This window comes from Eggerthella sinensis (assembly GCF_003339815.1).
GTDB lineage: Bacteria > Actinomycetota > Coriobacteriia > Coriobacteriales > Eggerthellaceae > Eggerthella > Eggerthella sinensis.
This window is the reverse complement of the sequence record NZ_PPTT01000018.1, coordinates 1-57,671: the sequence shown is the minus strand read 5'-3', so window position 1 is coordinate 57,671 and position 57,671 is coordinate 1. Positions and strand designations below refer to the sequence as shown.

The window sequence follows — 57,671 nt, the reverse complement described above, 5'->3', positions numbered from 1 at the left end:
GCCGCCACGCCCACCGACAGGATGCCCAGCACGAGCATGAGCAGCTGCGGGAAGGCGGGGCCGATGGCCTGCACGGCCAGGATGTAGAACCGGATGATGATGAGCATGGCGCACTTCAGCAGCACGCCCGACAGCAGGCCGGACACGGGACTCGGCGCCTCGGAGTGCGCGTCGGGCAGCCACGTGTGCATGGGGAACAGGCCGGCCTTCGTGCCGAAGCCGATGGCGGCGAACACGAACGCGATCTGCATGAGCACGACGTCGAACTGCGACGCGTAGGGCAGAAGCGACGTCCAGAACACGGCCTGGTGCGCATCGGCCATCACGTCGGCGGCGTTCGCGTACACGAGCACGGTGCCGTACAGGCCGAACGCCACGCCCGCCGTGCACACGATGACGTACTTCCACGCGGCCTCGAGCGAGAGCTTCGTGGAGTACGCGCCCACGAGGAACACGGTGGACAGCGTGGTGGCCTCGATGCCCACCCACATCATGATGATGTTGTTGGACAGCGCCACCACGAGCATGGTGAACACGAACAAACTGAAGAACACGTAGTACTGCTTGACCTGCGAGGGGCTCATGTGGCCGATCTCCACGTCGTGGCGGATGTAGGCCAGCGAGTAGAACCCGGTGAGAAAGCCGATGCAGCCGATGAGCGCCACGAACACGCTGCCGAGCGCATCGAGGTGGAACCACAGGCCGATGGCGTTCACGGCCTCGCCCGACGTCACCACCTGCGCGGTGAGGAAGAGTGAGAGCACGAGCACGCCCGCAAGCGATGCGAGATGGATGGCCTCGTACAATCCGCGCGGCACGCTCTTCGACGGCAGCGCTGCCATGAGCAGCGACGCGACGAGCGGCAGCGCCATGAGCACGACGACCAGCATTGCGTAGTCCATGGTCTCCCCCTACCCTTTCAATTCCATGAGGTCGTCGGCGTCGAGCGTGTGCGCCGTGCGGTAGATGCGCACGGCCACCACGGCCATGATGATGACCGCGAAGAACGCGTCGGTGGCGATGCCCACTTCCACGAGCTCGGGAGCCTCGGGCGCCAGCAGCGCCAGCGTGACGTGCGAGCCGTTCTCCATGAGGCAGTAGCCGAAGATCTGCTTGACGATGTTGCGCTGCGTCACGATGCACGTGAGGCCGATGAAGAAGTGCGCGAGCGAGATGGCCAGCGCCGGCTTCACCTCGACAGCCGTCGGCAGCGCCACGCCCTGCACCACGACGAAGCACAGGAACACTTCCACGGCGATGATGGCGATGCTCTTCACCGGCGTGAGCTTCGGCGACAATCCCGCGCCCGCGTCGCCCATCTTCTTGCACGCGTACAGGATGATGCCGGGCACCACGAGCACCTTCGTGACGAAGGCCGTGCCGGCCCAGGTGTACAGCTCCGACGACCCCGTCACGGTGCCGAGCGCCACGAACAGCGTGACCAGCACGAGCGACTGCACCGCGTACACGTACGCTGCGCGCGTCGGCGTCTTCGACAGCACCACCAGCATCGAGGTGACGATGAGCAGGCCGCCCAGGATGTTAACTAAGGTATATCCAGTCATGTCGATCTCCTCACCCCAACCATGCGGCGGCGATGAAGCTCGAGCACACCGTCAGGACCATCAGTACGACGAACACGCCGATCATGGGCTTCGGGATGGGGGCCGCGTCGGCCACCGTCGGCGACGGCTCGCCGGGCAGCACGCTGCCCATCCACTTGAGGAACCAGGCGAAGCAGCCCACGGTTTCCAGCAGCGCCACCACCACGATGAGCATGAGCAGCCAGTTGCCCTCGGCCACCGCGAAGCTGCCGGAGAAGATGGCGAACTTGCTGAAGAAGCCGTTCATGGGCGGCACGCCCGCGATGGCGAGCGCGGCGAAGGCGAAGGCCACGCCCAGCAGCGGCTGCTTCTTGAGCACGCCCTTGATCTTGGGCAGCATGCGCGTGCCCAGCGTGTAGCTGAACGCGCCGGCCACGAGGAAGAACAGGGTCTTGGCGAACGCATGGTTGAAGATGTGCATGACGCCGCCCTCGAAGGCCAGGTCGCTGCCGAAGATGTAGAAGCCGAAGCCCAAGAAGATGTACGACAGCTGCGAGATGGTGGAGAAGGCCAGCAGGCGCTTCATATCCTTCTGCGGCAGGTACATGAAGAAGCTGAACAGCATGGTGAGGATGGCGCCGATCACCACGACCCAGCCCACCACCTCGGGCACCGGGCCCGCACCGATGAGCTCGCGGGCGAACACCGCCACGCCCACCTTCACCATGGAGGCGCCGTGCAGGTAGGCCGATACGGGCGTGGGAGCCTCCATGGCGGAGGGCAGCCACATGTACAGCGGCAGCTGGGCCGACTTGCCCCAGGCCGCGAACAGCACGCACAGCAGCACGAACGCCTTCCACCAGCCGTCGAGCTGCGCGATGGCCGCCACGGCGAACGTGCCGGTTTGCAGGTACAGCGCGCCGGCGGCGATGTAGAGGCCGAGCGAGGCGATGTGCGTGAGGATGAGCGCCTTCATGGCCGACTTGCGCGCCGAAGGCGTGTCGTAGTAGCCGATGAGCGCCCACGAGCAGGCGCCCGTGATCTCGAAGAACACGAGCTGGCCCACCACGGTGGAGCTGAACACGACGCCGGCCATGGCGCCGATGAACACGGTGAAGAACGCGTAGAACCTCCGGCGCGGGGCGTCGGCGTGCTCGCGGTTGCCCTTGTTCATGTAGCCGATCGAGTAGATGCCTATCAAGAGGCCGATACCCACGAAGCAGGGAGCCAGCAGCACGCTCACCTTGTCGAACACGAGGCCGATCACCTCGGCGTCGCCCAAAACGGCGAGCGTCACCGTGACGGATTCCTCGCCGCATCCCGCGAACATCCCCCATACGGCCAGCGTGAGCGCCGTCGAGACGGCGGCCGCGCCGACGCACCACCATTTGGCAGCGCGTTGCGGGCTCACCACGATGGCGAGCGCGGCCACGAACGGCACGACGATGGCGGCGATGGCGAGAAGGGACATATCCATTCCTATCATGATTCAGTTCCTCCTCTCCCCTATACGCCCAAGACGCAGAACACGAAGGCCAGCACCGACACGCCCACGACCGTCCACGTCTGCTTGCCCATGAGCTTGTAGCGCACGCGCGCCACGAGGTTCTCCACGAGCGAGCAGGCGAAGAAGATGACGGCCACCTTCACGAGGTAGACGAGCGCGCCCACGGCCAACGCCGGCAGCGTGAGCTCGACGGCGCTGCCGAAGGGCAGGAACACCGCGACGAACCAGCTGACCACGAGGATCTGCTTCATGGACATGGACATTTTGACGAGCGCGAGCGACGGGCCCGAGTACTCGGCCAGCGGGCCTTCCTGGATCTCCTGCTCGGCCTCGGCCATGTCGTAGGGCAGCTTGCCCAGCTCCACGTAGCAGGCGATGGCGAACGCCACGCCGGCCACCACGACGGCCACCGGCGCGCTCGCCGACAGCGAGCCGATCATGAAGCCCATCTGGCCCACGTTCGTCGTGCCCGTGGCAAGCGCTGCCACGAACAGCGCCAGCATGAGCGACGGCTCCACGAGCACGCCCACGAGCAGCTCGCGGATGCCGCCGACGCCCGAGTAGGCGTTCGAGCTGTCCACGGCCGCCAGCGCGAAGAAGAAGCGCGGCAGGGCCATGAGGTAGATGATGGTGATGATGTCGCCCAGCAGCGGCACGGGGCACAGCCGCGTGATCATGGGCATGCCGCAGGCCAGCACGAGCATGGTGCCGAAGAACAGCGGCGGCATGAGACGCGACACGAAGCTCGAGTTCGCCGTGTGCAGATCCTGGCGCTTGAGCAGCTTGAAGATATCGTAGTAGTCCTGCAGCACTGAGGGGCCGCGCCGCGTGTGCATCTTGGCGCGCATCCAGCGGGCCGTGCCCGACACGAGCGGCGCGAGCAGCACGAGCAGGAGGGACTGCACGATTGCGATGATGATTTCAGTCATGGCGCACCTCCTACTTCACCAGAACGGACAGGCAGAGGAAGAAGACGAGCGCCACCACGATGTAGACGATGTACACGCGGAAGTCGCCCCCTTCGAGCTTCTGCACCTGACGGGACAGCCAGGCGACGAGCGTGGCAACCGTGTCGACGAGGTACTTGTCGCCCACGGTCTCGGCCGCTTCGGCGCCCTTCACCGTTCCCTGGAACAACGCGACGAACTTCCCGCTCTGACGCGAGACGATCGTGCGGATGCGGTAGAGCGGCTCGAGGAACAGCTCAACCTGCGAGGCGAAGCTCGTGGCCACCACGGGCATGTGCGCGTCGGGCGCGTAGCCGCAGGCCCACGGGTCCTGGCGCACGCCCTGGCCGCCACGGCCCAGCACGGCGCGCAGCACGATGGGCACCGCGACGAACGCGACGAGCAGCACCGCCAGCAGCGGCGGGGACACGAGCGAGCCCAGCTCCGGGTTCACGAGCGATGCGCCGAGGGCCACCGTCGCGGTCGGGGCCGCGAGCGTCGCCGAGGCGATGTGCTCCATGGCCGGGGCCACCCACGGCGCGCCGACGCCCAGAAGCACGCAGAGCGCCGCCAGCAGCACCATGCCCGCCTTCATGGGAGCGCCCACCTCGCGCGCCTCGGCGGCCGCCTTCGAGCGCGGGGCCGACAGGAACGTCACGCCGTAGGCCTTCACGAAACAGGTGACGGCCAGCGCGCCCGTGAGCGCGAGGGCCACCGCGCCGAGCGCCGCGAATATCTTGACGATGGAATCGCCGGCGAAGGCCGCGTTGAACAGCGACTGGTAGGTGAACCACTCGGACACGAAGCCGTTGAGCGGCGGTATGGCCGAGATGGCCAGCGAGCCGATGAGGAAGCACATGGCCGTCACGGGCATGGCACGCACGAGGCCGCCCAGCTTCTCCATGTTGCGCGTGCCCGTGCTGTACAGCACCGAGCCGGCGCCGAGGAACAGCAGGCCCTTGAACACTGCGTGGTTGAGCAGGTGGTAGAAGCCCGCCATGAGGCCCACCACGGCCAGCACCGGCTGGTTGAGCGCCACGCCGATGAAGCCGGCGCCCACGCCCAGCAGGATGATGCCGATGTTCTCCACCGAGTGGTAGGCCAGAAGGCGCTTGATGTCGTGCTCCGCAAGCGCGTACACCACGCCGAGCACCGAGGACACCGCGCCGAACACGAGCACGACGATGCCCCACCACAGCTCGCAGCCGGAGGCCGACAACAGGTCGAGGCCCACCTTCACGATGCCGAACACGCCGATCTTGATCATGCCGCCCGACATGAGCGCCGACACGTTCGAGGGAGCCGCGGGGTGCGCCTGCGGCAGCCACGAATGGAACGGCACCATGCCCGCCTTGCACCCGAAGCCGATGAAGGCCAGCAGGAACACGAGCGACGCCACGCCCGGCGCGAACGCCGTCTCGCGGAACGCCGAGAACTCGAAGGAGCCCGTGATGCCCGCCATGGTGAAGAAGGCGATCATGATGAGCAAAAAGCCCACGTGAGCCATGATCAGGTACAAAAAGCCGCCGCGGATGGACTTCTCATCCTGCTCGATGATGACGAGGAAATACGAGGTCAAAGACATCAGCTCGAAGAACACGAGAAACCAGAACGCGTTGTCTGAGCAGATGACCAGGTTCATGGACGCGACGAAGAAGTTCATGAAGAACCCCATGACGCCGATGCCTTTGCCCCGGTATTCGTCCAAGTACGTCAGGCCGTAGATCCACGCCGCGAACGCAAGCAGCGAGATCACGCCCACGAGCAGGCCCGCAAGCGGGTTGAACAGCAGTGTGAACGACGCGAACGAGAACGGCGTTGCCACGCTGACCAGCTCGGCAGGACCGAACACGGCCGCAAGCGCCGAGCCGAAGCCGAACAGCGCCGCGAGGGCGCCGAACACGCAGCCCACCGTCTTGGACGCGTTCTCGGCCCGCTTGAGCACGATCGACACCACGCCTCCGACGCACGACAGCGCGAGAGAGATCAAGAACAAATTCACCGCACTCATCGCGTCCTCCTTATCGCTGCGATCTCGGGCTGCATGGCGTCGTTGGCGCCGGCGGCATGGAGCCGCTTGTCCTTGCCGGCGTCGTCCATGTCGCGCGGCTCGACGAGGGTGAGCGCCTTGGTGGGGCACGCGGGCACGCAGTGCGGGCCCGCCTCGTCGTAGCTGCACAGATCGCACTTGACGGCGCGCGTGTACACGCCGATCTCCCACTGCAGCAGCGGGTCCAAACTGGCGGCGAACGTAGGCGTGTTCACCTTGACGCCCGCCACGCCCGCGATGGACGTGCCGGACGGGTGGATGGCTCCGAACGGGCACACGATGGCGCACAGCTTGCAGCCGATGCAGTGCTGCTCGTTCACGTGCACCGCGCCGTCCGCCTTGTCGATGGCGTTCACGGGGCACACCTGCAAGCAAGGCGCTCCCTCGCAGTGATGGCAGGTGACCGCGGCCGACACGTCGCGCGTCATGACGAGGGACAACCGGGGTTCGGCCTGCAGGCCCACCCCCCGATGCCCCTCGCTACACGCCGCCCGGCACGTGCCGCAGCCGATGCACGCGTCGGGGTTGATGGCAATAAATCGATTCACATCCGCTCCTCATCTTGGGTCGGCCCGGGAACGGCAGCGTTCCCGGGCCGCATGGCCTCGGACCGTTAAGCCAGCACAGGCTCGCCCGCCGCCTCCTGCACGCGCTGACGCGCGGCTTCGGCCGGGTCGACGTCCTGGGCGGAAGCGAGATCGGACAGGTCCTGCTTCAACGTCTCGTAGAGCTCCTGAAGATGCTGCTCGGCCCACACCTGATCCTCGATGGCCACCACCTGGCAGGCGCTGAACTTGTCCTCGGGGGTGTGCGAGCGCGGGTCCACCGCATGGAGCGTGAGGTTGTTGCACTTGCCGATCCACCACTGGTACGTCATGTACACCGTGCCCTCGTTGATGCGCTCGTCCACCACCGCACGGCTCATGGCCTCGCCGCGGCGCGAGAACGCGCGCACGAGCTCGCCGTCGCCGATGCCGCGGTTGCGCGCGTCGACGGGATGGATGTGCAGCTCGCCGGGCTCTTCGGCCAAAAGCGACAGGGCGCGGCAGTTGCCGGTCATCGAACGGCAGGAGTAGTGCCCCACCTCGCGCACCGTGCACAGGACGAGCGGGTACTCCTCGTCGGGCAGCTCGGTGGGCGGCTCCCAATTGTGCGCCATGAGGTTCGCGCGGTTGTCGGGCGTCGTGAACTTGCCGCCCAGGTACATGTCGGGCGAGCCCGGATGCTCGACGGTCGGGATGGGCCACTGCGCGTGCCCCGTGCCCTCCATCTTCTCGTACGTGGCGCCGTAGAACGACGGGCACAGATCGCGCATCTCGTCCCAGATCTCCTGGGTGTCCTCGTAGTGCATGGGATAGCCCATGCGGGTGGACAGCTCGGAGAAGATCTGCCAGTCGTGCTTGCACTCGCCCTTCGGCGGCACGGCGGCCGTGAAGCGCTGGAACGTGCGGTCGGACGCGGTGAACACGCCCTCGTGCTCGCCCCAGGATGTGCCGGGGAAGATGACGTCGGCCAGCATGGTGGTCTGCGTCATGAAGATGTCCTGGCAGATGAACAGGTCGAGATCGCCCAGCTGGCGCTTGAGCTCGATGGCGTCGGGCTCGGTTTGCAGCGGGTCCTCGCCGAAGTTGTAGAACGCGTGCACCTTGCCCTCGTCCACGTTGTGGCCCACGTCGGTGAGCTTGTAGCCGTCGTGGTCGGACAGCCGCTCGATCGGCACGCCCCAGGCCTTCGCGAATTTTTCGCGCACGGCGGGGTCGGTGGCCTTCTGGTAGCCCGGATAGAGGTTCGGCAGCATGCCCATGTCGCAGCTGCCCTGCACGTTGTTCTGGCCGCGTACGGGCGCCAGGCCCGAGTTCGGCTTGCCGATCTGCCCCGTGATGCAGGCGAGCGCGGCCAGGGAGTGCACCGTCAGCACGTTCTGCTTCTGCTGCGCCACGCCCATGCCCCAGCCCACGATGGACGACGGCTCGGCGGTGGCGTACATGCGCGCCGCTTGGCGCATCAGCTCGGGGTCGACGCCCGTGATGTGCTCGACGGATTCGGGGGTGTAGTCCTTGATGGTCTCCCACCACTCGTCGAAGCCGTTCGTATGCTCTTCGATGAAGTTCTTATCGTGCAGATTCTCGGAGACGATCGCGTTCATGAAGGCATTGAGGAACGCGACGTTGCATCCGTTGTTGATCGGCAGGTAGATATCGGCGATACGCGCGGTTTCGATGACGCGCGGGTCGGCGACGATGATCTTGGCACCCTTCTCCTTGGCGCGCACGATGCGGCGCGACACGATGGGGTGCGATGCGCTCGGGTTGTACCCGAACAGGAAAATGCAGCCCGCTTCCTCCATACCGGGGATCGAGCAGCTCATGCAACCAGAACCGACTGTGTCCATCAGACCGATGACCGTGGGGCCGTGTCAAGTTCGGGCGCAGTTGTCGATGTTGTTCGTGCCGATGCAGGCGCGCGTGAACTTCTGCATGACGTAGTTCGCCTCGTTGCCCGGACCGCGCGACGAGCCCGTGAGCATGATGGAGTCGGGGCCGTACTTCTCCTTGATCTCCGTCAGCTTGCGCGCCGTGAAGTCGAGCGCCTCGTCCCACGTCACGCGCTCGAGCGGCGCGTCCTTCGTGCGGCGGATCATCGGGTGGTAGATGCGGGGCGTGAGGATCTTCGTGTCGTTGATGAAATCGTAGCCGTGCAGGCCCTTCAGGCACAGCTCCCCTTGGTTCGTGAGGCCGTCGAGCCCTTCGGCTCCGACCACCTTGCCGTCCTCCACGAGCAGATCGAGCTTGCAGCCCGCTCCGCAGTAGGGACACACGGCCATATGCTTCTCCATGCTTGTTCCAACCTCCTCTATGCCAACATCGGATTGAGCGGCAGGCTCGAAAGCGTTTCCGCCGCCTGCGCCGCTTCGATATGCTTCTGCTTGACGCCCGCTTCGAGCGCGGTCTCGTCAACGAGCACGAGCCCCTTCGTGGGGCACGCGGCCACGCAGGCGGGGCCGCCGCTGCGATCGACGCACAGGTCGCACTTGATGACCACCGGCTTGTCGCTCTCGCCGATGACCAGGTTGCCTATCGTGGACGTCACGTGCTTCGTGGCAAGCGTCACCGCCCCGTACGGGCAGGCCATGACGCAGCTGCTGCAACCGATGCACCGCTCGGCGCGCACGCCCACGCGATCGTGGTCGGCGTCGAGGAACAGCGCTCCGGTCGGGCAGGCCGCCGCGCACGGCGCATCCGCGCAGTGGTGGCACACGATGGGCGCCGAAACGCTCAGGGTGGTCACCAGGTTGAGGCGCGCCTGCGCCACGTCGTCGCACACGTCGTGCTTGGAAAGGCAGGCCGCCATGCAGGTCTTGCAACCGATGCAGACCCCCGGGTCTGCTATGACGAATTTGTTGCCCATGTTCTCTTCTCTCGTCTCGTCGCTCTTCGTCTGGACGGAACTTCGCGCAACGGGTCTTCGGCGCGATCCCCCTTCCCCCGGTTTCGACCGCTGCACATTTTCTTCAAATTCAGAACTCTTCGCGAGCATAAGCAGCGAATTCTGAGCTGTCAAGGATGAATTTGCCGGGTGCGAACCGCGCAAGAATATTCACTTTTCCCCTGTTCGTATGCATTATTTGCGCTTAACCGCCCCCGCCGTGCTCCCCCGCCTGAGCCCTGATCGATGCCGGGTGATTTTTGGTTGCCGGCCGGCGTGCTTCGATTGACTTGTGGAATTCATGTACTACAATTGAAATACAAGTTATGAAGTTTTACGAAGCGAGGGGTGCAGAATATGGCAAAAGAGAGCGTCGTGCAGGCCCGTATCGATCCCGAGCTGAAAAAACAGGCCGAAGAGCTGTACGACTCCATGGGCATGAGCCTGTCGCAAGCCATCAGAATATTCGCGAATCAGAGCGTATTGGAACAGCAGATGCCCTTCACGCCCATCAGCTATCGGAAAAAGGGGCAGGGAAAAGCGTTCGGCGTCCTCAATATCTTCGCAAGTCCCATCAAGCGCGAGCGCGAGCGCGAGGCCTGGATCGCCTCGCTGCGCATCGGCGCCGACACCGATATATAGGAGCGATGCCCCATGTTCACCATCATCGACGAGACCGTCATCCTGCGCTACGTGCTCGACGACAACAAGAAGCAGGCCGAGGAAGCCGCCTCCGTCATCGCGTCGGGGCGCGCCTACACCTACCCCGAGATCATCGCGCGCGTGGCCGTCACGCTGCGCGACGTGTACCACGTGCCCCGCACGATGATCGGCGAGACGCTCACCATGCTGCTCGACGACATCTGCGTGAACGAGGAGGACATCATCCGGCTGGCGTGCCGCTACTTCGGCTCGACGCCGCTCGACTTCACCGACTGCATGCTCATCGCCCGCAACGTCCTGCGCGGCTACCGCGTGCTCAGCTTCGACAAATCCGTCCTCAAACGCATGCTCCCGCTGTAAAGGTCTGCTTCATCGCCCCTGATAGAAGACGTGGGTTATACGGTGGGTTAAGCATTTAACCCGATTTCCGCCGCGCGGCCGATGCGCGGCTCCCCCCGCTTCGCCCATGATGCGTGCTGCATCGCCGACATGCCGGTGCATTCGTCATCTGGAAGGGGAACCCATGTTGAAGAAGAACGTCTCTCGTCGCGACCTGCTCAAGCTCGGCGGCATCACCGCCGTCGGGGCGCTCGGCGCCCAAGCGCTTGCGGGCTGCGCACCGTCGAAGGCCGCCGACGCCAAGAACGCCGCAGCCGCGAGCACCGAGGGCCTGCCCTCGTTCTTGGTGCAGCCCGACCCCATCACCGACTTCGCCGAAACCAAGGAGTACGACGTCGTGGTGGTGGGCGCGGGCGAGTCGGGCCTGTCGGCCGTGCACGCCGCGCTCGAAGCGGGCGCGAGCGTGGCCTGCGTGCAGAATCTCAGCACCGTGCAGACCGCCGGCAACATGGCCGCGGCCCTCGATCTCGACAAGACGAGCGAAGCCGGCCTCAAGGCTTGCATCTCGTTCATCAACTACAAGAGCGACTGGCGCTCGAACCGCGACGTCGTGGAAGTATGGGCGCGCAACTCCCAGGAAGCGCTCGCCTGGTGGGAGCAGGAGGCGGCGCAGGGCGGCGTGGAGTCGAAGCCCTACGACTACAGCATCTCCTACAACGACTACGAGTTCTTCCTGCACGCGAACACCTACTTCCATATCGACGGCGCGCACCAGGCGGCGGCCGTCGTCATCGGCGAGGCGCTTGCGGCCCGCGGCGCGGAGTTCTTCTTCAACACCCCCTGCGTGCAGCTCCACCGTGAGGACGGGCGCGTGACGGGCGTCGTCGGCGAGAACGCCGATACCCACGAGCACATCCTGGTCAAAGCGTCGAAGGGCGTCATCATGGCAACGGGCGACTACGTGGGCAACCGCGAGATGCTCGACTTCTACGCCCCCGACACGCGCGGTCTCCATCAGGCCATCCTGTTCAGGGACGGCAGCGGGCTGTGCGCCGCCATGGGCGCGGGCGCGCAGATGACCGCGCCGTGCCACACGAAGATGGTGCACGGCGAAGGCGCGCCGGTGCGCTTCGAGATGCCGTTTCTGTTCCTCGACCGCCATGGCGAGCGTTTCATGGACGAGGGCTGCTGCCGCATGGGCTACCTCAACGAGTTCAGCAAGAACTACCTCGCGGAAACCGGCTTCGAGGACAACACCGCTTCCAAGTTCTTCAGCATCGTGCCGATGAACTGGCAGGACTATTACGAGGAATGGGACGCGCTCGCGCCGTACGACATCTCCACGAACAACGCCTACCGCACCGTGGACCCCGAGAAATGGCTCAAGGCCGACACGCTCGAAGAGCTCGCCCAGGCCATGATCGACTACGCCGACGAGCAGCCGTGGTCCCACGAACTCACCGTGGAGGCCGTCGTCGCCTCCATCGAACGCTACAACGAGCTGGTTGCCGCGGGCTCCGACGACGACTTCGGCAAGCGCCGCGAGTACCTCGTGCCCATCGAGGCGCCCTGCTACGCCGTGCCGCGCGGCGCCAACAACATCGACGCGATGCTGGACGGCCTCGAAGTGGACGGCAACTACCAGTGCCTCGACGTCGACCGGAAGCCCATCGCGGGCCTGTTCGCCGTAGGCAACGCCTCCGGACGGTTCTTCGGAAGCGGCAACTACCCCATGGACATCGAGGGCCTCTCCGTCGGGCGGGCCATCACCACCGGGTTCGCAACCGGCCGCCACGTGGCCGGCCTCTAACCGCCATCCCGTACCGTTTCGGCGCCGACCCCTCCCTCCGGCGCCGCTCTCGGAAGCCATCGTCGCGGCTGCGCCTGCGCGACGATGGCTTATACTGTGCTGCAAAAAGGAGGGGCATACCGCATGAAACGCATCGATCATCTCGATCGGATGATTCCGTACCTGTTCGCGCTCGGCTGCGCCCGCGCCTGGCTCACGCTGCTGTTCGCCGAACCCGCCATCGCCACGGCCGCGCCGTTCGATCCCCATGTCGCGTTCGACTACTCCTATGCGCTCGCGGGCATCGGCATCGCGGTGGCGGCACGGCGTATCGCGCCGTTGCAGGAGGGCCGCTGGGCGAAGCCGCTGGCGTTCGTCCTGTGCGCGGGCGCGTCGGCCTGCATGATGGCGGCTGCACGGCTGCCCGAGCTCGCCGGCCCCCTTTCCCTTGCCGGGGCCGTCGCCGGAGGGGCCGGCTTCCTGCTCATCGTGTTGCTGAACGCCGAAGCCCTCGTCTCGCTGAGCCTCATGCGCATCCTGCTGTACCAGGCCGCCACCATGCTCGTCGCCGTGCCGCTGGCCTACCTCTCCCAGGGGCTCGACCAGCCGCGGCTCGAACTCGTGCTGTTCGTCCTGCCCGCCGTGGCCGTCGCCTGCGTGTCCTACGCCTACCGCACCTCGCCCGAAACGGGCCGCCCGCACCGCACGTGGCCGCGCTACACGTTTCCCTGGAAGCCCATCGCGCTGTACGCCCTGTACTCGTTCGCCTACGGCCTGCGCGAACAGCAGCTTATGGCCGTCGGCGGCGCCGGCATCCACTCGTCGCTGGCGACGGCGCTCGTCTCGGGCGGGCTCGTGGCGGTGCTGCTGTTCGCCCGCAAGCTGCCCATGAGCGTGCTGTACCGCTCGCCTCTGCTGCTCATGGTGTGCGGCTTCTTGCTCATTCCCATGGAAAGCCTGTTCGGAAGCGTCGTGTCCGGCTACCTCATCTCCATGGGCAACACGCTCATGGGGCTGCTCATCGGGCTGTTGCTGTACGACCTCTCGCAGCGCATGGGCATCGCCATCATCGCGCTCATGGGCGTGGAGAAGGTGGCGTACCTGTTCCGCATCTGGGGCAACGACGCGGCATCCCTGCTGGCCGCCTCGCCCGTGCCCGCGCAGACGCAGGACCTCGTGCTCATGGCGGCGGTGGTCATGCTCGTGCTCGTGGGCACCCTCATCCTGCTCTCCGAGAAGGATCTCGCCTCGAACTGGGGCATCCGCCTCCTCGAGACCGACGACCTCGCCGCGGAAAGCCGCCGCGCCGAGCTTCTGGCCGCGCGCTGCGACGAGATAGCCCGCACGAGCCGTCTCTCGCCGCGCGAGAGCGAGATCCTGCGCCTCTTGTCCCGCGGCACCACGAACCAGGCCATCATGCGCGAGCTCGTCATTGCGAACGGAACGCTCAAGGCCCACATCCAACATATATATGCGAAGCTGGGCGTGCACAGCAAACGCGAGCTGGCCCTGCTGTTCGAAGACGCGGGCCGCGCCGACGATGGGCAGCCGCGCCCGACGGAGCCGCCGGCCCGCTCATCCTGAGTCGTTCGCCCATGGAGGGGCGGAGCCTGGTATACTTTGGGGCGCGCCGCCGTTCGGCTCGCGCGCTCCCGCACCCGCACTTGAGAAAGGCGCTCCCATGGCGAACCCGTCACGCACCGACCTGCTCCGCGCGCTCCCGCAGGTGGAGGAAATGCTCCAGCTGCCCGAAGTGAGCTCCCTGACCTCGCTTCTGCCGCGCAGCCTGCTGGCCGACTGCGTGCGCGACGCCATCGACGACGTGCGCCAAGCGGTGCTTGCCGGGACGTGCACGCAGGTTGACCCGCAGCGGGTGGCCGATTCCGTGCGCGCCCGCGCGCTGCGCACGGCCCGCCCGTCGTTGCGCCGCGTCGTCAACGCCACGGGCATCGTCGTGCACACGAACCTCGGGCGCAGCCCGCTTGCCGACGAGGCCGTGCAGGCCGTGCACGAGGTGGCGCGCGGCTACTCGACGCTCGAGTACGACACGGACGCCATGGCGCGCGGCAGCCGCCACGACCACGTCGAGCGCCTCATCTGCACGCTCACCGGCGCCGAGGCGGCGCTCGCCGTCAACAACAACGCGGCGGCCGTCATGATGGTGCTGCACGAGTTCGCACGCGGCCACGAGGCCGTCGTCTCGCGCGGCGAGCTCGTGGAGATCGGCGGGTCGTTCCGCGTGCCCGACATCATGGAGCTGTCGCAGGCCGCCATGCGCGAGGTGGGCACCACGAACAAGACGCACGCCGTCGACTACGCGCGCGCCATCGGGCCCGACACGTCCATGCTGCTCAAGGTGCACCCCTCGAACTACCGCGTGGTGGGCTTCACCGAAGGCGTGGCCGTGGACGACCTGCGCCCCTTGGCCGACGCCGAGAACGCGCGCCGCGTCGCTGCGGGCGAAACCGCCGCGGGCGAGCTGCTCGTGTACGAGGACCAGGGTTCGGGCGCGTTTTTGAACCTCGAGGTGTTCGGCGCGTTCGCCGAGCCCACGGTGGCCGAATCGCTGCGCGCAGGCTGCGACCTCGTGTCGTTCTCGGGAGACAAGCTGCTCGGCGGACCGCAGGCCGGCATCATCGTGGGCGCGAAGCGCTTCATCGACCGCCTCAAGAAGAATCCCTACGCCCGCGCCATGCGCCTCGACAAGATGACGCTGGCCGCGCTCGAGGCCACCCTGCGCCTCTACCTCGACCCCGACGTGGCAATGGAGCGCATTCCCACGCTGCGCATGCTATCGGAATCGGCCGACGCCGTGCGCGAGCGGGCAGAGCGCCTCGCCGCGCTCGTCGCCGACGGGCTGGACGCGGGCTGCGCGCGCATCGACGTCGTGCCCGAAACGGGGCGCGCCGGCGGCGGGGCGCTGCCGCTGTGCGACATCGACACCTTCGCCGTGCGCATCGCCTTCGAGCGCGGCGACGCGCAGAGCTGCGAGACCTTCCTCATCGCCGAGCACGACGTGCCCATCGTGGGCCGCATCAAGAAGGAAGCCGTGCTGCTCGACGCGCGCACCATCGCCGAAACCGAGCTTCCCGAAGCGGCGGCGGCCGTGCGCGCGTACTTCGACCAGCTGGACGACCGCAACCGCCAGGAGAACCTCGCATGAGCCTCCCCGAGCACACCGACCTCGTGCTGGGCACGGCCGGGCACATCGACCACGGCAAGTCGTCGCTCGTGCTGGCCCTGACCGGCACCGACCCCGACCGCCTGGCCGAGGAGAAGCAGCGCGGCATCACCATCGAACTGGGATTCGCCCAGCTCGCCCTTGCCGACGGCACCCAGCTCGGCGTGGTGGACGTGCCGGGCCACGAGCGTTTCGTGCGCCAGATGATCGCGGGCTCCTCAGGCATCGATCTGGCGCTGCTGTGCATCGCCGCCGACGACGGCGTCATGCCGCAAACCGAGGAGCACCTCGCCGTGCTCGAACTCCTGGGCATCCGCACCTGCGTCGTCGCCCTCACGAAAATCGACCTCGTGGACGAAGAATGGGCGCTGTTCATGGCCGACGAGGTGCAGGGCCGCCTCGCGAACACGCCGTATGCCGACGCGCCCATCGTGCCCGTGTCCAGCCGCACGGGCGCCGGGCTGCCCGAGCTGCAGGCCGCGCTGTCGAGCGCCGCGCGCACGACGCGCAGGGCGAAGGCCGGCTCGCGCCTGCGCCTGCCGGTCGACCGCGTGTTCAGCATCAAGGGCGCGGGCACGGTGATCACCGGCACGCTGTGGAGCGGCACGGCGCAGGCGGGCGACGAGGTGGAGGTGCTCCCCTCGGGCAAGCGCACGCGCGTGCGCGGCGTGCAGGTGCACGGCGCGCCGGTGGAGCGCGCCGAGGCGGGCCACCGCGTGGCGCTCAACCTCAACGCCGTGTCCACCGACGACGTGCGCCCCGGCGACTTCCTCGCCGCGCCCGGAGCGGCGAGCGCCACCGACCGGTTCGACGCCTACCTCACGTACCTCGGCGTGCCCGGGAAGGGCAAGCCCCTCCTGAGCGGGGCGCGGGTGCACGTGGCGCACGGAACGCGCGAGGTCACGGGACGCGTGCTGCTCATGGACGGCCGCGCCGACCTCGCGGCGGGCGAGCGCGCCTACGCGCAGATTCGCCTCGACGAGCCGCTGCCCGTCGCCTGGCGCGACCGCTTCGTCCTGCGCTCGTACTCGCCCGTGCACGTCATCGGCGGCGGCGAAGTGCTGCGCGCCCGCCCGCGTCGCACCACCACGCTCGCGCCCGGCGCGCTCGACCTGCTCGAAGCCCTGCGCGCCGACGACGAGGCGGCCGTCGCCCGGGCCGCGTTCGCGCTGGCCGCGGCGCCCGTGACTGCCGCTGAGCTGGCCGCGGCGTCGGGTTTGGACGAAGCGGCGGCAACGCGGGAGCTCGACGCGCTGGCGAACGGCGCGCAGGCGGTGCGCCTCGACGGCGGCGCCGGGCGCAGCGCACGCTACGCGGCGCCCTCCGTGCTGCAGAAGTCCCGCGCCGCCATCGAGAACGCGCTGCTCAAGTTCCACGCCGAGAACCCGGCGGCCAACGGCATCGCCAAGGACGCGCTGCGCCAGCGCTGCTTGCCGCGCCTCGAGGCGGGCAGCTTCGACGCCCTGCTCGACGACGCCGTCTCCCGCGGCGTGGCCGTGATGGGCGACGGCGCGGTGAGCCACCCGAAGGCGGGCGCCGGCGCGCGCAAGCTCGAGGAGCAGGCCGCCGCGCAGCTTGCCGCAAGGCTCGCCGACGCCGCAGGCGCGCCTCCCGCCGTGAGCGACCTCATCGCCGCGAGCGGCCTCGACGCGACGCTTGCCCACCGCGCCCTCGGCGCGCTCGAGAAGCAGGGGCGCGTCCGCCGCATCAGCACGGACCTCTGCTTCGACACGGCGGCGCTCGCCGCCTTCGAGCAGGCCGTCCGCAACCGCCTCGCCGCCGGCCCCGCCACCGCCACCGAGCTCAAGGAGGCCATGGGCACGAGCCGCAAGTACGCCATCCCCCTGCTCGAGCACTTCGACGCGCAGGGCGTCACGCGACGCGACGGCGACGTGCGCCGCCTCAACGAGAGATAGGAAGCCCCGTGACCCTCAGCACGCGCCCCGCAACCGCGCTCGACCTGCCCGCGCTCGAAGCCATGTACAAGGGCATCGTGGCCGCCATGGACGCCGCCGGCATCTGCATCTGGGACGAGGTCTACCCCACCGCGCTGTTCGCCGACGACGTCGCGCGCGGGGAGCTGTACGTCGTGGAGGACGACGGGCAGCTTGCGGCCGCCTTCGCGCTCTGCGCCGAAAACGAGGGGCCGGAACACGTCCCCTGGCAGGATGCGCAGGCGCCGGCCGCCTACCTCGGGCGCCTCGGCGTGCACGCGCGCCGCGTGCACGAGGGCATCGGCGCCTACGCGGTGGAGCAGGCGCGCACGCTCGCGCGCACGCGCGGCGCCGCCTTCCTGCGGCTGTTCGTCGTCGACTGCAACGAGCCTGCCCTGCGCCTCTACGAGAAGCTCGGGTTCGTCCGAGCGGACGGCGCGTACGACAACGTCATCGAGCCCGGCTTCGCACTGCGCGAATACGGGCTCGAGATTCCCACAACGTAGACCGGCCGCCTCAGACCCGCTTCACGGGTCGGACGTACTTCCAGTACCGCTCCGGATCGTAGTACAGGTACAGGATGCGCCCGGGCGCCGTGTCGTAGCAGTACCCGGTGCCGGTGAAGTCGAAGGTGGCCATGGCCTCCTCCATCTGCTCCTCGACGCTGCGGTTTTCCTGCTCGTAGTCGAAGGGGCCGTGATCGAACACGAGGTACTCCGCCTCCGGCACGTCCATCACCAGCATGTTCGGCGGCACCTCGCCGTCCCAGTCGGCGGGAAGGCGCGCGCCGTAGCACTCGGAGCGCGGGATGCCCCAATCGCACAGCCGCCCTTCCGGCTCGAAGATGTACGCGATGACCTGGCCGCTGCCGCTGTTCACCTCGCTGCCGCCGTCGTCGTCGAGCTTGCCCTTGAGGCTGTCCAGCAAGCCGCACACGGTTTCGTAGTCCTGCCCCGGGATGGCGTTCTGCTTTTCCCAGAAATCCCAGTAGCCGTTGCTCTCGTAGTTTTTCACATGCACGTACTTGTGCGCAGGTATGGTAACGAAATACCTGTTCACGTCATCGTTTGATACGATCATGCCAAGTTCCCCCCATCCAAAGAGATACCGGTCGAACGGATTGAGCTTCGTGCGGAGCACGACGGGTTTCGGATCTTTGCGCTGCGCGCTCGGGGTTGCGCCGTACGCCGCCTTGAACGCGCGGGTGAACGCCTCGTGCGACGAGAAGCCGTACTCGAACGCGATGTCCAGGAGGCTCTTGTCGCTGTCCCGGACTTCCTTGAACGCGAACGCCAGCCGCCGTCTCCGCAGGTAGTCCCGCAGCTGCATGCCCGAGATCTCCTTGAACTTCCTCGTGGTGTAGAACTCGGAGTATCCGAGCCTTCGGGAAAGCGAGCGCAGCGTGAGCGCCTCGTCGTTGTGGTTCTTGATGCATTCGTCGATCTCGTCGACGATGGTTTGAATCTGTCGGTGCCATTCGTACATTCGTTGATTCACCTCCTCGCCATCGCTTCTACCGGTATCTTAGCGGTACGCGTCGCACGGCCGCTTGATTCCACTTGCCATGATCACCGAATCCTCGCGCACCCAGTATGCCACGAAAAAGCGCCCCCGCAGGGGCGCTCGAGCCAGGCGAAAGCAACGCGTATACGCACGCTTCAGGAAGGGGTCGCGCCGCCCGGCGCGCCCTGAGCCGCCGCACGGGCGGCCGCCACGAACCCTGGGGCCCACGCTGGCGACGCGAGGGCGTTCACGTGCGTGTAGCCGGCCACCACGTTGCCGCAGCAGGCCCCGTCGCGCCGGTCGGCAATGCCGCGCCCGCGCACGTTCCCGAAAGCGAAGCGCACCTGCGCGCCGCAGTTCACCACGTGCGAATGATGGTGCTCGTGTCCCTTGAGCTCGGTGCCGGCGGGCAGCCACGGATGATCCTCGCCCGCCACGATCACCGCGTAGCCGTGCCCCTGCCGCCGCTCCTCCATGGCCACGTCGAGGTCGAGCACGCCGGCCATGTCGTAGGCTCCCTGCGCGCACACGAGCCGCCGCGCGAGGTACATGAGGCCGCCGCACTCGGCGTACACGGGGAAGCCCTGCGCGGCGAAGCGCCGCACGCTCTGGCGGAACCCCTCGTTCGCCTGCAGCTGCGCGGCGAACATCTCGGGGAACCCGCCGCCCACGTACAGCCCGCGCACGTCGTCGGGCAGCGCGTCGTCCTCGAGGCTGTCGGCGAACACGAGCTCGGCACCCGCGGCCTCGAGCGCCTGCAGGTTCTCGGGATAGTAGAAGGAGAAGGCGCGGTCGCGCACGACGGCCATCCTCACCCGCGGCGCGCGCAGCGGGGGCGCGGCCACCGCTGCCGCTCCCCCGCCCGGCAACGGCGGCGCGGTCGCGGCAAGCTCGAGCAGCGCGTCGATGTCGACGTGCTGCTCCACCACGGCGGCGATGCCGTCGAGGAAGGCGTCCTTCTCGCGCGCCTCGGTGCTCGACGTGAGCCCGAGGTGCCGGTCGGGGATGTCGAGCGCCGCGTCCTTCGGCAGCGCGCCCACCACGGGCAGGCCGCAGTAGCGCTCCACCGCCGCGCGCACGAGCTTCTCCTGCCGCGCGCCCTGCACGCGGTTGAGCAGCACGCCCGCCACGGTCAGCTCTTCGTCGAAGCGCGCGAGGCCCTGCACCACGGCGGCCGTCGTCCGCGTCATGCGCGTCACGTCCACCACGAGCACGACGGGCAGTCCCAGGCGCTTCGCCACCTCGGCCGACGAGCTGCTGCCCTCCACGTCGAGGCCGTCGAACAGCCCCATGGCCCCTTCGACCATGCACACGTCGGCACCCTCGCCCGCCGTGCGCAGCACGCCGCGCATCTTCGGGTCGTCCATGAAGAAGCAGTCGAGGTTGCGCGCATCGCGGTGCGCCGCCACGGTGTGCCAGCCGGTGTCGATGTAGTCGGGCCCCTTCTTGAAGGGCTGCACCGCCAGGCCGCGGTTGCTCAGAGCGCGCAGCAGCCCCAGGGTCAGTACGGTTTTCCCGCTCCGGCCATGGGGCGCTGCGATCATGAGCCGGGGCATCGCACGAGACGATGCGCCGGCCTGCGGTTCTGTTCGGTTGTTCTGCACGCTCACGCGAACGAGGCGCGGGCCTACACGCAACCGGTCGGCTTGAGCAGACCGGCGATCTTGCAGGCTCCCTTGCCCGGACCGCTCGGGAACAGCTCGTAGATCTCGGCGTTCGACTTGCCGGTGTCCTTCAGCATCTTGCGCACCATGGGAGCCACGCCGAACTCCGCATAGTAGTTGCGCAGGTAGTTGATGACCTCCCAATGCTCGGGCGTCAGCTCCACCTCTTCGGTCTCCGCCAGCTTCTCGGCCACTTCCTCGTCCCACAGGGTGGCGTCCTCCAAGAACCCGTCCTCGTCGAGAAGAAGAACACGGTCTCCCACTTGCAACTCTGCCATAGTACTTACCTCCTACAGTTCGCTTCCGTCTTGCCTTCTATGGGTAGTCGCTGCGATGCAGCAGACGTAGCCACTTACTCTGCGGGCGCCGTCGCACCCTCTTCGTCGCCGCCGTGCGCCGGCGCCAGAGCGTCCGCATGCACGCTCACGGCAACCTTGTACAGCACGGTGAGCACCAAGAACCCGATGCCGTACACGCCCACGATCACGAGGATCTCGTTGAGCTGCGGCACGTAGTTCACCACTTCCTCGAATGAGTTCGGCACGAAGCCCGCCAGGATGAGGCCGAGGCCCTTGTCGATCCAGCAGGCGAAGAACACCGCCACGAGCGCCACGATAAGCGTCTTGTGGTTGCGGCGCAGCTTCGGCACGAGCAGCAGGAACAGCCCGACGAACGCGAGCACCACCGCCGTCCACATGAACGGCACGAGCGGCCCCGATCCGTCCAGCCCGAAGAACAGGTACTGCAGCGGCGCCATGTGCGACGGGATGTTGCTGTAGAACGAGGTGAAGATTTCCAGCACGAAGAAGAACACGTTGGCGATCATGGCGTAGCACACGATCTTCGCGAGCGTGTCGATGGCCTTGTCCGACGCCTTGAACGTCGTGAACCGGCGCATGATGAAGCAGATGACGATGAGCAGCGCCGGCCCGGCCGCGAAGGCCGAGGCCAAGAAGCGCGCGGCCATGATGGCCGTGAGCCAGTAGGCACGCCCGGGCAGCCCGGCGATGAGGAACGCCGTGACCGTGTGGATGCTGATGGCCAGCGGGATGGCGATGTAGCTGAGCACGCGCGTCCACTTCGGGGGCGCAACGCCCTTGCGCTCGGCGCCGAGCACCGTCCAGCCGATGAGGATGTTCACCACGAGGTACGACGCGAGCACGCACATGTCCCAGAACAGCATGGAGTGCGGCGAGGGGTACAGCATCACGTTGAGCACGCGCGTGGGATAACCCAGGTCGACCAGCACGAACAGGATGGCCATGAGCACGGCGGCCACGGCCATGAACTCGCCGAAGATGATGATCTTGCCGAACTCCTTGAAGTTGTGCAGGTACAGCGGGATGGCCACCATGACGCCCGAGGCCGCCACGCCCACGAGGAACACGAACTGGGAGATGTACAAGCCCCAGCTCACGTCGCGGCTCATGCCGGTGAGGCCCAGGCCGTAGCTGAACTGGTTGACGTAGGCGGCCACGCCCACGCCGATGCACACCAGCAGCAGCGCCACCCATGCCCAGTAGAGCTTGGAACCGTGCAGGGCTTTCTCAAGCATGCTCTTCGCCTCCCTTCATGAGGTAGTAGACGCTCGGGCCTGTGCCCAGCTCGACGCGCCGGCGGATGGAGAAGCTGCCGGCCAGCGCCTTGCGCACGGGGGAATCGGGGTCGGCCAGGTCGCCGAACACGATGGCGCCCTCCGACAGTTCGACGCACAGGGGCACCTGCCCCTCGTCGATGCGCTCGGAGCACAGCATGCACTTCTCCACGACGCCCTTCGAGCGCGTGGGGTAGTCGGGGTTCGGGTCGTCGAGGTAGGGCCGCGGGTCGCTGAAGTTCAGGCTGCGGGCGCCGTACGGGCAGCCCGCCATGCAGAAGCGGCAGCCGATGCAGCGGTGGTAGTCCATGATCACGATGCCGTCGGCGCGCTTGAACGTGGCCTCGGTGGGGCACAGGCGCACGCACGGCGGCTCCTCGCAGTGGTTGCACAGCAGCGGGAAGCCCAGCTGAGCCACGTGCGCGCTCGCGTATTCGCTGTCGATGTCGGAGAACGAATGCTCGAAATCGCCTTCCCAGATCCACTTGATCTCGGTCTTCGAATCGCCCGTGTCGGGCACGTTGTGCGCGTGGTGGCAGGCCTGCACGATCTTGTCCATGACGCCCGCCTCGTTGAGCTTCTCCACGTCGATGGCGAAGCCCCACTGCCCGCTCTTCACGGCCGAGGGCACGCTCGAGCCCGCGGCGCCGGGGGCGCCTTCGGAGCTGCAGGCGCTCAGGGGCACCGCGGCGGCAGCCGCCGCCAGCACGCCGGCCTTCAAAAACGTCCGTCTCTCCATCGCTGGCTCCCAGCTCCTCTCGCGATCCTCGTTACCCGCAGCCATCAGTTCACCTGCTCCGCGTCGGCCAGATCGTGGCAATCCCAGCAGTACAGCTCCACCGAGGAATACTCGTGGCAGCTGTCGCAGAACTCTTCGCGGTTCGTATGGCATGCAAGGCACGTGTCGTCCAAGCTGATCTCGTACACCTGACCGTTCGCCCCCGTGTACTCCGTGGCGCCGTCGCGCACGACGTCGTTGCGCCACGAATCGAGCAGCTGCATGTGCGAGCTGCGCATGTACTCGGCCGACTCGACGCATTCCTTCTTGTCGAGCGCGTTGATGGCCGGCGTGTCCACGTTCGGCTCGGGCGCGGCCGACGCGTTTCCGAAGTTCACGATGAGCGGCGCGGCCACGAGCAGGATGAACAGCCCGACGAACAGGATGATGTGCTTGCCCTTATACATCGCTCCCCCCTTCGCTTGCCGCCTGAGCGCCCGGCGCGTCATCGGCGGGCTGCGGGCGCATCGGCAGCTCTTCCAGGCGCAGGTCGAGCGTGCGCTCTATCTCGTTGTCCAGCACGAGCGCGTTGCCCACCAGCTCGTGCACGCCCATGACGCGCGTGCCCGGCACCCAGTAGTCCATGAGCGAGGGGAACGACGCGCGGTCGAGCGCGCAGATGTTGGCCAGCGTGTTCACGCCGAAGCGTTCCTTCACCGAGCGCACCGCGTCGGCGCGCGGATAGCCGCCGCGCAGGCGCAGCTCCATGTTCTCGCCCGCGTTCAGGCCGGCGCCGCTGCCGCAGCACAGCGTCTTCTCGCGGATGGTCTCGTCGGGCATCTCGTGGAAGTTGTTGCACACCTTGCTCAGGATGTAGCGCGGTTCTTCCAGAAGCCCCATGGCGCGCGAGGTGTTGCACGAATCGTGGTACGTCACCACGAGGTGGTCGTTGCGGCTCGGGTCGAGCTTCACCTTGTCGTGGTACAGAAGGTCGGCCGTGAACTCGGTGATGTGCACCATCTTCGTGGACGCGGCGTTCTCGAACACCGTGCCCGTGATGGGCGACACGGGCTGCTCGAGGAAGTCGGCCGGCCCGTTCCACGTGTCCATGTACTGGTTCACGAGGCGCCACATGTGGCCGCACTCGCCGCCGAGTATCCATTTCACGCCGAGGCGCTCGGCTTCGGCGTACATCTTCGCGTTGAGGCGCTTCGCCATCTCGTTCGAGGTGAAGAAGCCGAAGTTGCCGCCTTCGGAGGCGTACGTGCTCAGCGTGTAGTCGAGCCCGAGCTGCTCGAACAAGAGCATGTAGCCCATGAACGTGAACGTGCCCGGCTCGGCGTACAAATCGCCCGAGGGCACGACGAACAGGATCTCGGCGCCCTTGCGGTTGAACGAGGGCTCGATGTGCTTGCCCGTGATGGTTTCGAGATCCTCCATGAGGAACTCCACGTTGCCCATGATGGTTTGGGGCTCGAGGCCCACGTGGTTGCCCTTCATGTAGCAGTTCGACACGGGGCCGGCGATCCACTCGGTGTTGAGGCCGACGAGGTTCAACAGCTCGCGGCCCATGATGGTGATCTCGGCCTGGTCGATGCCGTAGGGGCAGAACGCCGAGCAGCGGCGGCACTCCGTGCACTGGAAGAAGTAGTACCACCACTCCTTCAGCACGTCCTCCGTGAGATCGCGCGCGCCGGCCAGCTCGCCGAACAGCTTGCCCGACGTGGTGAAGTAGCGGCGGTACACCGAGCGCAAGAGCTCGGCGCGCAGCACCGGCATGTTCTTCGGATCGCCCGAGCCCATGTAGAAGTGGCATTTGTCGGCGCAGGCACCGCAGCGCACGCACACGTCCATGAACAGCCTGAACGAGCGGTACTTCTTCACGCGCTCCGCCATGCCCTCGAGGATGATCTCCTTCCAGTTCTCGGGAAGGTTCCAATCCGGGTCGGACGAGGACCAGTCGTGCGTGTTCGGCATGCCCACGACATCGAGCGTCTTCGGCTTCGCGCCGTGGCAGTACATGCCCTCCTTGAACTCCGTGGGCGTGTCCATCCACGGCGTGGAGGGGACGCCCAGATCGAAGTTGAGCAGATCGTCTTTTTTCGGTAGTTTCGCCATGTCGTGTTACTCCGCATCCAGAGGCAGGCCGACTTTTTTCATCTTCTCGCCGAACTCCGCCTCGTACTGGGCGTACGTGTGCACGTCCACCGGGTAGTTCCAGGGGTTCACGTGACGCTTGGCGCGGTTGTTGTTCGCGAGGTTGCGCGTGGGGCTCAAGATGATGCCGCCCGCATGCATGAGCTTGCTCCAGGGGAAGTACGCCAGCAGCGCGCTCACCAGGAACAGGTGCACGAACAGGATGGGCGCGACGCCCTCGGGGGCCACCGGATGCAGCGTGGCCAGGCCCATGGTGAGCGCCTTCACGTCCACGACGTCGATGCGGAAGCCGTAGCGCATCACGATGCCCGAGACGGCCACGCCGAGCAGCAGGAACAACGGCAGGTAGTCGGCCGGCAGCGAGATGTAGCGCACCTGCGGGATGACCACGCGGCGCACGAACAAGAACGTGAGCGCGCCCACGATGAGCAGGTCGGTGATGTAGAGCAGCGGCAGGCCCACCTGCAGGATGCTGTCGAGGCCCTCGATGCCCTGGACGAAGCCGGGCACGGGGTCGAGGAACAGGCGCAGGTGGCGCAGCACGATGACGAGCATGGACCAATGGAACACGAGCGCGCCGAGCCACAGCCACTTCGCCGAGCCGAACGCCAGCTTGTCGTCCACCTTGTCGGTCTTGGCGTTGCGGAACAGCGAGCGGAAGCACAGCACCTCGAGCAGCATGCGTCCCACCACCCCGCCGAACGACGAGGGGTTCTCCAGCTTGTTCTGCTTGATCCACGGCAGCGACTTCTGCTGGCCGCACGTCGTGGGAATGCGGAACGGCACCGCGGAGGTGCCCCATTTGATTATCCTGACAGCGAACCCGACAACGAACAGGACGAACGCCGCGTACGGGATGACGATGCCGAATAGGGTGTACCAATGCAGGTACGCCGTGCCTATCCAGGCGAGGGCCGCCAACGCGGCGACGATGAGCAGTGGGATCCCTAGTTTCATGCCGGTTCTTCCCCATTCCTCTGGATGCGTTCAAGCTGCCTGCGCAGCATCTTCTCGCCGCGCTGCACCTCGTCGACGCGCAGCTGCGCGATGCGGTTGCGGCAGGCGGCGTAGCAATCGAAAGCGTGCAGCGCCAGCGTGTCAATGCGCGCATCGAGCGCGCGCAAGTCGGCCTCGGTTGCCGTCACGCCCACGACGGAGCGGATGGCGGGTTTCAAATCGAACAGGAACGCGAGTGCGGCGGACGGAGCGGCATCCTGCACGGCCTTGACGCGGCAGAGCTCCTCCACCGAGGCGGGCGTTTCCGCCTCTTCGCTTGCTGCGAGCCAGGTGACGATGTCGTCCCAACCCTCTGCGGCGTGATAGCCGGACGGGTCGGAGAATCGGCCTTTGCCCTTGCCCGCGGGCAGCAGCCCCGCATCCTGCGAAGGGTCGGCCGCCTTGTGCCACGCCTCCAGGATTCGGGTCTTCCCCTCGATCAGCTCTACGGATAGAGCGCTCATTGCATCCCCCATGCCTCTCGTGTGTCCTGCGGCCTGCAGCGCACGCTCCTTGCGCGCCCGCTCCCTCCCGGCGCGGGCGCGCCCCGAAGCGCGTGCGGGCGCCTATTCGGGCGGAGCGACCTTGCCCTTGAGGGCGACGAACGTCGTGGTGATGTAGAGATACTCCACCTTGTCTTCGAACGCGAGCTCCTTGACCGCGAGGTCGACGGACGACTTCACTTCGCCGATAGCGGCGGCGATCTCCTTGCTCTTGGCCTTTTCGACCGTGTCGAGATAATCGAGAACCTTTTGCTTGATCTGAGGATCTGCCGGACCTTTTTCCATGACGAACGCCCTCCTTCGACCCCTTTCGCGGGGCCTGTCAGCGACACACGAATCCCGATGAATTCCATTTAATCACGGGGTTCGACACGTGTAAAATACAATGAATTCATCACCCCATTACAAAAGACAATGGCAGGGTATTTCCCCTGTTCATACGCCGTTTTCAGACCCTTCGCGCACCGCCCGGAACAAATTGCCGAGCACCGCATTTCAACCCGGTGCTACAATCGTGCCGACGCCGGTTTCCGGCGACCATTCCCCGGCCGTTCAAGCGAAGATGCGAGGGCTCCCATGGCAAGAACCTACCCTGTTTCCCTGGTGTTGAAAGACAAGCGCGCCGTGGTGGTGGGCGGCGGCTCGGTGGCCACGCGCAAGGTGCTCGGCTTGCTGGAATGCGAAGCGCTCGTGAGCGTGGTGGCGCCCGCCGTCTCGCCGAGGCTGCGGGAGCTCGTCGACGGCGTGCGCTGCACGTGGCGCGCGAAGCCCTACGAAACCGCCGACCTCGACGAGGCCGACATCGTGTTCGCGGCAACCGACGACGAGGACGTGAACCGGCGCGTGTACGACGACGCCACGGCCGCGCGGCTCATGGTGAACGTGGCCGACCGCCCCGAGGTGTGCACGTTCTTCCTTCCGTCGGTGCTGCGCCGCGGCAAGCTGTCAATCGCCGTGTCCACCGAGGGCGCGAGCCCGCTTTCGGCGCGGCGCATCCGCGAGGACATGGAGGGGCGCTACGGCGAGGAATACGGCGCCTACCTCGAGCTTCTGGCCTCCTGGCGCCCCCGGGTGAGCGCCGCGCTTCCCCCCGAGCGCCACTTCGCGTTCTGGGAACAGGCCTCCGACGGCCGCGTGCTCGCGCTCGTGGCCGAGGGACGCGCGGACGAAGCCGAGGCCGTCCTCGAATCCCTGCTCAGCTGAGCGCGAGGCCGGGCTCCGCGTCGAAGGAGGGCGCGGTGCCCGCCGACGTGCGCGAGAGCTTCTTCTGGGCTTCCTTGTCGAGCCGCTTCTTCGCGTCCGCGGCGCACCACGTGGTGCCGCCCTCTTCCGCCGCCAGGGCGAGGCGCGCACGCCGCTCGGCGGGGTCGGTCAGGCAATCGGCCGCCTTCAGCGAGAACAGCACGCGATGCGCGGGAAGCGCCTTGGGTCCGTCGGCCACCTGGAGGTAGTCCGCGGCCGCTTTGGACGGCTTCCCGTTGAGCTCCTTGGCCAGCAGGTCGCGCAGGGCCGCGTGCTCGGCGATGTGCGCGGGCGCATCCTTCGACAGACCTTCGCCGGAAAGCTCCTTCAACGCCTTGACCTCGGCCGTGAGGCCCTTGAGGTCGCGCTTGTCGAACGCGCAGTACGCCATGAGGTTGTGGTAGAGGAACCTGCTCTGCGGATCGTCGTCGTCCTCCATGGTTCGCATGAGCTTGGCCGCCTCGTTCCACTTCCCCTGCCACCGCAGCGCATAGGCGTAGCTGAACAGGCCGCTGCGCGGGTCGGCGTTCTTCTTGTCCTTTTGCAGCAGGGCGAGCGTCCGGCGGCCGCACAGCACCGGATCGCAGTCGCGGTCGATGAGGCGCGTGAGGCTCTTGTTGACCGTGCCGCGCATGAACACCCCGAAGAACACCGCGACGATCATGAGCGGCAGAAGGATCAGGGTGCTCAGGGCGAACCAGGGGGTGCCCGACATGCCCATGGCCATCATGAAGAACGCGAAGGCGGCCACCCCGGCGACCCGCACCCTGATCGTGTAGCTGCGGTGCACCCACGCGCGGGACTCCTCGTCGGCCTCGTCGCCCAGGGTTTCCACGATACGCTCGTAAGCTCTCATACTGCTTCCTCTCCCAACGAACCGGCGCAATCCCGCACGGCGTGCAGGACAACGCACCTCAATACGTGCCGCACAGGGCGTCGACGCCCGCGCGATACTCGTCTCCCAACAGCGGATTCGCGGCGGCCACCAGCGCAAAGGCCGCCCGCAGGCTCTCGTGGAACAGCGGCTCGTCGCGCGCGGCGTAAAACACGTAGGAAAAGTAGCCGTCGAAGCGCGGGGTCGCTCCCGCGATAACCGCTCCGGCCACCTCCGGTGCCGACCACGAGTTGTTGCCGCCCTCGTCGTTCATCTCCCACAGGCTGCGGCGGATGATCTCCAGAAAGAAGGAGGGCATGGCCGCGCACCGCTCGCGCGCAAGCGTCTGAAAGCACGCCACGGCGCGATGATGGCAGGGGTCGTCGGGCGCGAAGCACAGCCGCGTGAGAAACCTCCGCACCCGGCTCGGGTCTTCATCGAACGCCCGCAGAAGCGCGCACGCGTCCTGCGCCTCGGCGATGGCGCGCACGCCCGCTTTGGTGATGCCGTCCATGGACGATCCTCCCTCCTTGTTGAAACGACCGCAGGCAGCCCCGTTCGCACGAGACCGCCTGCGGTTCCGACCCTGTACCTACGGGGCTAGATCATGCCCCATTTGCGCGTGTACTCGCTGTAGAGCGCGTAGTCGTTCTCGCTGATACCCGCTTCTTCGAGCTTGGGAAGGATGTCTTCGTACATCATCGTTTCCGTTTCCATCCACACGCCGTCCTTCTTGACGGTGATCTCCCAGTCGTCATGGATGCTCAGCAAAAACTCCATGACGGACGCGCTGTGCTCCATGCATCGCTGCGTGTACGCCGCGAGCTCGCGAATCGCATCCGGGGTCGCCTCGATCTTCTTGACGGACTTCCAAGGCGATTTTTCCCTTCGGCGCCACTCCCCCGCTTCAAAGAACGGAAGGTGGAAGCAGGCGCTTTGGATGCAGGTATGCTTGACTACGGTTTGCTCTTCCATTGCTTACCCAAGTCCAACGGTTGTCCAGTAGCTGTTCAGGATCATCGAGGAGAAGAGGAAGCCGAGCGCTACGTTAACAACAACGCCGCAGGTGAAGGCCGCGAAGGGCTTCCAGCCGGTGGCGGCAAGGGCCTTGAAGCGCGTGGTCAGGCCGATGCAGAGGAAGCACAGGATGAACGCCCAGCCGCGCAGACCCTTGATGGGACCGAGCACCTGCTTGTCCATGGTGGCCGCAAGCTCGGGAGACACGGACAGCGTCACCACGGTGATGAGGATGGAGGCGATGAAGAAGCCCAGAACGAACTTCGGGAAGCGCTCCCAGATGACGCCCGCGGACGGCTTCTGACGCGTGCCGTCGGCGCTTTCGCCCTTCTCCCACATGGTGACGGAGATGATGGCCAGGATGAAGGCCCACACGCCGACGAAGATATCGCGGCCGACAACCTTCATGAGGGTGAACGTGGTGATGGCGCCGTCGCCGAACTGGGCGGCTGCAGCCATACCGGCGGCGTCCGCGAACTCGGACGTGCCGATCCAAGCGCCGGAAGCGCCGTCGGACAGACCGAGGGCACGACAGACGATGGGAAGCAGGAACACCATGACCGTGGCCCAGATAACCACCATGGAGATCGAAACGGACACGTGCTCTTTCTTGGCGTTCACGGCGCTGCCGATGGCGATGGAGGCCGACACGCCGCAGATGGAACCGCCGGTGGCCAGCGTCGCCGCGAACGGCTTCTCAAGCTTGAACAGGCGGGTGGCGCAGAAGTAGATCACCAGGAAGGTGGACACGGCGATGATCGTGGCCTGCATGAGGGCGACCGGGCCGGACTGGAGGATCAGCGTGAAGGGAAGCGTGGCGCCCATGAGGACGATACCGGTCTTCACGTAGAACTCGGTGCGCATGCCGGCTTCGAACCAATCCGGGATCTTGACGAAGTTGCCGAGGATGATGCCCACGATCAGGGCCATGACCGGCGCCTCGAGGCTGAACTGCTTGGCAAGGTCCCACGCGGAGAGGATTTGGACCAGGATGGCCATCACGTACAGCAGCGTGAAGCCCGCGAAGAACTTCGGGACGTTCTTGCCCATGATGCCCATGACGATGGAGAAGATGATAGCCAACACGACGTAGAGGATAATCGCGTTCGGGAAGATGCCGGTCACGCACGGCAGCAGGCCTGCGAAGTCGCTATAGCCTGCGAACTTCACGTTGAGCACGCTCAGGATATCGGACTGTCCGGCGGCCCAGAGGATCAGGCAGACCACGACGAGACCCAGACCGATCCATACGGCCCACCAGTCTTCCTTCAGGTAGAGGCTCTTCAGGCCCCCACCGTTGGTCTTGGTATTGTTTGTTGACATATATATCCCCTTTTCTTTGTGTGAGCAGCGCATCGCTGCCCGTCCCTCATATATTCGATCAGCGATAGGTGATGGCATCAGCTATCGTTGATCAATCCACGCCGACGGGTTCCGTCAGGCCCGCCGACGCAGATTGAGGAGCCAAACCCTTAGTACTTGAACGCCGACGACGTCCTGAACGTCTCGCGCGAGAAGATGTAGTCGTCGATGAGCTTGTCGGAGAACGGGATCCCCGAGATGGAGAAGAACCGTTCCCATCCGATGCGCTCGATCCACTCTCCCAAACGCTCCCCCTGACGCGCGTTCTCGATCCACACCTCGACGATGTGGCGCACCGCCTCGACCGTTTCGGGCCAGCGCGGCGGGTTGTTCGGCAAGAACGGGATGACCATGCGCGAGAAACTCGGGTCCGAGCGGGCCGTCGAAACCTTGCCGCCCACCATGATGGCCAAACCGTCGTTCTCGGCGTCCATGATGTGCATGCCGGGAGACATGGTGTAGCAGTTGCCGCAGTACATGCAGCGCTCCTCCACCACGGTCACGCTCTTGTTCTTCGGATCGGGGCGGATGGCCGCCGTCGGGCAGCAGGCCACGAGGCTCGGGATCTCGGTGTTCTTGCGGATGGCTTCATGATCCATGCGCGGAACGGTACGGTGGATGCCCACGATGGAGATGTCGCTGCAGTGGGCCGCGCCGCACATGTTGAGGCAGCACGCCATGGCGATGTGCAGCTTGTTGGGCAGCTTCTGCGTGCCGAAGTACTCGAACAGGTCGTCCATGACGGCCTTCACGATGCCCGACGCGTCGCTCGCGGGGGTGTGGCAGTGCACCCAGCCCTGCGTGTGCACGATGTTGCTGAGCGAGTTGCCGGTGCCGCCGACGGGATAGCCCATCTCTTCGCAGCGCTCGATGATGGGCAGAACCTTTTCCTCGTCGGGCGTGAGGAACTCGATGTTGTTACGGCTCGTGAAGCGCAGGTGCCCGTCGCAGAACTCGTCGGCGATGTCGCAGACGGCGCGGATGGAGTCGACGCTCATGAGGCGCGGCTCGCCCACGCGGATGCTGTACAGCGCGCCCGCCGGGCCGACGTGCTTCAGCACGCCCGGTCGCGGATGCTCGTGGTACTGCCACTTGCCGTAGTTCTCTTTGATGATGGTGGGAAGGTACTCGTGAAAATCCGGAGGGCCATTGTCGATCATTGCCACTTCAATCACCTCGTTAATCTGATTTGGATGCCGCACTCAGGCCTTTCATGGAGAAAAGCCGTACGTCTAGTCTTGGTCCTCCGCCTGCCCGGCCGCTTCCTGGAAGATTTCCTCCTGGGGCCAGAACACGTAGGGGTTCGCACGCGGGCGGTACACCATCTGAGGCACCGCTTCCATGCCCACCTCGCGCAGGAACTTGCCCATGCCGATGCGGTACACGGTCTCGCCGATGCGCTCGCGCGTCTTGCCGTTCTCGTCCCACCAGTCCCAGATGCGGTTCACGAGCTCTTTGAACTCGGTGTAGGGGGCTTCCATCTTCATGAAGGGCACGAGCACCCACGACATGAAGGCGGATTTCACGATGGTGGACTTGGCGCCCAGAAGGATGGTGGCGCCCTTCTCCTCGCCCTGCTTGATGGCCTTGCACATGACGTTGACGCAGTGCATGCAGCGCGTGCACTCCGAGCCGTTCACCGTGAGCTCGCCCGTCTCCTGATCGTACGTCAGGCAGCGCGTGGGGCACCTCTCCACCACGGCTTCGCGGATGTCGAGGCCGTCGGCGGCGTACTGCTTCACCGCGTCCTGGTCGATGATGATGGTGTCGCGCCAGGTGCCGATGACCGAGATGTCGGCGCGGGCCGCAGCGGCCACGCAGTCGTTCGCGCATCCGGACATCTTGATCTTGGACTTGTACGGCCACATCGGACGATGCAGCTCGTCCTGGAACTCGTTGGTGATGTCGTAGCACATGTCCAAGGTGTCGTAGCAGGCGTACTCGCACCGGCCGGGGCCGCAGCAGCAGCTCGGCGAGCGCAGGTCGGAACCGGAGCCGCCCAGGTCGAACCCGTTCTCGGCAAGCTCGTTGAACGTGGGCTGCAGCTCTTCGGTCTTCATGCCCAGCAAAATGAGGTCGCCGGTCGAGCCGTGCATGTTCGTGATGCCCGAACCGTGACGCTCCCAGATGTCGCAGACGGTGCGCAGCGCGTCGGTGGTGTAGAACCAGCCGCTCGGCGCATTGACGCGCATCGTGTGGAACTCCGAGACGTTCGGGAACTCCTCAGGCAGGTCGGTGTAGCGTCCCACGACGCCGCCGCCGTAGCCCTTGACGCCCACGATGCCGCCGTGCTTCCAGTGGCCCACCTTGTCCTCGTAGGACCGCTCGAGCACGCCCAGCAAATCGGCGCTCATCTCGCTCTTCTCGGCGGCCTTCTTTATCTCCGTGACGAAGCTCGGCCACGGCCCGGTTTCCAGCTCATCCAACTGGGGGGTCTTGCTGTTTTCATCCATGATCGCTCCTCCTGTGGCTCCTCCTGGGAACCTGTTGGCGCTACAATTCCGTGACGGTGAACGCACCGGCGGGACACACCATGACGCAAGCCTCGCATCCCATGCAATCGCATGAGTCGCCCTTGATCAAAGCATGCGTGCCGTCGAATCCGAGAATCTGCGCCGGACATCCCTCGGCACACGAATCGCATCCGGTGCACTTCTCCTCATCCAACACCACCATGTACATGTCGTTTCCCCCTCCTTTCAATCCCTCTCGTCTTGGGCTATTCCACTTCGGCCGCAAGCCGATGAACAGCTGCTTTTGATTTAATCACTGGGATTTTGGCCTGTAAAATACATTGAATTCATGGCGTGATCAGCATTGGCTATCGCCCGGTGTTTCGCTTGGTCAAACGCCCGTTCGAACCTTCGCGCCGATTCCTGGTATAAAAGATTCCGATGACTGAATACCTCGACGTTCAACATCATGTCCCCTGATCAAATGCGATTTTTTACCGCATGTGAAAACGCTTCGCACCCCTTCCCCTTGCCGGGAAACGGGTGCGAAGCGGGTATGTCGAGCGATGGCGCTGTTACAGCCGCGCCAGGGCCGCCTCGACGTGCTCGAGGGTTTCGGCGATGCAGTCGTCCGTGTGGGCGGCCGATACGAACAGCGCCTCGAACTGGCTCGGCGCGAGGTACACGCCCGAGGCGCGCATGGCGCGGTAGAAGAAGGCGAACAGGTCGGTGTTCGACGAGAGCGCTCCCTGGTAGTCGAAGACGTCGTCGTCGGTGAAGAACACCGAGAACATGGCTCCCACCTGGTTGACGCGCAGGGGCACGCCCCGGCTCGCGCCGAGCTGCTCGATGCCGCGGGCGAGCGCCGTCGTCTTCGCCACGATGCCCTCGTGCACGCCCGGCTCGCGCAGCAGCCTCACCGTGGCGAGGCCCGCCGCCACGGCCACCGGGTTGCCGGCGAGCGTGCCCGCCTGGTACACCGGCCCGAGCGGGGCGAGTTCTTCCAGATAGCGGCGTTTGCCGCCGAACGCGGCGAGCGGCATGCCGCCGCCGATGATCTTGCCGAGACAGGTGAGGTCGGGGTCGATGCCGTAGAGGCTCTGCGCGCCGCCGAAGGCCGTGCGGAAGCCCGTCATCACCTCGTCGCAGATGAGCAGGCTGCCGTGCGCTTCGGTGATCTGGCGCAGGCCGGGCAGGAAGTCCTCGTGGGGCACCACGACGCCCATGTTGCCCGCCACCGGCTCCACGATGACGGCCGCGATCTCCTCGCCGCGGGCCGCGAACAGGGCGCGCACGCTGTCGAGGTCGTTGAAGCGGGCCACGAGCGTGTCGGCCGTGGTGGCCGCCGGCACGCCGGCCGAGCTGGGCACGCCCATGGTGAGCGCGCCGCTGCCCGCCTTGACCAGCAAGGCGTCGGCATGGCCGTGGTAGCAGCCCTCGAACTTCACGATGCAGTCGCGGCCCGTGACGCCGCGGGCCAGGCGGATGGCGCTCATCGTGGCCTCCGTGCCGGAGCTCACGAGGCGCACCATCTCCATGGAGGGCACGGCGTCCTGGATGGCATGGACGAGCTCGGTCTCACTCTCGGTGGGCGCGCCGAAGCTCAGGCCGTCGTGCGCCGCGCGGCACACCGCCTCCACGACCGCAGGATGGGCGTGCCCCATGATGAGCGGGCCCCACGACCCCACGTAGTCGATGTAGCGGTTGCCGTCGACGTCCCAGATATACGGCCCTTCGCCGCGCGCGATGAACGCGGGTTCCGCGCCCACGGCCAGCGCCGCGCGCACGGGCGAGTTCACGCCGCCGGGGATGGCCAACGCGGCCTCGCGGTACGCTTGCGAGCTTGCCTGCAGATAGGGGGTGCATTCCGCTTGCATACGCATATCCTTCCTAGGCTCTCTCGGCCAGCCAGCGCGCCGCGTCGAGCGCGTGGTACGTGATGATGATGTCGGCGCCGGCGCGCTTCATGCCGCAGAGCGCTTCGAGTACCACCTTCCGCTCGTCGAGCCAGCCGTTCGCGGCGGCCGCCTTCACCATGGCGTACTCGCCGCTCACGTTGTAGGCCACGACGGGCAGATGCGTTTCCCGCTTCGTGCGCCAGATGATGTCGCCGAAGGCGAGCGCCGGCTTCACGATGATCATGTCGGCGCCCTGTTCCACGTCGGACAGCGCCTCGCGGACGGCCTCGTCGCCGTTGGCCGGGTCCATCTGGTAGCTCTTCCTGTCGCCGAAGCCCGGCGTGGAACCGGCGGCCTCGCGGAACGGGCCGTAGAAGCCCGAGGCGAACTTCGCGGCGTACGACATGATGGCCGTGCGTTCCAGCCCCGCGGCGTCGAGCGCCTGCCGGATGGCGGCCACGCGCCCGTCCATCATGTCGGACGGCGCCACGATGTCGGCACCGGCGCGGGCGTGCGACACGGCCGTCTGCGCGAGCAGGTCCACCGTCTCGTCGTTCAGCACGTAGCCGTCCTCCACCACGCCGCAATGGCCGTGGTCGGTGTACTCGCACAGGCACACGTCGGTGATCACCACGAGCTGCGGGTAGCGCTCCTTGATGGCGCGCACGGCCTGCTGCACGATGCCGTCGTCCGCGTACGCCTCGGAGCCCACCGCGTCCTTGGACGCGGGGATGCCGAACAGGATGACGGCGGGCACGCCGAGCGCCGTCGCCTCGTCGAGCACCGGCTCGAGCCGGTCGAGCGAGTAGCGGCACACGCCGGGCATGGAGCCTATCGGGTCCTCGACGCCGGTGCCGTGGCACACGAACAGCGGGTAGACGAAGTCGTCGGCGCGCAGATGATGCTCGCGCACCATGGCGCGGATGGTTTCGTTCGCGCGCAGGCGGCGCGGGCGTACGGGCAGGTTCACGATGCCTCTCCTAGCGATCCGAGGACGGCGCCCACGAGGCCCCCGACGGTGGACGAAGCGGCCTCGGCGCGTACCTCGAGGCCCATCTCCTCCATGGTGACGGTGGTAAGCGGTCCGATTGAGAACAGCGGGACGCCCGCCAACAGCGACGTGTCGCCGTCGAGCAGGGCCACCGTGTTGCGCGCGGCCGACGAGCTGGCGAACGTGAGCGCGTCGAGGCGCCCTTCGCGCAGCGCGGCCAGAAGGTCGTCCTTGCCGTCCTCGCGCAACACGGTGCGGTAGGCGGGCACGTCCACGAGCTGGGCGCCCGCCGCATGCACGGCGTCGGCGACGACGGTTCGGGCGTCCTCGGCGCGCACGAGCAGCACACGCTCGTTCGGGCCGAGGCGCCCGCTGAGGAGGTCCGCAACTCCCTCTGCGCAGAAGGAGTCGGGTGTGAGCACGCTGTGCACGCCGCGCGTCGCGAGCGCCTTGGCCGTGGCGGGGCCCACGGCGAGGACGGTGGCGCCCGCGAGGGCGGCTGCAGCGGAATATGCAGGGGATGCGGAAGCGTCGCCGTCCGCGCTGGCGGAAACGTCGGCTTCGAAGGCGCGGAAGAACGTCTTGACGCCGTTCGCGCTGGTGAACACGGCCCAATCGTACGAGGCCGGCGCGGCGGCGACCGCGGCGAGCGGCTCCGGGTCGGTGGGCGGCGCGAGGCGGCTCACCGGGAACTCCGCCACGGCGGCGCCGAGCGCCTCAAGCTGCGTGCGCAGCTCGGATGCCTGATGGCGGGCGCGGGTGATGCCCACCGTCAGGCCCGCGAGCGGGCGCGGGTCGAACCATGCCAGCCGGTCGTGCAGGGCCGCCACCTCGCCCACGACGATGACGGCGGGGTTCGCCAGGCCGCGCTCGGCCACGTCGGCCGCGATGGTGTCCAGGCACCCCACGACCACGCGCTGGGCGGGCCAGGCGCCGCGCTCGACGACGGCCGCCGGCGTGTCACCGGGCATGCCGTACGCCATGAGGCTCTCGGCGATGATGGGCAGGTTCTTCATGCCCATGAGGAACACGAGGGTGCCCTTCAGCTGCGCCACCTGCTCCCACTGCACCGACGAGGCCAGCTTGGACGGGTCCTCGTGGCCGGTGATCACGGTGAACGACGAGGCCATGCCGCGGTGCGTCACGGGGATGCCCGCGTACGCCGGCGCGGCGATGCAGGACGTGACGCCCGGCACGACGGCGAACGGGATGCCGTGGGCTTGCAGCTCCTCGGCCTCCTCGCCGCCGCGGCCGAACACGAACGGGTCGCCGCCCTTGAGACGCACGACCGAACGTCCCGGCGCGGCCTTCTCCACGAGCAGCGCGTTGATCTCGTGTTGCGGAAGGGTGTGATGGTCGGGCGACTTGCCCACGTACACGAGCTCGCACATCGGGGGCGCCTGCTCGATGACGAGGGGCGATACGAGCCGGTCGTACACGAGCACGTCGGCGCGCTGCACGAGCTCGAGGGCCCGCACCGTCATGAGGCCCGGATCGCCGGGGCCCGCTCCTACGAGGTATACCTGCGCGTTCTGTTCCATACGGAGTCGTCCGCCTCTCTAGTGGTTCGTCGGCGCGCCGCATGTGGCGCGCAGGATGGCGTCGGCCCCCGCATCGAGGGCGCGGCGCGCGGCGCGCTCGCCCACCTGCTCGGGGCGATCGCCCGTTTCGGTGACATGCACGAGCTCGGTGCCGTCAAGGCTGATGACGCTGCCCGCAAGGCGTATCGCGCCGTCCTCCACCGTGGCGAAGGACGCGATGGGCGTCTGGCAGCCGCCGCCGAGCAGCGCGAGGAAGCAGCGCTCGGCGCGCGCGGCGAGCTCGGTGGGCCGATGGTTGACGGCGGCGAGCGCCTCCTGCACCTCCTTGCGCGCGGTGAGGCTCTCCACCGCGACGACGCCCTGCCCGGGCGCCGAGAGCACCGTCAGCGGGTCGAAGAACTGCGTGATGCGCTCCTGCCACCCCAGGCGGATGACGCCGGCGGCGGCCAGCACGATGCCGTCCATGTCGTCGGCCTCCTGCAGCTTGCGCCAACGCGTGCCCAGGTTGCCGCGAATCTCCACGCACTCCACGTCGGGACGCAGGTGGCGCAGCTGCGCCGTGCGGCGCAGGGAAGACGTGCCCACGCGCGCATGCGGGGGCAGCTCGTCGAACGTGAGGCCGTCCTTGCCCAGAAACGCGTCGCGCGCGTCGCCGCGCTCGCAGTACGCGCCGATGCCCAGACCCTCGGGCAGCACGGTGGGCAGGTCCTTCAAGCTGTGCACGGCGATGTCGATCTCGCCGCTGTACAGCCGCTCTTCGATCTCGGCCGTGAAGAAGCCCTTGCCGGCGACCGACGACAGCGGCACCTCGAGGCGCTTGTCGCCCTCGGTGTCCATGGTGACGAGCTCCACGGCCATCCGGGGAAAAGCCGCCTCCAGACGCTGCTGCACGAAACGGGCCTGCCACAGGGCGAGGTCGCTCCTGCGCGTGCCGATGCGAAAGCGCTTCATCGGACGCACCCCCGCTCCGCCGCGTCGCCCGCGCTGCGTGCCACCTCGAGCGCGAACAGCTCCTGCAGCATGCGCGCGTACTCCCGGCTTTTCGCCGATCCCGCCTGCGCGTTGAGCGACTCGATGGGCTCGTGGACGAACTCGTCGGTGATGGTGGTGGCCAGCACGCGCACCTGCTTCTTCTGCGAGGGCGTGAGCCCCGAGAGCCGTTCGAGGGCCACGTCGAGCCGCGCGCGCTTGATCTGTTCGGCATGCTGCCGGAAGGCGGCGATGACGGGAACGAGCTCGAGCGACTGCGCCCACCGCCGGAAGTCCGCCACCTCCTCCTCGATGAAGCGCCGCACGCTCTTCTCGGCCGTCGCCCGCTTCAGGCGGTTCGCGTCGGCCTCGTCGCGCAGCTCGTTGATGTTGTAGATGCTCACGCCGGGCACGTCCGCGGCGGCCGGGTCCACGTCGCGCGGCACGGCCATGTCCACGAACAGCAGCGGGCGATCGGGGCGCGCGGCCATGGTGCGCTCCACGAGGGCCCGATCGATCATGCACGCCTTCGACGACGTTGCGGAGAACACGACGTTTGCCTTCTCAAGGCAGGCCGCGAGGCCTTCCAGGGAGTGCGCCTCGAACCCGTAGCGGTCGGCCAGGGTGCGCGCCTTGTCGAGCGAGCGGTTCGACACCATGACCACCGACACCTCGTGAGCCACGAGGTACTTCATGGTGAGCTCGCTCATCTCGCCGGCGCCCAGGATGAGCACGCGCTTGTCCTTCACCTCGCCGAGCTCGCGCACGGCCAGCTCCACCGCGATGCGTCCCACCGACATCGAGTACCGCCCGATGCACGTTTCGTGGCGCACCTTCTTGCCCAGGTGGAGCGCCCGTTGGAACCACACGTTGACGAACTTGTCGGTGGTGCCCGCCTTGCAGGCGGCGTCGTAGGCGCGCGACACCTGCCCGAGGATCTCGGCTTCGCCCACGATGAGGGAGTCGAGCCCCGTCACCACTTCGAACAGATGGCGCACGGCCATGTCGCCCGAGTAGGCGTACATGTGCTCGCGCAGCAGCATGCGCTCGTGCTCGGTGATGGTCTGCCCCTGCGAGGTGAAGTAGCTCCACACCGCTTCAACCCCGCGCTCGGGATCGTCGGACGTCACGTAGAACTCCAACCGGTTGCACGTGCTGAGCACCACCGCCGCGCTCAGCCGCGCCGTCGTCTTCAAATCGCGCGCGCACGAAGCGTTGAGCGAATGGTGGATGCTCAGCTTTTCCAGCAGCTCGAACGGAGCGCTTTTGATGTTCAACCCTACAACCACGCTGTCCATGGATTACCCCTCGTCTGACGCTCCCCGTACAACCCCCTGCGCACCCGCCCGCTGCTCGCGGGCGGGTGCTCCTTACGCTTCCTCCAAGAACTCCAGATACGGCTTGTCCATGCTTGCCAGGCCGTTCACCATGAGTTCCACGAGGCCGCCGTACTGCACGTTGTACGTCGACGTGCCCTTGTAGGCCTTCAGCAGCTCGCGGATGGTGCCCTTGCAGTTCGAGCACGGGGCGCACACGTACTTCACGACGTCCGGGTTCTCGAACTCGTCGGGGAACGCGTTCACGATCTGGGCCCACTTCGTGCGGGCGCTCACCTTGTCGCGGAAGTCGCCGAAGTTGTACGAGCTCATGATGGCGAACCCGCTGCCGCCCCCGCAGCAGTAGTTGTCCACGCCGTGCGGCGTCATCTCGCGGAATTGCGGCGCGATGGCCTTGAGGATGTCGCGCTGCGGCTTCACGATGCCCATCTGGCGCACGACGTTGCAGGGGTCGTGCAGGGTGACGGGGAAATCGTTCTTCGACGGGTCGAACTTGAGCTTGCCCGATTTCACGAGGTCGGCCATGAGGGGCAGGAAGCTCTCCACCGGTACGCGCTCCTCGTTCGACGCCATGCGGTCGGCGCTGATGGCGATGGCCTTGTGGGCGTGCCCGCACTCGCCCACCACGATGCGGCGCACGCCGAGCTTCTTCGCGGCCTCGAACTGGCCGAGCGCCACCTTCTTGGCCTGGAAGTCGTCGTACCAGATGCCGTAGTTCACGCTGTCGTAGCCGAGCAGGTCGGAGCTGAGAGTCCAGTCGATGCCCGCCTCGTCGAGCAGGATGGCGAAGGCCGCCGGGTTCTCCGGCCACGCGATGAACTCGCCGGCGTTGTGCATGAGCAGCACGTCGGCGCCCTTCTTGTCGATGGGGAACTTGATCTTGCGGCCCGTGCGCTCCTCGATGTCCTCCTCGATGAACTCGATGGTGTCGATGAGCGCCGGCTTCGTGAGGCCCGTCGTCGAGCCCGTCTTGAGCTGCAGCTCCGTGCCCTTCGCGTGCACGGGCGAGGGGGCGATGCCCATCTCCTGGCTGAACAGCTTGCGGATCTCCTTGGCGGCCAGGCCGTTGTCCAAGCCGAGGGGGCACACCTGCGCGCAGCGGCGGCACAGGTTGCAACGGTAGGCCAGCTCGCCCAAACGCGCGATGCTCTCCCAGGTCACGTCCACGTCGGCGCCCACGAACCCGGGCATGAGCTTGCCGCCGGTGGTGAAGTGCTTCTTGTACATGCGGCGCAGCACGTCCACGCGGAAGCTCGGGCGGTAGATCTCGTCGCCGTTGCTGCCCTGGAACACGTGGCACGCCTCGGAGCAGGTGTTGCACTTCGCGCAGTACTCCATCGTCAGCATGAGCGGCTGCAGCGAGTTCTTGTTGCTGTCCGCGAACAGCTTCTCGAGGCCGTTCAGGAACGAGAGGACGAACGCCTCTTCCTCTTCCTGCGTTTGAGGGCGCTTGAGCGTGTCGAGCGCGACGAAGCCGTCGAGCGAGGCGCAGTGCTCTTCGGCCCATGCGGGCTTCGGCTCTTTGAAAGGCGGCTCGAGGCCGTTTTGGTCGTAGGGCGCGGGAAGCGGCGCGAGCTCGTCGAGCGGGGACAGGACCGCGACGTCGTTCGCCATGTCGCGCGGGCGCAGCTGCTTGTTCTTCTGGGTCATGGTGCTATCCCTCCAACGTATCGGACGAGCTGGGACGGGTGTGCGGGGCCGACCAGGAAACATGCGCGGGGCGCGCGGCCTCGCGGGCCGTCTCCTCGGCCACCTTGCTGCCCGCGACGTTGGGATCGTTGTCCCACAGCACCTTGTGGAAGGCGAAGAACTTGCCCACGTAGTGGCTCATCTTGGTGAGCGGGATGTACAGCAGCATGAGGCCGAGCAGCACGAGGTGCGCCACCACGATGCCGGGCAGCGGCGCCGCGTCGAACGAGAACACGCTGCGCGCCACGTCGAAGGGCGACGCGAAGAACGTCCACGCGACGATGCCGGTAACGAGCGTGGCCAGAATGAGCAGGATGTTGAAGTATTCTTGAGGCGGCGTGTACGTGCGCAGGCTCTCGTCGACGGCGCGGCGCACGAGCAGCAGCACGGCGCCTGCCGTGGACAGCGCGAACCCGACAACGCCCACGACGGCCGTGCCCACCACGAGGAACTCGGGGTTCCAGAACACGGTGAGGAGCAGCAGCAGGCTCCAGCCGAACATCACGTAGATGCCCAGGTGGAACGCGTAGGACGCCCACCACAGGCTGCGCTGGTGCTTGAACAGCTTGCTGATGAGCAGCATTTCCGCCATGATGTCGATGACTTCGTAGACGGGATCGAGGCGGCGGGGCTTCTCCCACCAGTCCTCTTCCTCGAAATAGGAGCCGCCGTACTTGCCGCGGCCGTCGCCCTCCTTGGGCACGGGATAGAGCTCCACCCGCGAATGGACGGGCAAATGGGCGTACTTCCACGCTTTGATGGCGGTGAGAACGATGAACCCCGCCAATCCGATGATGACAAAGACGAACCCCAGCGTAGCCGCAGTCATCGTACCACCTCTCCCCAACCTCGTCTTGGTTGCCTATGGGCATAGGTACAAACTAAAGTACGCAGGTTCGGGTGTAAAATACCGATTTTCGATGGTGCGATGAACAATGGCTATGATGACTTTATTGTGCATGAATATGCACGCTCAGCGGGGATAACGTGATGTTTTAGATCATCATGCGATAGAAATTCTTTATATCGCGATTGTAAAAGGATATTTTACAGAAGAATCCTAGTCGGGTACTTTAGTATGCAATGGAACAAGGTGGCAAGCGATCATCGTCGATTCGGATAATTGCTTTCCACGTTCGTTCGCAAAGGCATTGGGGGCCCGTCGCACGGGAAGAGCCTTTTCGATCGGCATGGCCCGAAGCGCACATGCGATATGCGGCACAGGAAACTTTTCCGATGTTCTGCTCATATCGTCCTGCCGGAACACAGGAGGAGGTGAGCCGTCTTGAGTTCTTTGGGACAATTCGTCGTATTCAAAGAAGTAGCCGACACCGGCAACGTCACTCAAGCAGCCAAACACCTGCACATCAGCCAACCGAGCGTGAGCATCCAGATCCAGAATCTCGAACAGGAGTACAACGTCACGCTCCTCGAGCGCACCAACCGCGGCGTGCTGCTCACCGAATGCGGTGAGATCTTCTACCAGTACATCAGCCAAGTGATCCAAGCCATGCGCGAGGCTCAGGAGGTCATGCTCGAGCACGAGGCGAAGCAACACCGCAACGTGCACGTGGGGGCCACGCTCACCATCGGCGAGTACGTGGTGCCCTTCATCGCCGATGCGATGTACCACGAGCATCCCCAGATCAACCTCAACGTCAAGATTGCGAACACGGCCAACATGGCCGAGGAGGTGCTCGACAAGCAGCTGCACCTCGCCCTCATCGAAGGGCCCGTGCCCTCGAGCCCCGACCTCGTCGTCGAGAACTTCTGGCACGACGAGCTGGTCATCGTCGTGGGCATCGACCATCCGTGGAGCAAGCTTCTGAGCGTGTCGTTCGAAGAGCTCAAGAGCGAGCGCTTCATCATCCGCGAGCAGGGCTCGGGCACGCGCAAGGTGATGGAGAACGCCCTCAAGGAAGGCGGCGTGGACGCCTCGGAGCTCAACATCGCCATGGAGCTGAACAGCACGCGCACCATCAAGCAGAGCGTCATGTCCGGCCTCGGCGTCACCATCATCTCGGCGCTGACCGTGCAGCGCGAATGCCGGCAGAAGCAGCTGTCCATGCTGCGGCTCGAGGGGTGCCAGCTGCAGCGGCCGCTCAACATCCTCACGCACAAGCGCGGCTTCCTCACCTCGGACGAGCAGACGTTCCTCTCGCTCATCCGCAACCGCAACCGGCTCAAGGAGATCCTGCCGCCCCCGCTGCTGCCGTAGCGCTAGCGGCCGAGCCGCTTCAGGGTTTCGATGTGGCCTTCGACGGGCGCGCCGTATACGGGGCACGGATACGCCAGGGTGGCGCAGGTTTCCTGCACGGCACGCTCGAACAGGTCCATCGCGCCGTGCAGGGCGCTCCATGCCGCCTCCACCGTATCGAGCCGATAGGTTGCGAGCAGGTCCGCGCGCTCCCCTTCGGTCAGGAACCGCAGCAGGAACTTGTCGCGCTTGCCCGTGTTGAGCGGGAAGCCGGCGCGCGCGCCGGCCAGGTACCCGAGCATCCGTCTCAGCTCGACGCGCACGATCTCGTCGAACACCCCGTTCGCGAACAGCAGCTCGTCGCGCAGCAGCCCGCGCGCCACGTAGGTGCAGGAGAGGAAGAACTCGTTCGCGCAATCGTCGACGCAGGCGGCTGTGGGCTTCTGCACCCAAAAGCGCTCGTCGGAGGCCGACGGCAGGCGCGGCGCGATGCCATCCTTGTCCAGCAGCACCTCGATGAGCGCACGAGGTCGCCGAACGCGGCGAGCCACGCGTCCGAGCAGGTGAAGCTTGCCACGTCGGTGACGAGGAACGTCACGTCGTAGTCCTGCCACGCGTCGGACGCGGCGTTCGGATTGACGCGGCTTCCCTCGAGCGTCATGACGCGGATGCGCCCGTCGGCGCGCGCGATGCGCTCGAGCAGCGCGTAGACCTCGTCCGAAGTTCTCATGATGGCGGCCCCCTCGTCGTCGGCTACGAAAAAGCGCCCCCGGAGGGACGCTTTGCATGTTGGCGGAGATGTGTGCGAATCGAACACACCCGAGACGTTCTGCACGCCTCACAGCGGCTTTGAAGGCCGTGGGGCCCACCAGGACCCATCCATCTCCAATAAGAAGGTGCCGCAGCGGCACCGTCGATAATACTAGCGCATTTGTCCACGTTCGGGAGCGCGGCATCCAAAATGTTGCGCCGCGTTCAGCAATTCCCCAAAACTACGTCGTCCAGATGACGCTGCGCCACGCGCGCCAGCTCGCGGAGCGCGGACACGGGCGTGGGCGGGCGGTCGAGCATGCGATGGCACGGGAAGAAGCGCGTGAGGTGGTACGGGATGGTCGGGTCGAGGGAGGCGAGCCACGCCGCCGCCTCGTCGATCTCGGCGGGGTCGTCGTTCAACCCGGGGATGACGAGCGTCGTCACCTCGAGGTGGCAGGTCGCGTCGACGGCGAGCGTCTCGATGGTGCGCTTGACGGCATCGAGGCTGCCGCCCGCCATCTCGTAGAACGCGGGCGTGTAGCCCTTGAGGTCGATGTTCGCGGCGTCGACGAGCCCGAGCAGCTCGGACAGCGGGCCGGGGTTCACCATGCCGTTGCTCACCAGCACGTTGACCAGGCCGGCCTCGTGCGCGAGGCGCGCGGTGTCGCGCACGTACTCGTAGCCCACGAGCGGTTCGTTGTACGTGAAGGCGAGGCCGACGCACCCGCGGCCAGCCGCCTGCACGGCCAACTCCACGGCGCGCTCGGGCGGCAGGTCGCGCCAGGCGACGTCGTCGGGCCCCGCGCAGGCGATGGAGGCGTTCTGGCAGAACGGGCAGCGCAGGTTGCATCCGTAGCTGCCGAGCGACAGCACGTGCGACCCGGGGCGGAAGCGGGCGAGCGGCTTCTTCTCCACCGGGTCGAGCGCAAGCGACGTCACGCGGCCGTAGTTCTCGTCCACCACCGCGCCGTCACGCGCGATGCGGGCACGGCAGATGCCGCGACGCCCCTCGGCGAGCGCGCAGGCGTGGGGGCACACGCCGCAGACGGCGCGTCCGTCAGCCACGACGGGCCTCTCCCCCGCGGTCGTGCCGCACCACCTCGAAGCGCTCAAGCTCCACGTCGTCGTCGAACAGGTCGATGCCCGCCTTGCGTTTCGCGATGTCCACCTGCTGCTGCGCGGTGTCCACGCCGTCGAGGTTCGGCAGGAGCAGGCCGCGCTTCCATCCCTTCGTCACGATCACGCCGTAGCGTTGCGGGTCGAGCTCGTCGAGGGAGTCGATGGGCATGGGCGTGAACAGCACGTCCACCGAGTACGACAGCGCGTCGAGCTCGCGCTCGCGCACGGGCGGGAAGCGCGGGTCCTCGCTGGCCGCCGCCACGCCGTTACGCACGATCTCGGCCGCCACGCTGCCCGTCACCGGCTCGATGGTGCCGATGCAGCCGCGCAAATCGCCGTCCTCGTGCAGCGACACGAACACGCCGGCGCGCTTCTCGGTCAGCTCGGGCGGCAGATCGTCGGGCAGGTCGAGCGGGCGCCCCGTGCGCACAAACGCCTCGACGCTTGCGCGGGCGAGCGCCACGTACGGGTCCGTCGGCGCGTCGTCGACCGCCGCGTTCTCGGCGTCGAGCACGTCCTCGTCGCGATCGATGCCCGCGGGCACGGCGCCGTCGCCCGCCGGCCCCTGCACCTCGAAGGCCGCCACGGCGTAGCCCACGCCGAACGGGCCCTCGTAGCTGAGGAGCTCGTGGGTGAAGGGCACGTCCTCCAGCGCGCCGGCCATGATCTGGAACGAGCGCAAGCCGCACTCGGCCGCCTCGTCGGCGAAGGTCTCGTCGATCTCGAGCAGGCCGTTCAAATCGCCCGCGTCGAACAGCGCCGTCACCATGCGGTCGAACACGGGGCCCTGCGGCGCGTAGCCGTACGGGCCGTCGGCCTTGAGCTTGTGGGACAGATCGCCGCTTGCCACGAGCACCGTCGTGCGGTCGAGGTCGGCGGCGGCCTCGGCGATGCAGCGGCCCATGGCGCGGTGCGTCTCGGGCGACAGGCCCGACAGCCCGATGCGCACCACCGCGTAGCCGCCGTAGACCTCGCTCACGAAGTGCAGCGGCACGAACGTGGCGTGGTCGAGCTCGCCCTCGCGCATGCCGCTGCCGCACAGCGGCACCATATGCTTGCGCGCGCAGGCGGCGATGCCGGCCGTCAGCTCGCCGTCGTAGGGCACGGTGAGCGCGGCGTTCCACGCGCCGAACTGCCCCATGTCGCCATGCCCGGCATCGCCGGTGGACAGGTGGAAGCAGTCGCGGAACAGCGGCGCATGCGGCGAGACGACCACCACGGTGTCGGGCGCATGCGCGGCGATGCGGCGCGCCACCTCGCGATACGCGTCGACGGTGGCTTGGATGGCGCGCTCTTCGCCTTTGCCCACCTCGGGCACGATAAGCGGCGGATGCGGCACGGCGTAAGCGGCGACGATTCCCATGAGAGGCTCCTTCCACGAACAGGTTGCTCCCTCGATTGTACCGCGCCGAGAACCTTCCGTCCCGATCCGCAACGCAGCCGTTGCCCCGTATCCGCTAGCGCGGCACGTCGGTGCGGGTGGCGTCTTCGGGGTTCATGGTCATGGTCTGGAAGCGGTGCTCCATGTAGGCGTTGTCGAAGTGCTTCGCGTAGAACTCCTCGATGGGCGTGTCGGGCGTTTTGCCCGCCATGCGCTGGTACCAGCAGTCGATGGATTGGATGGACATGACGCCGTCCACGAGCATGAGCGCCGCGCACACCGCCGTCACGCCCGTGCGCCACTTCCACGGGATGAGGTTGATGAGCTTGAGCAGCTGCGGCAGCAGCAGCTTGATCCACGCCACGCCGAGCACGCCCCACATGCACATGAACACGAAGTTCGTGCGCCCGTCGATGGACAGGAAGGTGCCCGAATAGTCCCACGCGCGGATGCCGAAGGAGAACTCCATGATCCAGCTCGTGAAGTACTCGAACGCGCCGCCGATGACGGCGCTCACCAGAAACACGATCCACACCGGCTTGTCGTGGAAACGGTTGAGCGCGATGGTCATGAGCAGCGCGCCGAAGCCGTAGATGGGCGAGAACGGCCCGAACAGCATGCCCGCGCGATCCTCGTAGCCGCCGAACATGATGAAGTGGTAGATCGTCTCGATGACGAGCCCGAGCACGCAGCACACCACGAAGATCCAGAACAGGTTGAAGAAGTTCAGCGTGATGAACCCTTTTTTGGGCTTGCGCTCGCGCGCGGCCCTCTTTTCCTGCGTCGCCTGGCCTTTGTCCATCTTCTTGAGCTTGCGCTGCAGGCGCCGTTCCTCGTAGAGCTGCGGGTCGAGGTAGCTCGTCACCGCGATGAGGATGACGATTTGCACGAGGTAGGCGATATGGTGCGCCGACAGGCCGAACAGCATGAGCGTGCCGATGATGGCCAGCACGGTGAGCGCGACGAGGGTGTTCGCCGCCTGCGCCGCATGCGCGCGGCGGTTGCGCAGCAGGCGCACGCCCAGGAACACGAACAGCACGGCCGAGGCAACGAGCACCGCCATGAGAGCGGCGAAGATGACGATGGACGCCGTGCGGTAGCCTCCGGTTGCGAAGCCCTGCACGAACGAGACGATCACGGGGACGAGGTCGCCGAGCGACGTGAGGCCGCCGAGGATGCTCAGCACGCCGAACACTTTAAGCCACAGCGGCATGCGGGCGTCGGGCTGCTCGTCGGGCGCGCGGCCCTCCTCGTTCATCGGGTCGGTCATGATTGCGTCCTTTCCTCGTTCGATGTCGTTGTTTCCGGCGAAGCCTTCGGCGGCGCGGCCTTCGCGGACGCGCCCACGCTGCGCAGCCGTTTGAAGCCGCGCAGGAAGCGGTAGTTCAGCAGGTCGACGACGCCGTCGACGAGCCCCATGTCCACGCCCGACATGGCGAGCGACCTCAGCGGCGTGTCCATCACCATGCGCTCGGCCGCTGCACGTGCCGCGGGATCGCGGCGCGCGAGCAGCTTGAGCTCGTGGCGCAGGATGTAGTGGACCATGCTCCCGATGAGCGACGTTTTGAGATCCCCGATGGTGGCGTTCGGCGTGTAAGGCCGCATGGGCACGATCACCTTCGGGAAGCGCCGGCCGTACAGCGCGCGGAACGCCTCGAGGGAGAACCCGCCCGCCCGCGGCGCGCGATAGGCCTCGGGCGCGTCGTCGGCGCGCGACGGCTCCCCCGCCACCTCCACGGCAGCGCTCAGCCGCACGTCGCGGCTCGACGCGGCCACGCGCACATCATACGCGCCGCCCTCCACCTGCCACGCAGCTGCAACGGTATCGTAATGCGCGAACGCCCGGCGGGGCAGATCGAGCCTCACGCGGCGCTCCTCCCCCGCTTCGAGCGCCACCTTGACGAAGCCCTTGAGCTGCTGCGGCGCATGGAACGCCGCCATCGCGCGCGGCGCCACGTACACCTGCACGGTCTCCTTGCCCGCCCGCGCGCCCTCGTTGCGCAGCGTGAACGACACGGAGCATCCGTCGCCGTGCGGCTCCACGTCGAGATCGCGGTAGGCGAACGTCGTGTAGGAGCGCCCGTGCCCGAAGGGGTAGGCGGGCTCCACGCCCGCCGCATCGTAGAAGCGGTAGCCGTTGAAGATGCTCTCGCGGTACGGCGCCTGTCGGCCGCGCTCGGGGTAGAAGTCGGCGCACGGCGTATCGGCGAGACGCGCGGGCCACGTTTCCGCCAGCTTGCCCGAGGGGTTCGCGCGGCCCTGCAGCAGGTTCGCCGTCGCTTTGCCGCCCTGGCAGCCCGCCAGATAGCTTAGCAGGATGGCGCGCGGCCGTCCGCGCCAGGGCAGCTCCACGGGAGCGCCGCCCTGCAGCACCACGACGGTGTTCGGGTTCGCGGCGCACACGCGCTCGACCAGCAGGTTGTGGCCGGCCGGCAGCGCCATGTCGGCGCGGTCGGCACCCTCCGACTCCGCGGCGTCGGGCAGCCCCGCGAACACGACGGCCACGTCGGCCTGCGCGGCGAGGCGCACCGCCTCGTCGAGCTGCGCCTCGGAGGCCGCGCCCGTCTGCGCGTCGTAGCCGGGCGCGTAGGAGCACGGCGCACCCGCCGCCACGAGCGCGTCGAAGGCGCAGTCGAGCGCCACGGGGTTGATCTTCGAGGAGCCGGCACCCTGGTAGCGGGGCGTCTTCGCGAATGCGCCGATGACGGCGAGGCGCGCCTCGGAGGCGAGCGGCAGGATGCCGTCGTTGTCCAGCAGCACCGCCGCCTCCTCGGCCACGCGCCGCGCCACCTCGAGGCGCTCGGCGAGGCTGCTCGCGGGCGGCAGCGCCTCCGCCGCGTCGAGGGCGGCCTCATGGCGCGCGTGCAGCTCGAGCACGCTCCGCACGGCACGGTCGAGCGCGGAAGCGGGCAGCGTGCCCGCGCGCACGGCGGCGGCCACGTCGGCGCGGTAGTCGGGCCGCACACCCGGCATGACGAGGTCGAGGCCCGCGGGCAGGCTGTCGGCGTTGCTGCTCTCGGCGCCCCAGTCGCACACGTACGCGCCGTCGAAACCCCACGCCTCGCGCCCGATGAGCCTCATGAGCCGCTCGTTTTCGGAGCAGTACGTGCCGTTCAGCAGGTTGTACGCCGTCATGATCGTCCAGGGACGGGCGCGTTCCACCACGATGCGGAACGGCTCGAGGTACAGCTCGTGAAGCGCGCGCTCGTCCACCACCGCGTCCACGATGAGGCGGTTGGTCTCCTGGTTGTTGCAGGCGAAGTGCTTGAGCGACGTGCCCACCCCGCGGCTCTGCACGCCCTCGACGTAGGCCGCGCCCAGGCATCCGGCCAGGTAGGGGTCTTCGCTGAAGTATTCGAAGTTGCGCCCGCACAGCGGGCTGCGCTTCATGTTCACCCCCGGCCCCAGCAGCACGGCCACGCCCTGCTCGCGCGCCTCGTCGCCGAGCGCCCGCCCCAGCGCGCGCATGAGGTCGACGTCGAACGTGCAGGCCGACGCGCTTGCCGTGGGAAAGCACACGGCCGGATCGCTTCCGGCGAGCCCCAAGTTGTCAGAGGCTCCGGACTGCTTGCGCAGGCCGTGCGGGCCGTCCGACACCGCGATGGGCGCGATGCCGAGGCGGGGGCATCCGCCGAGCACCCAGTACCCCTCGCCCGTGAGGCAGGCGCACTTCTCCTCGAGCGTCATGGCCTCCAACGCCGCATCGATATCCATGCCCCTCCCCTCCTTCGTCTCCATCGCGCGCTCACGCTACGCCTTCAGGGACGCCCGCACCGCCGGGCGCGGCGAGCGTGCTGCCCGACAGCGCGTCGATGAACACGCGGTAATCCGCCTCGTTCTGATCGGCGTACGCCGCCGCGAAGCCGGCGATAGCCCGGTCGAAGGCGCTCGACGAGCCCAGATACCCTGCGATGGCGCACCGGTCGCCTGATCGCGCATGGGCGCGCGCGAGCGTCCATGCGCTCAAGCACCCCGTCGCGGCGATCTCGTCCGGCTCGGCCGTTTCCAAGTCCGTCGAGGTCTTGCAGTTCCACAGCTGGCGCACGTAGTAGGCGCGCCGGCGGCCGTCCTCGTCCTCGGCGCTCGTCCATCCCAGCAGGATGTCGCCCGACGCCTGCATGAGGCGCTGCCCGCGCACCACGCGCTCGCCGCAGGTGGCAGCCCCGCACGGCCCCGTGAACCGCTCGAGCACCGAGGGCTGCGCCTCCTTCACCTGCAAGACGAGCGGGTCGCGTCGGCTTCGCCCGGCACACGCCACGATCCACGCGCGCGTGCCCACGCTGCCCACGCCCACCACCTTCTGCGCGGCGTCCAGGAAGTCGAAGCGGTCGAACAGCAGGCGCGTCTCGGGCGCGAGGCTGAGGCGGTAGCCGGCCAGCAGCTCCACGAGCCCGTCCGCGGCCCGCGCGGCGTCGAGGGCGGGGGCGAAACGGTCGAGCGGCACCACGAAGGGAGGGTCGAAGGCGATGCGCGGCTCCCCGTCCTCCCAACGCACGAAGCGGTCGAAGGCGCGCTCGCTCGTGTTCGCGTAGGCCTTCTTGAGGCGGCGGCGCACCCGCGCGCGCCGAGCCTCGTCGGCCCGTTCGAGCGCCGGCGCCACCACCTCGTCCACGTCGAGGCGCGCGTACCATACGTCCAGCTCGCCTGCGCGCGCGAACGAGGCCATGGCCCGGCGGTAGCTCTCCGCCGCCGCCCGCACGGCCCCGCGGCGCCACGACCGCGAGAATCCTCGGTCGCGCCCGCATATCTCGATGCTCGCCGCCAAACGCTTCACGTCCCATTCCCACGGGCCCGGCGCCGTCTCGTCGAAATCGTTGACGTCGAAGACGAGCCTGCGATCGGAGGCGGCGAACCCGCCGAAGTTCGCGATATGGGCGTCCCCGCACGCCTGCACGCGCAACCCCGTGGAGGGCGTCGTGGCGAGGTCGGCCGCCATGACCAGCGCATTGCCGCGGAAGAAGGCGAACGGGGAGGCGCTCATGCGCAGCCGTCGCTCGCCCACGAGATAGACGAGGCGCTCGGACTCCTGCTCGAGCATGAGCTCGAGCGGCCGCTCGCGGCCGGTCTCGACGTTCCAGGAAGCATGGGAGCTGCGCGGGACCTCGTCCCGCAGCGCCTTGCCGTACGCGCGCCGTTCGCAGCTGGTGCCGTGTGAGTCCGCCTTCATGCGCCCTCCCTGCTCGCTTGCCGTCGTGCTGTCAGCTGACCACTATAGCGCACCGATTCCGCCTGCGAACGCCGTCGCGAATTCCGTGCCCGAGCCGTCGAATCCGGCCGTCGCCCGCGCAGAAGGACGTTCCCCTACTGCCCGGCGCTCCCCTCGCACAGCGCGTCCACGAAGTACCGATGATAGGCCTCGTGCATCTTGCGGCGCTCCTTCACGCGCACGGGCACGCACGTGCCGTCGCGCAGCACGAAGTCGTCGCACACGTCCGCGATGTAGTCCATGTTCACCAGGCAGCTGCGATGGCAGCGCAGGAAGCGGGGGTCCTGCAGGTCGCGCTGCACGTCGTCGAGCTTGGCGAGGCCGCGGTAGCACGAGCCGTCGGAGGTGTGCAGCAGCACCGCATGATCGCGGCTTTCCAGATACGCGATGTCCCCGAAGGCGAAGTAGCGGCGCGATGCGCCCACGCGAAACGCCAGACGGGGCTCCTGGGCGGGCAGCACGCGATCGAACACGCGGTCGATGTCCGCGGGCTCCACCGGCTTCATGAGGTAGTCGGTGGCGCGCACCTCGTAGCTTTCCACCGCGTGCTCGCGCGAGACGGTGAGGAACACGATGGGCACGCAAGGGTCCACCGCGCGCAGCGAGCGCGCGACGGACACGCCGTCCTCGCCCTCGAGGTACACGTCGAGAAACACGAGGTCGAACGGTTCGTCTCCCGCCGCATCGATCACCAGCTGCTCGCCCGCGCTGTATTCCCGGTAACGCGGCCGTATGCCCCGCTCGGCCAGCGACCGATCCAGCGCGCTGCGCAGATCGCTTCGCAGCACCCCGTCGTCATCGCAGATCGCAATCCTCAAACCCGGGCCTCCTCGTACCTGTTCTTCTTTTTTGATCGTGTTATTCCATTGTCTGACGAAGCGGGTCGTGTTGTCCAGAACCGGTTACGGAGCACAGCGCGCCGTTTTCGCTGCGGGACGCGGGCGGCTTCGCCATCATGCGAGGCAGCGCAGCCTATCCGTCCAGCTTCACCTCGCGCTTGAGCGCGAAATGCAGCACGAGGTAGTACACGATTCCGATGCTCATCCAGATGAGGCCGAGCACCTTCGCCGGCACGTCGAGGCTCCACCACGTGTAGCCGATCACCGCGATGCCGCACAATGGCGACAGAAGGTGCGCCACCCAGCGCCCGTCGCTCTTCTTGATGAAGAAGTACCCGATGACGGTGACGTGCAGCATGAGGAACGCCGTGAGCGCGCCGAAGTTCACGAACAGCGAGATGGTGTCGGTGCCCAGCCGCCCGAACGTCAGCACGAGCACGAGCGTGAGCGCCCCCACGAACAGCGACGCGACGTAGGGAGTGTGGTACTTCGGATGCACCTTCGCGAGCGGTTTCGGCAGGCCGCCGGCGCGGCCCATGGCGAACAGGATGCGCGACACGGCCGTCTGGGCCGCGAGCGCCGTGAAGATGCCCCAGGCGAGCGCCGTGGCAACCGCGCACACCACGTACAGCCACCGCCCGCCCACGAGCTGCGCCACGAGGTAGAAGGCGTTGCCGCTGTCGCCGGCGAACGCGGCGCCGTCGGGGCTGATGCACCCGGCGATGTAGGTTTGCAGCACGAACAGCGACCCCACGATGGCCAGCGACGCCATCATGGCGCGGCCCGGGCCGCGACGGCCGTCCTTCGCCTCCTCCGACAGCGTGGCGATGCCGTCGAAGCCCAGAAACGACAGCACGCCGAGCGACACGGCGCTCATGACGAGGTTCGGATCGAACGTGGCCGGGTTGTAGAAGGGGTCGAACGTGAAGCCGTGCGAAGCCGGGTCGGTGAGCAGCCAGCGCACGCCGAGCACGACGAAGATGAGCAGCACGAGGATTTCCAGCACGAGCGCGATGCGGTTCACGATGTCGGTGAGCCCGATGCCGCGCACGTTCACGAACGTGTTCGCCACCACGAACACCACGGCGAACGCCCACGCCGGCACCTCGGGCACGAGGCTCGAAAGCGCCGTCGACGCCACCACGTACATGAGCACGGGGATGAGCAGGTAATCGAGCAGCAGCGTCCACCCCGTCACGAAGCCGATGCCCTTGCCCAGGCCGCGCGACGTGTACGAATACACCGATCCGGCCACGGGCCATTCGCGGATGAGCATGCTGTACGACACCGCCGTGAACACCATGGCCAGCGTGCCCACGAGGTACACGAGCGCGGGCATGCCGCCCGAGTCGTGGAACACGCCGCCGTAAATGCCCATCGGGGCGATGGGCACCATGAAGATGAGACCGTACACGATCATGTCCGGCACGGTGAGCACGCGCTTGAGCTTCTCCTTGCCCGAGGACGCGTCCGTCTTCGGCGCGGCGTGTTTCGCGCCGCCGAGGTCTTTGTCCGCCACGGCTCCGCTCCTTCCGAGGTCGCTGCGCCCTCATGCAGGCGCACGTCGTCCCGCCTACTCTAGCGGAGGCCGGAGGCGACGCGCGACCACGCCCCCGAGCGTTGCCGGAGCGTGGAAGGGTTGTCGACGATCGATTGCGTTATTCGACCACGAACAGCTGGCCGGACAGAGCGAACACCGTGAGCCCTATGAGGAATGCCACGAAGCACACCGCCATATCGCGCTCGATGGACACGCGAGCAAGAGACGGCACGATTCGAGCAAGAGGCCTCCTGTCGGATACGAGGAACAGAACGGGGCCTATGATGAGCAGTACGAGGCTTCCGTACGACACCCCTCTCAGCCACAAGGGGGCGGCCGCATACTGTGCGGAGCCGGAAGAAGGATCGACGGTGCTGCCCACAGCCACGACGCAGAACAGCACGAACAGGCATGCCAGCACGACGTCCCACGCAACCCCCAACTTGAACGGCACGCGCGCAAGAAGCGCGCCGAAGCGCGTGCGGGGTTTGCGGCCGGGCGCGCGGGGCGTATCGCCCGGCTCGGTGGCAGCCGCCAGAAAAGCATCCCTCAGCTCCGTCACGCTCGCATAGCGTTGCGCCGGATCGAACGCCGTCGCGTGCGCGACGATCCGTCGAAACGCCTCCGGTATGCGCGGGTCGCGAAACCCTCCGCGACGCGCCTTCGCGTCGGGCGTCTTCTCGGTGAGGCAGAAGTACAACAGCATGCCCAGCGCGTACACGTCGCTGCGCACATCGGTCTGACCGTAGCCGAACTGCTCGGGCGGCGCGTAGGCGCGCGTGCCGAAATGGCGCGTATCCTCGTCGGCCGCATCGTCGAACGTGCGCGAGATACCGAAGTCGATGATGGTGAGGCTGTCCTTCGACAGCATGATGTTCGACGGCTTGAGGTCGCGATGGATGATCGGCGGATCGAATCCTTCGTGCAGCTCGGCCACCGCCTCGCACAGGCGGGGGAACACGTCGCACGCGAGCGCAACGGACGGGTCGCAGCGATACAGCACGTCGGCCAGCGTCTCGCCGCGCACGTACTCCATCACCACGGCTCGCTTCTCGCCTGCCGCATAACAGTCCACGATGCGCGGCAGATGGAGGAACCGGCGACCCGCGCGCTGCGCCTTCCACATGCGCTCGTAGGCGGTGCCCAAGCCCGCATCGCTGTCGAGGTACTTGCGCACGTACGGGCCCTGCTCCGCACCGTTCGCGCCCACGAAGTACACACGTTGCGTGGTTTCGAGGGCACCGTCCTTCAAGACGGCGTCCACGCGATAGCAATCGTCGCGTGCAAGGGCATCGAGATGTTCGGCGAGTTCGTCTGGCATAGTAGGGTCTATGGTACCAGATGCCTTAGCAGATCGTGTCTTCGTTGAAGCGGTACAGCTCCTCATCGGTTTTCTGAAGGCCGTACCCATGATCAAGACAGAAGATGATGATGGCGTCGCGCCGGTTCTTGCAGTACAGTCCGTTCGCTCCCGCCGCCTGCAGCAATCGGTCAGCCTCTTTGAGCGAAAGGTGCATGGCGAAGGCCAGCTGCAGCACCTTGTTGCGCGACGCCCCGCGCTGCCCCATGAATATCTGGTACCCGAACGTCTCGTTGAGCCCCGCCTCGCGCACGACGTCGGCACGCAAGAGACCGTGCTCATCGAGCAGGTACTGCAAGTACTCGGACATGCCGCGCGCGCCGATGCGATTCTCTTCCACGAAAGCAAGAGGATTGGGAGCATTCAGCAGCTCGGAGAGCAACTCGTCGGTCAAAGGCTCTTTCACGCGGCGCTTCCTTCTCCTCGGTTTCTTCTTATTCAACGCACCCATCATTGTATTCCAAACGACCTAACCGCACACCCCGCTACGCGACGGTCCATGCAACCGTACTGTCATAGAACATGTTCGAGTAATACAGCACCTTGTTCACCTCGCCATCGAAGTAGATGCTGCCCGAGACCGTCCCTCCCGGAGCAAGCGATCCCGAGTTCAGGTCGTCGGCCGCTTCCGAATAGAACGTCGTGTTCCTTTGAGCACCCTGCGCATCCTGGGCCTTCCAATCGAACGGATTGAACGAAGCCTCCTTGCTTCCGTTGTTCGTATAGGAAACCGTCACGCCGGTTATGGCCGAACCGTCGTAGTTCGTCAGACCGGTCTCGATCGACGTCACGGAAACCGAGAGCCCGTTTTCCAATTCAGCGGTCGCTCCCATCGCCAAATTGCTGTAATCGGCTTGCGATTCGGAGGGTGCCGGTTCGGCAGAAGGCTCCTCCATCGACGTTCCCACCGCGCTCGGACTTGATGTCGCTTCGTCGATAGCCGCGCTGAACATCGCCTGCGTAGCCAGCACCACCATTGCCGCAACGATATTGAGCACGAGAGCCGCGATGGCGAGCGGCTTTCCCCTGCGGGTGCCGCGCACGGTGGCGACAACGGCCACGATGCCGAAAATCACCCCCAGCAACGCCAGGAAAAACGAGATGTTGTTGATGATGGGAAGAAACGACGTGAGCAGCGCAACAATGCCGAGCACCAGCGCGGTCACCGCCATCGCCGAAAGAGAAGCGGGCGCTTCATGGTACCGAGCGGGCGGGCGATACTCGTCGTTCGATCGATACTGCTGGTTCTCGTACATATGCATCCTTTCATTGCGAGGCCGCGGCCCCTCCGGTAAGAGCACTGCATATGCTAGGTAAACCAGTCGATAAAAACATTAGCTGCCAGCTAAGAACTTGTGGGCGGGGGCATGGCGAAGGCCCGCTTGGGG

51 protein-coding genes, 1 tRNA gene and 1 pseudogene (1 of these 53 running past the window's edge) are annotated in these 57,671 nt (G+C 66.7%); 9 read left to right on the top strand and 44 right to left on the bottom strand.

All coding sequences use genetic code 11. The features are described from left to right. From C1876_RS10920 to C1876_RS10885, 8 genes are all read right to left on the bottom strand, one after another. On the bottom strand, positions 1-902 hold the 5' portion of the coding sequence (locus C1876_RS10920) for a hydrogenase 4 subunit F (RefSeq protein ID WP_114546765.1). Its footprint begins 673 nt before the window's first position; the window shows 902 of its 1,575 coding nt (coding positions 1-902); its start codon is at positions 900-902; its stop codon lies off the left edge, out of view. 9 nt (positions 903-911) lie between these two features. After that, positions 912-1,565 (bottom strand): hydrogenase 4 membrane subunit, encoded by a 654-nt coding sequence (hyfE, locus tag C1876_RS10915; protein ID WP_114546764.1) that lies wholly within the window; start codon positions 1,563-1,565, stop codon positions 912-914. A 10-nt stretch (positions 1,566-1,575) separates the two neighbouring features. Beyond that, complete coding sequence (locus C1876_RS10910; RefSeq protein ID WP_114546763.1) at positions 1,576-3,030, bottom strand: hydrogenase 4 subunit D; 1,455 nt, start codon at positions 3,028-3,030, stop codon at positions 1,576-1,578. Positions 3,031-3,050: 20 nt separating this feature from the next. Then, the gene (locus tag C1876_RS10905; protein WP_114546762.1) at positions 3,051-3,980 is read right to left on the bottom strand and encodes a respiratory chain complex I subunit 1 family protein; all 930 of its coding nucleotides are present in this window, start codon (positions 3,978-3,980) and stop codon (positions 3,051-3,053) included. Positions 3,981-3,990: 10 nt separating this feature from the next. Beyond that, the gene (gene hyfB / locus C1876_RS10900; RefSeq protein ID WP_114546761.1) at positions 3,991-6,009 is read right to left on the bottom strand and encodes a hydrogenase 4 subunit B; all 2,019 of its coding nucleotides are present in this window, start codon (positions 6,007-6,009) and stop codon (positions 3,991-3,993) included. Next, positions 6,006-6,596 (bottom strand): 4Fe-4S dicluster domain-containing protein, encoded by a 591-nt coding sequence (locus C1876_RS10895; RefSeq protein ID WP_114546760.1) that lies wholly within the window; start codon positions 6,594-6,596, stop codon positions 6,006-6,008. The genes hyfB and C1876_RS10895 overlap by 4 nt, the downstream gene beginning before the upstream one ends. Before the next feature lie 65 nt (positions 6,597-6,661). Beyond that, the gene (fdhF, locus tag C1876_RS10890; RefSeq protein WP_114546759.1) at positions 6,662-8,884 is read right to left on the bottom strand and encodes a formate dehydrogenase subunit alpha; all 2,223 of its coding nucleotides are present in this window, start codon (positions 8,882-8,884) and stop codon (positions 6,662-6,664) included. Positions 8,885-8,901: 17 nt separating this feature from the next. After that, positions 8,902-9,456 carry a 4Fe-4S dicluster domain-containing protein gene (locus C1876_RS10885; RefSeq protein ID WP_114546758.1) on the bottom strand — a complete coding sequence of 185 codons (555 nt, stop codon included), beginning with the start codon at positions 9,454-9,456 and terminating at the stop codon, positions 8,902-8,904. Between the two features lie 375 nt (positions 9,457-9,831). On the opposite strand from C1876_RS10885, the gene C1876_RS10880 reads away from it, so the two are divergent. The 7 genes from C1876_RS10880 (at position 9,832) to C1876_RS10850 (ending at position 17,886) form a co-directional block, all read left to right on the top strand. Beyond that, positions 9,832-10,116 (top strand): type II toxin-antitoxin system RelB/DinJ family antitoxin, encoded by a 285-nt coding sequence (locus C1876_RS10880; protein WP_114546757.1) that lies wholly within the window; start codon positions 9,832-9,834, stop codon positions 10,114-10,116. 12 nt (positions 10,117-10,128) lie between these two features. Next, on the top strand, positions 10,129-10,497 hold the full coding sequence (locus C1876_RS10875) for a type II toxin-antitoxin system VapC family toxin (RefSeq protein ID WP_114546756.1): 369 nt from the start codon (positions 10,129-10,131) through the stop codon (positions 10,495-10,497). 163 nt (positions 10,498-10,660) lie between these two features. Next, positions 10,661-12,286, top strand: a complete 1,626-nt coding sequence (locus C1876_RS10870) for an FAD-binding protein (protein WP_158544675.1) — start codon at positions 10,661-10,663, stop codon at positions 12,284-12,286. A gap of 123 nt (positions 12,287-12,409) precedes the next feature. Then, positions 12,410-13,849 carry a helix-turn-helix transcriptional regulator gene (locus tag C1876_RS10865; RefSeq protein ID WP_158544674.1) on the top strand — a complete coding sequence of 480 codons (1,440 nt, stop codon included), beginning with the start codon at positions 12,410-12,412 and terminating at the stop codon, positions 13,847-13,849. Positions 13,850-13,946: 97 nt separating this feature from the next. Further along, a complete protein-coding gene (selA, locus tag C1876_RS10860; RefSeq protein WP_114546753.1) occupies positions 13,947-15,428 on the top strand; it encodes an L-seryl-tRNA(Sec) selenium transferase in 1,482 nt (493 codons plus the stop codon). Continuing rightward, complete coding sequence (selB, locus tag C1876_RS10855) at positions 15,425-17,362, top strand: selenocysteine-specific translation elongation factor (RefSeq protein ID WP_114546752.1); 1,938 nt, start codon at positions 15,425-15,427, stop codon at positions 17,360-17,362. Before selA ends, selB begins: the two co-directional genes overlap by 4 nt. Positions 17,363-17,370: 8 nt before the next feature. After that, the gene (locus C1876_RS10850) at positions 17,371-17,886 is read left to right on the top strand and encodes a GNAT family N-acetyltransferase (RefSeq protein ID WP_114546751.1); all 516 of its coding nucleotides are present in this window, start codon (positions 17,371-17,373) and stop codon (positions 17,884-17,886) included. Between the two features lie 10 nt (positions 17,887-17,896). On the opposite strand, the gene C1876_RS10845 is transcribed toward C1876_RS10850, so the two are convergent. The 10 genes from C1876_RS10845 to C1876_RS10800 all read right to left on the bottom strand — a co-directional run bounded on the left by C1876_RS10845 (position 17,897) and on the right by C1876_RS10800 (position 26,800). Beyond that, positions 17,897-18,865, bottom strand: a complete 969-nt coding sequence (locus C1876_RS10845) for a helix-turn-helix transcriptional regulator (RefSeq protein WP_114546750.1) — start codon at positions 18,863-18,865, stop codon at positions 17,897-17,899. 173 nt (positions 18,866-19,038) lie between these two features. Beyond that, positions 19,039-20,427, bottom strand: a complete 1,389-nt coding sequence (locus C1876_RS10840; RefSeq protein ID WP_211309542.1) for a cobyrinic acid a,c-diamide synthase CobB — start codon at positions 20,425-20,427, stop codon at positions 19,039-19,041. A gap of 83 nt (positions 20,428-20,510) precedes the next feature. After that, entirely contained in the window at positions 20,511-20,825 is a 315-nt protein-coding gene (locus C1876_RS10835) for a TusE/DsrC/DsvC family sulfur relay protein (protein ID WP_114546748.1), read from the bottom strand. Positions 20,826-20,899: 74 nt separating this feature from the next. Next, positions 20,900-22,102, bottom strand: a complete 1,203-nt coding sequence (gene dsrP / locus C1876_RS10830) for a sulfate reduction electron transfer complex DsrMKJOP subunit DsrP (RefSeq protein WP_114546747.1) — start codon at positions 22,100-22,102, stop codon at positions 20,900-20,902. Continuing rightward, entirely contained in the window at positions 22,095-22,880 is a 786-nt protein-coding gene (gene dsrO / locus C1876_RS10825; protein ID WP_114546746.1) for a sulfate reduction electron transfer complex DsrMKJOP subunit DsrO, read from the bottom strand. The genes dsrP and dsrO overlap by 8 nt, the downstream gene beginning before the upstream one ends. Before the next feature lie 44 nt (positions 22,881-22,924). Next, a complete protein-coding gene (gene dsrJ, locus C1876_RS10820; protein ID WP_114546745.1) occupies positions 22,925-23,326 on the bottom strand; it encodes a sulfate reduction electron transfer complex DsrMKJOP subunit DsrJ in 402 nt (133 codons plus the stop codon). Beyond that, complete coding sequence (gene dsrK / locus C1876_RS10815; RefSeq protein ID WP_114546744.1) at positions 23,319-24,977, bottom strand: sulfate reduction electron transfer complex DsrMKJOP subunit DsrK; 1,659 nt, start codon at positions 24,975-24,977, stop codon at positions 23,319-23,321. Before dsrK ends, dsrJ begins: the two co-directional genes overlap by 8 nt. A 6-nt stretch (positions 24,978-24,983) precedes the next feature. Further along, entirely contained in the window at positions 24,984-25,973 is a 990-nt protein-coding gene (gene dsrM, locus C1876_RS10810; protein WP_114546743.1) for a sulfate reduction electron transfer complex DsrMKJOP subunit DsrM, read from the bottom strand. Further along, positions 25,970-26,476, bottom strand: a complete 507-nt coding sequence (locus C1876_RS10805; RefSeq protein WP_158544673.1) for an RsbRD N-terminal domain-containing protein — start codon at positions 26,474-26,476, stop codon at positions 25,970-25,972. The genes dsrM and C1876_RS10805 overlap by 4 nt, the downstream gene beginning before the upstream one ends. A 102-nt stretch (positions 26,477-26,578) precedes the next feature. Continuing rightward, complete coding sequence (locus tag C1876_RS10800; protein ID WP_114546741.1) at positions 26,579-26,800, bottom strand: hypothetical protein; 222 nt, start codon at positions 26,798-26,800, stop codon at positions 26,579-26,581. A gap of 291 nt (positions 26,801-27,091) precedes the next feature. Here C1876_RS10800 and C1876_RS10795 point away from each other — a divergent pair, with 291 nt between their 5' ends. Beyond that, positions 27,092-27,718, top strand: a complete 627-nt coding sequence (locus C1876_RS10795; RefSeq protein WP_158544672.1) for a precorrin-2 dehydrogenase/sirohydrochlorin ferrochelatase family protein — start codon at positions 27,092-27,094, stop codon at positions 27,716-27,718. Here the strand turns inward: C1876_RS10795 and C1876_RS10790 are convergent. The 14 genes from C1876_RS10790 to C1876_RS10725 all read right to left on the bottom strand — a co-directional run bounded on the left by C1876_RS10790 (position 27,711) and on the right by C1876_RS10725 (position 42,717). Further along, positions 27,711-28,613 carry a hypothetical protein gene (locus tag C1876_RS10790; protein WP_114546739.1) on the bottom strand — a complete coding sequence of 301 codons (903 nt, stop codon included), beginning with the start codon at positions 28,611-28,613 and terminating at the stop codon, positions 27,711-27,713. The two genes, C1876_RS10795 and C1876_RS10790, sit on opposite strands and share 8 nt — an antisense overlap. Before the next feature lie 58 nt (positions 28,614-28,671). Continuing rightward, the gene (locus tag C1876_RS10785; protein WP_114546738.1) at positions 28,672-29,145 is read right to left on the bottom strand and encodes a hypothetical protein; all 474 of its coding nucleotides are present in this window, start codon (positions 29,143-29,145) and stop codon (positions 28,672-28,674) included. A gap of 86 nt (positions 29,146-29,231) precedes the next feature. Further along, positions 29,232-29,432 carry a hypothetical protein gene (locus C1876_RS17525; RefSeq protein ID WP_148044585.1) on the bottom strand — a complete coding sequence of 67 codons (201 nt, stop codon included), beginning with the start codon at positions 29,430-29,432 and terminating at the stop codon, positions 29,232-29,234. Positions 29,433-29,609: 177 nt separating this feature from the next. Next, positions 29,610-30,971 carry a YeiH family protein gene (locus C1876_RS10775; protein ID WP_114546736.1) on the bottom strand — a complete coding sequence of 454 codons (1,362 nt, stop codon included), beginning with the start codon at positions 30,969-30,971 and terminating at the stop codon, positions 29,610-29,612. Between the two features lie 149 nt (positions 30,972-31,120). Beyond that, on the bottom strand, positions 31,121-32,170 hold the full coding sequence (gene dsrB / locus C1876_RS10770) for a dissimilatory-type sulfite reductase subunit beta (RefSeq protein ID WP_227114289.1): 1,050 nt from the start codon (positions 32,168-32,170) through the stop codon (positions 31,121-31,123). A gap of 72 nt (positions 32,171-32,242) precedes the next feature. Beyond that, positions 32,243-33,463 carry a dissimilatory-type sulfite reductase subunit alpha gene (gene dsrA, locus C1876_RS10765; protein WP_114546734.1) on the bottom strand — a complete coding sequence of 407 codons (1,221 nt, stop codon included), beginning with the start codon at positions 33,461-33,463 and terminating at the stop codon, positions 32,243-32,245. 40 nt (positions 33,464-33,503) lie between these two features. Continuing rightward, positions 33,504-33,692: a 4Fe-4S binding protein gene (locus C1876_RS10760; RefSeq protein ID WP_114546733.1), complete on the bottom strand. Its 189-nt coding sequence runs from the start codon at positions 33,690-33,692 to the stop codon at positions 33,504-33,506. Between the two features lie 346 nt (positions 33,693-34,038). Then, a complete protein-coding gene (gene hemL / locus C1876_RS10755) occupies positions 34,039-35,340 on the bottom strand; it encodes a glutamate-1-semialdehyde 2,1-aminomutase (RefSeq protein WP_114546732.1) in 1,302 nt (433 codons plus the stop codon). 13 nt (positions 35,341-35,353) lie between these two features. Continuing rightward, positions 35,354-36,331, bottom strand: coding sequence for a porphobilinogen synthase (gene hemB / locus C1876_RS10750; protein WP_114546731.1), 978 nt, complete (start codon positions 36,329-36,331; stop codon positions 35,354-35,356). Then, a complete protein-coding gene (gene cobA, locus C1876_RS10745; RefSeq protein ID WP_114546730.1) occupies positions 36,328-37,893 on the bottom strand; it encodes a uroporphyrinogen-III C-methyltransferase in 1,566 nt (521 codons plus the stop codon). The genes hemB and cobA overlap by 4 nt, the downstream gene beginning before the upstream one ends. Positions 37,894-37,911: 18 nt before the next feature. After that, positions 37,912-38,844, bottom strand: coding sequence for a hydroxymethylbilane synthase (hemC, locus tag C1876_RS10740; RefSeq protein ID WP_114546729.1), 933 nt, complete (start codon positions 38,842-38,844; stop codon positions 37,912-37,914). Continuing rightward, positions 38,841-40,160: a glutamyl-tRNA reductase gene (hemA, locus tag C1876_RS10735; RefSeq protein WP_114546728.1), complete on the bottom strand. Its 1,320-nt coding sequence runs from the start codon at positions 40,158-40,160 to the stop codon at positions 38,841-38,843. The genes hemC and hemA overlap by 4 nt, the downstream gene beginning before the upstream one ends. A gap of 72 nt (positions 40,161-40,232) precedes the next feature. Further along, positions 40,233-41,849: a (Fe-S)-binding protein gene (locus C1876_RS10730; protein ID WP_211309541.1), complete on the bottom strand. Its 1,617-nt coding sequence runs from the start codon at positions 41,847-41,849 to the stop codon at positions 40,233-40,235. Positions 41,850-41,853: 4 nt separating this feature from the next. Further along, the gene (locus tag C1876_RS10725; RefSeq protein WP_211309540.1) at positions 41,854-42,717 is read right to left on the bottom strand and encodes a respiratory nitrate reductase subunit gamma; all 864 of its coding nucleotides are present in this window, start codon (positions 42,715-42,717) and stop codon (positions 41,854-41,856) included. A 456-nt stretch (positions 42,718-43,173) separates the two neighbouring features. On the opposite strand from C1876_RS10725, the gene C1876_RS10720 reads away from it, so the two are divergent. Beyond that, entirely contained in the window at positions 43,174-44,106 is a 933-nt protein-coding gene (locus C1876_RS10720) for a LysR family transcriptional regulator (RefSeq protein ID WP_114546727.1), read from the top strand. A gap of 2 nt (positions 44,107-44,108) precedes the next feature. On the opposite strand, the pseudogene C1876_RS17995 reads toward C1876_RS10720, so the two are convergent. The 12 genes and pseudogenes from C1876_RS17995 to C1876_RS10660 all read right to left on the bottom strand — a co-directional run bounded on the left by C1876_RS17995 (position 44,109) and on the right by C1876_RS10660 (position 57,539). Then, positions 44,109-44,815 (bottom strand): annotated as a pseudogene (locus tag C1876_RS17995) (aminoglycoside 6-adenylyltransferase). A 60-nt stretch (positions 44,816-44,875) separates the two neighbouring features. Then, a tRNA-Sec gene (locus C1876_RS17520) sits at positions 44,876-44,972 on the bottom strand. Positions 44,973-45,060: 88 nt separating this feature from the next. Further along, positions 45,061-45,903, bottom strand: a complete 843-nt coding sequence (amrS, locus tag C1876_RS10705; protein WP_114546724.1) for an AmmeMemoRadiSam system radical SAM enzyme — start codon at positions 45,901-45,903, stop codon at positions 45,061-45,063. Continuing rightward, positions 45,896-47,320: an AmmeMemoRadiSam system protein A gene (gene amrA / locus C1876_RS10700; RefSeq protein ID WP_114546723.1), complete on the bottom strand. Its 1,425-nt coding sequence runs from the start codon at positions 47,318-47,320 to the stop codon at positions 45,896-45,898. Before amrA ends, amrS begins: the two co-directional genes overlap by 8 nt. A gap of 94 nt (positions 47,321-47,414) precedes the next feature. Further along, the gene (locus tag C1876_RS10695) at positions 47,415-48,608 is read right to left on the bottom strand and encodes a putative ABC transporter permease (protein WP_114546722.1); all 1,194 of its coding nucleotides are present in this window, start codon (positions 48,606-48,608) and stop codon (positions 47,415-47,417) included. Next, positions 48,605-51,052: a glycoside hydrolase family 3 C-terminal domain-containing protein gene (locus tag C1876_RS10690; protein WP_114546721.1), complete on the bottom strand. Its 2,448-nt coding sequence runs from the start codon at positions 51,050-51,052 to the stop codon at positions 48,605-48,607. The genes C1876_RS10695 and C1876_RS10690 overlap by 4 nt, the downstream gene beginning before the upstream one ends. A gap of 31 nt (positions 51,053-51,083) precedes the next feature. After that, positions 51,084-52,505, bottom strand: a complete 1,422-nt coding sequence (locus C1876_RS10685) for a DUF2252 domain-containing protein (RefSeq protein ID WP_114546720.1) — start codon at positions 52,503-52,505, stop codon at positions 51,084-51,086. A 134-nt stretch (positions 52,506-52,639) separates the two neighbouring features. Continuing rightward, the gene (locus tag C1876_RS10680; protein ID WP_114546719.1) at positions 52,640-53,362 is read right to left on the bottom strand and encodes a LytR/AlgR family response regulator transcription factor; all 723 of its coding nucleotides are present in this window, start codon (positions 53,360-53,362) and stop codon (positions 52,640-52,642) included. 154 nt (positions 53,363-53,516) lie between these two features. Beyond that, complete coding sequence (locus C1876_RS10675; protein ID WP_114546718.1) at positions 53,517-54,902, bottom strand: APC family permease; 1,386 nt, start codon at positions 54,900-54,902, stop codon at positions 53,517-53,519. A 139-nt stretch (positions 54,903-55,041) separates the two neighbouring features. Then, entirely contained in the window at positions 55,042-56,244 is a 1,203-nt protein-coding gene (locus tag C1876_RS10670) for a serine/threonine protein kinase (protein WP_158544671.1), read from the bottom strand. Between the two features lie 25 nt (positions 56,245-56,269). Next, the gene (locus C1876_RS10665; protein ID WP_114546716.1) at positions 56,270-56,689 is read right to left on the bottom strand and encodes an XRE family transcriptional regulator; all 420 of its coding nucleotides are present in this window, start codon (positions 56,687-56,689) and stop codon (positions 56,270-56,272) included. 79 nt (positions 56,690-56,768) lie between these two features. After that, complete coding sequence (locus C1876_RS10660) at positions 56,769-57,539, bottom strand: DUF4190 domain-containing protein (protein ID WP_158544670.1); 771 nt, start codon at positions 57,537-57,539, stop codon at positions 56,769-56,771. Positions 57,540-57,671 lie beyond the last annotated feature (132 nt).

Coding starts and splice junctions, on each gene's coding strand:
- dsrK (WP_114546744.1), bottom strand. CDS start 24,977: ATGGCGAAACTACCGAAAAAAGACGATCTGCTCAACTTCGATCTGGGC.
- hemA (WP_114546728.1), bottom strand. CDS start 40,160: ATGGACAGCGTGGTTGTAGGGTTGAACATCAAAAGCGCTCCGTTCGAG.
- amrA (WP_114546723.1), bottom strand. CDS start 47,320: ATGGGAATCGTCGCCGCTTACGCCGTGCCGCATCCGCCGCTTATCGTG.
- dsrM (WP_114546743.1), bottom strand. CDS start 25,973: ATGAAACTAGGGATCCCACTGCTCATCGTCGCCGCGTTGGCGGCCCTC.
- C1876_RS10760 (WP_114546733.1), bottom strand. CDS start 33,692: ATGTACATGGTGGTGTTGGATGAGGAGAAGTGCACCGGATGCGATTCG.
- dsrA (WP_114546734.1), bottom strand. CDS start 33,463: ATGGATGAAAACAGCAAGACCCCCCAGTTGGATGAGCTGGAAACCGGG.
- hemL (WP_114546732.1), bottom strand. CDS start 35,340: ATGCAAGCGGAATGCACCCCCTATCTGCAGGCAAGCTCGCAAGCGTAC.
- C1876_RS10795 (WP_158544672.1), top strand. CDS start 27,092: ATGGCAAGAACCTACCCTGTTTCCCTGGTGTTGAAAGACAAGCGCGCC.
- C1876_RS10865 (WP_158544674.1), top strand. CDS start 12,410: ATGAAACGCATCGATCATCTCGATCGGATGATTCCGTACCTGTTCGCG.
- C1876_RS10870 (WP_158544675.1), top strand. CDS start 10,661: ATGTTGAAGAAGAACGTCTCTCGTCGCGACCTGCTCAAGCTCGGCGGC.
- C1876_RS10875 (WP_114546756.1), top strand. CDS start 10,129: ATGTTCACCATCATCGACGAGACCGTCATCCTGCGCTACGTGCTCGAC.
- C1876_RS10775 (WP_114546736.1), bottom strand. CDS start 30,971: ATGTCAACAAACAATACCAAGACCAACGGTGGGGGCCTGAAGAGCCTC.
- C1876_RS10790 (WP_114546739.1), bottom strand. CDS start 28,613: ATGAGAGCTTACGAGCGTATCGTGGAAACCCTGGGCGACGAGGCCGAC.
- C1876_RS10660 (WP_158544670.1), bottom strand. CDS start 57,539: ATGTACGAGAACCAGCAGTATCGATCGAACGACGAGTATCGCCCGCCC.
- C1876_RS10905 (WP_114546762.1), bottom strand. CDS start 3,980: ATGACTGAAATCATCATCGCAATCGTGCAGTCCCTCCTGCTCGTGCTG.
- C1876_RS10805 (WP_158544673.1), bottom strand. CDS start 26,476: ATGAGCGCTCTATCCGTAGAGCTGATCGAGGGGAAGACCCGAATCCTG.
- C1876_RS10670 (WP_158544671.1), bottom strand. CDS start 56,244: ATGCCAGACGAACTCGCCGAACATCTCGATGCCCTTGCACGCGACGAT.
- selB (WP_114546752.1), top strand. CDS start 15,425: ATGAGCCTCCCCGAGCACACCGACCTCGTGCTGGGCACGGCCGGGCAC.
- C1876_RS10685 (WP_114546720.1), bottom strand. CDS start 52,505: ATGAAGGCGGACTCACACGGCACCAGCTGCGAACGGCGCGCGTACGGC.
- hyfB (WP_114546761.1), bottom strand. CDS start 6,009: ATGAGTGCGGTGAATTTGTTCTTGATCTCTCTCGCGCTGTCGTGCGTC.
- C1876_RS10880 (WP_114546757.1), top strand. CDS start 9,832: ATGGCAAAAGAGAGCGTCGTGCAGGCCCGTATCGATCCCGAGCTGAAA.
- C1876_RS10835 (WP_114546748.1), bottom strand. CDS start 20,825: ATGGCAGAGTTGCAAGTGGGAGACCGTGTTCTTCTTCTCGACGAGGAC.
- C1876_RS10885 (WP_114546758.1), bottom strand. CDS start 9,456: ATGGGCAACAAATTCGTCATAGCAGACCCGGGGGTCTGCATCGGTTGC.
- C1876_RS10845 (WP_114546750.1), bottom strand. CDS start 18,865: ATGTACGAATGGCACCGACAGATTCAAACCATCGTCGACGAGATCGAC.
- dsrJ (WP_114546745.1), bottom strand. CDS start 23,326: ATGTATAAGGGCAAGCACATCATCCTGTTCGTCGGGCTGTTCATCCTG.
- C1876_RS10725 (WP_211309540.1), bottom strand. CDS start 42,717: ATGACTGCGGCTACGCTGGGGTTCGTCTTTGTCATCATCGGATTGGCG.
- C1876_RS10785 (WP_114546738.1), bottom strand. CDS start 29,145: ATGGACGGCATCACCAAAGCGGGCGTGCGCGCCATCGCCGAGGCGCAG.
- C1876_RS10910 (WP_114546763.1), bottom strand. CDS start 3,030: ATGATAGGAATGGATATGTCCCTTCTCGCCATCGCCGCCATCGTCGTG.
- C1876_RS10690 (WP_114546721.1), bottom strand. CDS start 51,052: ATGGATATCGATGCGGCGTTGGAGGCCATGACGCTCGAGGAGAAGTGC.
- C1876_RS10800 (WP_114546741.1), bottom strand. CDS start 26,800: ATGGAAAAAGGTCCGGCAGATCCTCAGATCAAGCAAAAGGTTCTCGAT.
- C1876_RS10730 (WP_211309541.1), bottom strand. CDS start 41,849: ATGACCCAGAAGAACAAGCAGCTGCGCCCGCGCGACATGGCGAACGAC.
- hemC (WP_114546729.1), bottom strand. CDS start 38,844: ATGAAGCGCTTTCGCATCGGCACGCGCAGGAGCGACCTCGCCCTGTGG.
- C1876_RS10840 (WP_211309542.1), bottom strand. CDS start 20,427: ATGATCGCAGCGCCCCATGGCCGGAGCGGGAAAACCGTACTGACCCTG.
- C1876_RS17525 (WP_148044585.1), bottom strand. CDS start 29,432: ATGGAGCACAGCGCGTCCGTCATGGAGTTTTTGCTGAGCATCCATGAC.
- cobA (WP_114546730.1), bottom strand. CDS start 37,893: ATGGAACAGAACGCGCAGGTATACCTCGTAGGAGCGGGCCCCGGCGAT.
- dsrP (WP_114546747.1), bottom strand. CDS start 22,102: ATGCTTGAGAAAGCCCTGCACGGTTCCAAGCTCTACTGGGCATGGGTG.
- C1876_RS10695 (WP_114546722.1), bottom strand. CDS start 48,608: ATGACCGACCCGATGAACGAGGAGGGCCGCGCGCCCGACGAGCAGCCC.
- dsrB (WP_227114289.1), bottom strand. CDS start 32,170: ATGATCGACAATGGCCCTCCGGATTTTCACGAGTACCTTCCCACCATC.
- dsrO (WP_114546746.1), bottom strand. CDS start 22,880: ATGGAGAGACGGACGTTTTTGAAGGCCGGCGTGCTGGCGGCGGCTGCC.
- hyfE (WP_114546764.1), bottom strand. CDS start 1,565: ATGACTGGATATACCTTAGTTAACATCCTGGGCGGCCTGCTCATCGTC.
- selA (WP_114546753.1), top strand. CDS start 13,947: ATGGCGAACCCGTCACGCACCGACCTGCTCCGCGCGCTCCCGCAGGTG.